Here is a 56886-nt window from a genome sequence, read left to right as displayed (position 1 = left end):
GAGACGGTCGCCTACCGGGAGTACGAGCTGCTCCGCCAGCTCCGGCGGCTCGAGGTGCCGAGCGTCGTGCCGGTGGGTGTCATCACGGGGCGCCAGGACGCGAACGGCGAGCGGCTCGAGGCCGTCCTCATCACGGAGCACCTGCAGTTCTCGCTCCCCTACCGCGCGCTGTTCAGCCAGTCGCTGCGCCCGGACACGGCGACGCGCCTCATCGACGCGCTCGCCGTGCTGCTCGTGCGCCTGCACCTGGTCGGCTTCTACTGGGGCGACGTGTCGCTGTCGAACACGCTGTTCCGGCGCGACGCCGAGACCTTCGCGGCGTTCCTCGTGGACGCGGAGACGGGTGACCTGCACCGCGAGCTCTCCCCCGGCCAGCGCTCGTACGACGTCGACCTCGCGCGCACGAACATCATCGGCGAGCTCATGGACCTCTCCGCGGGCGAGCTGCTCGACGAGGACGTGGACGAGGTCGCGATCGGCGACGCGCTCGTGGCGCGCTACGAGGAGCTGTGGGCCGCGCTGACGACGTCCGAGTCGTTCGACGCGAACGAGCGGTGGCGCGTCGCGGCCCGCATCGAGCACCTCAACAACCTCGGCTTCGATGTCGACGAGCTCGCGATCACGACCGACATCGACGGCACGACCGTGCAGATCCAGCCCAAGGTCGTCGACGCGGGGCACCACTCGCGGCGCCTGCTGCGCCTCACGGGCCTCGACGTGCAGGAGAACCAGGCGCGCCGCCTGCTCAACGACCTCGACTCGTTCCGCGCGGCGGCGGAGCGGCAGAACGACGACGAGGAGTTCGTCGCCCACGACTGGCTCAGCGGGGTGTTCGAGCCCACGATCCAGGCCGTGCCCCGCAACCTGCGCCGCAAGCTCGAGCCGGCGCAGCTCTTCCACGAGATCCTCGACCACCGCTGGTTCATCTCCGAGCGCGCGGGCCGCGACGTCCCCATGGCGGAGGCGACGCAGTCGTACGTCGAGAACGTGCTGCGCCACCGCCCGGACGAGAAGGCGATCCTCGGCCTCGCGCCGGGCGAGAAGGACCCCGAGTACTACGGCTGAGACGTGACGGCGCCCCACGGGTCCGGGGACCGGTGGGGCGCCGACAGGTCGAGTGACGTCAGGCCTCGCGGCGCAGGCGCGCGACCTCGTAGAGCGAGATGCCCGTCGCGACGGCGGCGTTGAGCGACTCGGTGTCCGACCCGATGGGGATGGACGCGACGACGTCGCACGCCTCGCGCACGAGGCGCGAGAGCCCCTTGCCCTCGGACCCGGCGACGACGACGAGCGGCTCGGTCGCGAGCTGGAGGTCGCCGATCGCCGTCTCCCCGCCGGCGTCGAGACCGACGACGAAGCAGCCCGCCTTCTTGAGCTCACCGAGGGCGCGGACCAGGTTGGTCGCGCGCGCGACGGGCACCCGGGCGGCCGCGCCGGCCGAGACCTTCCACGCGGACGCCGTGACGCCCGCGGCGCGACGCTCGGGGACGAGCACGCCGTGCGCCCCGAACGCCCCCGCGGAGCGCAGCACGGCGCCGAGGTTGCGGGGGTCGGTCACGCCGTCGAGCGCGACGACCAGCGGCGGACGACCCGTCGCCTCGGCAGCGTCGAGCAGGTCGTCGACGTCGGCGTACTCGTACGGCGGCACCTTGATCGCGACGCCCTGGTGGACGGCGCCGTCCGTGAGGCGGTCGAGCTCCGGCTTGCCGACCTCGAGGAGGTCGTAGCCGCGGCCCGCGACGATGTCGACGATCTCGCGGGTCCGGTCGTCGGCGTCGAGGCGCGACGCGAGGTAGACGACCTCGACGGGGATGCGCGCGCGCAGCGCCTCGAGCACGGAGTTGCGCCCCGCGACGACCTCCTGCACCGAGCCGCGCCCCTTCGGCCCGCCGCCCCGGGAGGCTCCGCCCTTGGCGCCGCCACCCCACGAGGCGCCCCCGCGCCCGGTCGCCGCGCGCTTCTCCTCGGCGACCTTGCGCTTGTGCGCCGCGTGGTAGACGCGGTCCTCGGCCTTCGGGGTCGGCCCGCGGCCCTCGAGGCCCTTGCGCCGCTGTCCGCCGGAGCCGACGGTCGCGCCCTTCTTGCTGCCGGGCTTGCGGGTCGCGCCGCGTCGTTGTGAGTTGCCAGCCATGGGAGTACCCGTCGTGTCGTGGTCAGGTCGGTCGGTGTCGGTCAGGTGGATCGACACCGGTCCGGTCGGTCAGGTCGGTCGGTTCGTGCGGGCGGGCGCCGGTGCGCCACCGGGTCCAGTGTCCCTCAGACACCCCGCCGAGGGAGAGCCGTGGTCCACCGAGGGAGAGGCCTGGTCACGACCACGCCTCTCCCTCGCGGTACCCAGCCTCCACCCCGCGGGGACGGTCGTCAGGCGAGGGTCCAGCGCGCGCCGTCGGCCGAGTCCTCGACCGCGACGCCCGCCGCGGCGAGGCGGTCGCGGATCGCGTCGGCGGTCGCGAAGTCGCGCGCCGCGCGGGCCTCGGCGCGGGCCGCGAGCTCCGCGCCGACGACGGCGTCGAGCACCGCCGCGTAGCGCGAGTCCCCGCGGTCGGCCCACTGGGCGTCGGCCGGGTCGAGGCCCAGGACGTCGAGCATCGCCCGCACCGCGACGAGGTGGTGCCGCGCGACGGCGTCCGCGGCCGTCGTGCGGTCGGCGAGCGCCGCGTTCCCCGCCCGCAGGTGCTCGTGCACGACGGCGAGCGCCGCGGGCACGTTGAGGTCGTCGTCCATGGCCGCGGTGAACGCGGTCGGCAGCTCGGCCTCGGTCACGTCGCCGACGTCGCCCACGCGCTCGGTCGCGCGCTCGACGAACCCGGCGAGCCGCTCCCACGTGGCCTCGGCCTCGACGACCGTCGCGGGCGTCCACTCGAGCATCGAGCGGTACTGCACGGAGGCGAGGGCGTAGCGCAGCACGGCCGGGCTCGTGGTCGCGAGGACCTCGCGCACGAGCAGCCCGTTGCCGAGCGACTTGCTCATCTTGGCGCCGCCCTGCGTGACCCACGCGCTGTGCAGCCAGTGCCGCGCGAACCCGTAGCCCGCGGCGCGCGACTGCGCCTGCTCGTTCTCGTGGTGCGGGAAGCGCAGGTCGAGCCCGCCGCCGTGGATGTCGAACGTGTCGCCGAGGTACCGGCGCGCCATCGCGGAGCACTCGAGGTGCCAGCCGGGGCGCCCGCGACCGAACGGCGTGGGCCACGACGCCGTCTCGGGCTCGCCCTCCTTGGGCGCCTTCCACAGCGCGAAGTCGCGCGGGTCGCGTTTGGCGGCGGCCTCCTCCGCGTCCGCGGGGACGTCGTCGGGCACGGGGTTGAGGTCCTCGAGGCGCTGGTTGGTCAGGGAGCCGTACTCGGACCAGGACCGCACGTCGAACCACACGTCGCCAGGGCCGGTCGTGTACGCGTGCCCGCGCTCCACGAGGCGCTCCATGAGCTCGACCATGTCCGGCACGTGCCCGGTCGCGCGCGGCTCGTACGTGGGCGGCAGGACGCCCAGCGCGTCGTACGCGGCGGTGAACGCGCGCTCGTACGTCGCGGCCCAGGCCCACCACGGCTCGCCCGCGTCGGCGGACTTCACGAGGATCTTGTCGTCGATGTCGGTGACGTTGCGGATGAGCGTCACGCGCGTCCCGCCGCGCCGCAGCCAGCGCACGAGCACGTCGAACGCGACGGCCGAGCGCATGTGGCCGATGTGGGGTGCCGCCTGGACGGTCGCGCCACACAGGTAGATGCCGACCTCGCCCGGAGTCAGGGGCACGAAGTCGCGCACGTCCCGCGTGGCGGTGTCGAACAGGCGAAGAGTCACGTCCGCAAGGGTACCGGGGACGCACCACCACGGCCGAAGCGGCACGGGCAGGTCTCGCGGCCGATCCCGGTGCAGCCCCGACCGGCGCGGGTCAGCCGAAGTTCTTGCCCTCGCCGCGGTACGTGGGCACGACGTCGACCACCTCGTCCCCGCGCACGAGGTGCACGCGGTCGAACCGCTCCATCGCCTCCCCCGCCTTGCCGTGCCGGAACCAGACGCGGTCGCCCACGCCCAGCTCCGGGGCGCCCGCGACGCCCCGGGTCCGGTGCAGCGGCGTCTGGACCTCGCCCGCGCCCTCGCGCCCCGTGAGCGACCAGCCGGGCGTCGCGACGCGCGGCAGCCGGCTGCGCGACGCGGGGCCGGACGCGACGTACCCGCCGCCGAACGCGGTCGCCCACCCGGGCGCGGGGACGCGCACCACGTCGAGGCCGAAGAACGCCGAGGGGCGCGGACGGAAGGAGCGGTACTCGTCGAACAGCCCGGGCACGTAGAGCCCCGACCCCGCGGTGACCTCCGTGACGACGCCGTCCGCGGACGACGTCTCGAGCGACCCGGTGCCGCCGGAGTTCACGAGCTCGAGGTCGTGCCCGACGACGTCGCGCACCGCGGCGACGACCTCGCCCCGGCGCTCGCCCAGCTCGAGCACCGAGAGCCGCTTGACCGCACGGACGGCGAGGCTCGAGTCGGGCATGCCCGCGACCTGCGCCTCGTAGAACATCAGGCCGCGCAGCGAGAGCCCGGGCGTCGAGACGACCCGGGCGGCGAGCGACGCGACGTCCGGGGGGTCGTGCAGCGGCGAGCGCCGCGTGCCGAGGTGGACCGTGACGAGCCCGAGCCCGACCCGCAGCGAGGCGTCCACGTCGAGGCACACGCGCACGGGCGGCGCGTCGCCCGTGCCCGCCTCCGCGAGCGCGTGCCGCACGAGCTCGAGGTGCGCCGCGTCGTCGACCATGAGCGTGATCTCGCGCCGCCCGGCCTCGTGCCGCGCCAGCGCCGCGAGCGCGCCGCGGTCCACGGACGGGTATCCCACGAGGACGTCGCGGACGCCCGCGTCGACGAGCCACAGCGCCTCGCGGACCGAGAACGCCATGACGCCCCGGAAGCCGCGCTCGCCGGCGCGCGTCACGAGCGAGCGGACGCGGACCGACTTCGACGCGACGCGCACGGGCACGCCTCCGGCGCGGGCCAGGAGCTCGTCGGCGTTGGCGTCGAACCGGTCGAGGTCGACGACGGCGAGCGGACCGTCGAGGTCCGCGGTGGCGCGCGTCAGCCGGGCGAGCAGCGACGGCGTCGCCCCGCGCTCGTCCCCGGCAGGGTCGGCCGTCCCCGTCCTCGTCCCCGAGCCCGGTCCGGGCGCCGCGTCGGTCGTCATGGGGAGAACGTACGCCACGCGGGGAGCGTGAGACAGTACGACCTGTGAGCAGCGACGACGCCCTCTCCTGGACCAACTGGGCCCGCACGGCCTCCGCGACCCCGCGCCGCCGGGCCTCCCCGCGCGACGAGGCGGAGCTGGGGCGGCTCGTCGCCGGGGCGGCCGCCGAGGGGATGCGGGTGCGCGCCGTCGGGGCGGGCCACTCGTTCACCCCCGCGGCCGTCACCGACGGGCTCCTGCTCGACCTGGACCGCATCGGGCTCGTCGAGCGCATCACCCGCGGCACGGGCGCGCCCGGTGGAGCCGACGCCGACGCGATCCTCGTGACCGTGGGGGCGGGCATCCGCCTGCACCGGCTCAACGAGGCCCTCGCTGCCGCGGGCCTGGCCATGCGCAACCTCGGCGACATCGACCGGCAGTCGATCGCCGGCGCGATCTCGACGGGCACGCACGGGACCGGCGCCGGGCTCGGCGGGCTCGCCACCCAGGTGCGCGGCGTCCGCGTCGTCGGGGCCGACGGCGAGGTCCGCGAGGCGTCCACGACGCAGGACCCCGACCTCTTCGAGGTGAGCCGCCTGGGGCTCGGCGTCACGGGCGTCCTGTCCGCGGTGACGCTCGAGGTCGTGCCGGCGTTCCTGCTCCGCGCGCAGGAGGAGCCGTGGCCGCTGGACCGCGTGCTGGAGGGCCTCGGCACGCCGGACGACCCCGACGGGCTCGTCGGGGGCAACGACCACTTCGAGTTCTACTGGTTCCCCCACACGCGTCGGGCGCTGACCAAGCGCAACAACCGGCTCGCCCCCGACGACGAGGCGGCGGAGCTCGAGCGGCTGCGGACGTCCGGCCCCGGGCCCGTCGCGCGGGCGCGCACGTGGGTCGACGAGGAGCTGTTGTCGAACGGCGCGTTCGAGCTCGTCAACCGGCTCGCCACCGCGGTGCCGCGCGTGACCCCGCGGCTCAACGCCGTCTCGGCCCGTGCGCTCGCGCCGCGGACCTACGTCGCGCCGTCGCACCAGGTCTTCGTCACCTCGCGCCGCGTCCGGTTCCGCGAGATGGAGTACGCGGTGCCGCGCGAGCGCCTGGTCGACGTCCTGGCGAGCATCGACGGCTGGCTGAACCGGTCCGGCGAGCACGTGCCCTTCCCCGTCGAGGTCCGGTTCGCGGCGCCTGACGACGTCTGGCTGTCCACCGCGCACGGTCGCGAGACCGCGTACGTGGCGGTGCACCAGTACGCCCGGCTGCCGCACGCGCGGTACTTCGACGCCGTCGAGCGCATCGTCGCCGAGGTCGGGGGACGTCCCCACTGGGGCAAGCTGCACGGGCTCGACGCCGAACGGTTCCGCGAGCTCTACCCCCGGTTCGACGACGCCGTGGCGGTCCGCGACGCGGCGGACCCCGACGGGGTCTTCGCGAACGCGTACACGGACCGGGTGCTCGGGCGTGCGCCGGGAGCGGCCGCGCGCGGCTGACCGCTCGCGCGGCCGACGGGCGCGGCGGTCAGGCGACGGGCTCCGGGCCGTGCTCGCGCACGGGCGACCCGTCCGGTCGGACCATGAGCGACAGCACGTACTCGGCGAGCGCGTGGAAGCTGCGGACCGCGGTCTCGTCGTCCTGCTCGACGAGCCAGGCGATCTCGATGCCGTCGATGTACCCGGCGACGATGCGCGAGAGGAAGCCCATGTCCATCGAGTAGGTGACGTTCCCGCGCTCGGCGACGTTCTCGAGGAATCCGCGGGTCATCGCCCACGTCTGCTCCAGGTGCGTGTGCGCCACGGAGCGCAGCGCGCGGCTGCGCACGCCCGCCGTCGCGAACTCGAACGTGAGGAGGCGCATGTGCCGGCGCGGCGTGAGCCCGCTCCACAGGCCGTCGGCAGCGGCGTGCGCGAGCTCCACGACGTCGCCGTCGACGTCGAGGGCGGCGCGCACCGGCTCGGACGCGACGAGCGCGAGGCTGTTGCCCATCGCCTGGAGGAGCTCGTCCTTGTCCTCGAAGCAGTAGTGCACGACGCCGAGAGAGACGCCGGCCTCGGCCGCGACGCCACGGATCGTGACGGCCTCGACGCCCTCGCGGACGGCGATGGTCATCGCCGCGTCGACGAGCTGGGCCCGGCGTTCTTCGACGGACATTCGGTTCATGTGCGATTCATCCCATGTGTCGTTCTTGGGAAAGTCAAACACATCGATGCGCTCTCAGCGATCGTAGTGTCTGCTCGTGGGCCTGGCACCCGGGACGCCGGAAGGCGAGAATGGCGAGCCGGGCCCACCCAGCCCGTCATGCCCGCTCCCGACGAAGGACGACCGTGCCCCGACCGCGCCACCCCCGCACCTCCTGGACCGCCGCGCCCCTCGTGGTCCCGGTGACCGCGGTGCTCGTCCTCACGGGCTGCGGCGGTCCCGCGGACACGGGGGGCGACGACGCGCCGGTCACCTACGACGTCCCCGAGGTCCCGGTCCAGGTCACCGCTCCCCCGGGCTGGGAGCGCGTCACCCGCGACGGGGCGTTCGTGCTGCGCGCGCCGAGCGGGACGGGCCCGGAGGAGTTCCGGGCGAACGTCGTCGTGACGGGCGAGCAGTCCGCGTCGACGCTGGAGCAGGCCGGCGCCGCGACCGCGGCGGCCGTCAGCGCGATCCCCGGCTGGGCCCCGGGGGTCGACGGCCAGGGCCCGACGACCCTCGGCGAGCTCCCCGCCTTCCGGGTCGCGGGCACGTACGAGACGGCCGGAGCCGTCGTCGCGCAGGAGATCCTGGCGGTCCGGACGGGCGACGGGCCCGACGCGTGGGTCGTCGACCTCACCGCCTCGTACGCCGGGTCCGACGCCGACGGCGCCGCGCAGGCGCGCGCCGTCCTCGAGAGCGTGCGGCTCGCCCCCACGGGCTGAGGTCACGCGGGCGTCCCGACGGCGACGACGAGGGCCGTCGCGACGGCCGCGACGCCCTCCCCGCGGCCCGTGAGTCCCAGACCGTCGGTCGTCGTGGCCGTGAGCGTCACCGGGGCTCCCGCGGCCGCCCCGAGGGCCGCCTCCGCCTCGGCGCGGCGGGGCCCGAGGCGCGGTCGGTTGCCGATGACCTGGACGGCCACGTTCCCGATCTCGAACCCCGCGGCCCGGACCCGGCGGGCCGCCTCGGCGAGGAGGCGCGACCCGCTCGCCCCGGCCCACTCGGGCGCGCTCGTGCCGAAGTTCGACCCCAGGTCGCCGAGCCCCGTCGCCGAGAACAGCGCGTCCGCGGCGGCGTGCGCGGCGACGTCCGCGTCCGAGTGCCCGGCGAGGCCGCGCTCGCCCGGCCAGAGCAGCCCGCCGAGCCACAGCTCGCGCTCCTCGCCCTCGGGGGCGAACGCATGCACGTCGACGCCGACCCCCGTGCGCGGCAGCGGGGCCACGGGGGCGCGGCGCGGCGCGACCTCGGCGTGCTCGGCGGGGGTCGTCATCGGTCCTCCCGGAGGGTCAGCGCGGCGACGCGCAGGTCGTGGGCGGTGGTGATCTTGGCGGCGGCGGCGTCTCCGGGCACGACGTGGACGGGGAGCCCGAGCGCCTCGACGAGTCCGGCGTCGTCGGTCGCGGCGGACCGCTCGTCGTCCGCCCGGTGGGTCGCGGCCTCGTGCGCCCGGACCAGGAGCGCCCGGTCGAACCCCTGCGGGGTCTGCACCGCGCGCAGGGCCGCCCGGTCCACGGTCTCGGTGACGGGTTCCGCGCGGGACGGGTCGCCCGCCCGTGCGGCCGTCACGCGCTTGATCGTGTCCGTGACCGGCAGCCCCGGGACGACGGCGCCGTGGCCCGCCCGTACGGCCTCGACGACGCGGCGGACGAGCGCGGGCGGCGCGAGCGGTCGCGCCGCGTCGTGGACGAGCACGACGTCGACCGCGGGCTGCGCGGGGGCCGAGCGCCCCCCGGTCCCGGCGTCGGGCGCGTCGGCGTCCAGGCCCGCGCGCAGGCCCGCGGCGACGGAGGCCTGGCGGGTGCCCGCGCCCTCGACGACCCGCACGGGCCGGTCGACCGCCGGGTCGTCCCGGAGCAGCGCCGCGACGTGCTCCCGCAGGCCGGGTGGTGCCGTGACCACGATCGCGTCGACCGCCCCCGATGCGCACAGCCGGCGCGCCGCCTGGACGACCAGGGGCAGGCCGTCGAGCTCGACGAGGGCCTTGGGCAGGTCGAGCCCGAGACGGGTCCCGGAGCCCGCGGCGGTGAGGACGGCAAGAGTCGGCACGGGCACACGCTACCGGGCACGACGACGGGGAGGGCGCCGTCCGCACGGACGGCGCCCTCCCCGGTGGTCTGTCGCTCGGGCCGAGGCCCGGGACGTCAGGAGGCCAGCACCTCGTCGAGGATGGCCTCGGCCTTCTCCTCCTCGGTGTGCTCGGCCAGCGCGAGCTCCGAGACGAGGATCTGCCGGGCCTTCGAGAGCATGCGCTTCTCGCCGGCCGAGAGGCCGCGGTCGGCGTCCCGGCGCGACAGGTCGCGCACGACCTCCGCCACCTTGATCACGTCGCCCGACGCCAGCTTCTCGAGGTTCGCCTTGTACCGACGCGACCAGTTGGTCGGCTCCTCGGTGTAGGGTGCACGCAGCACCTCGAAAACGCGGTCGAGACCCTCCTGGCCGACGACGTCACGCACGCCGACGAGGTCGACGTTCTCGGCTGGGACTTCGATGGTCAGGTCGCCCTGCGCGACCTTGAGCTTGAGGTAGATCTTGTCCTCTCCGCGGATGGTGCGCGTCTTGATCTCCTCGATCAGTGCGGCTCCGTGGTGCGGGTAGACAACGGTCTCGCCTACTGTGAACGTCATCTGCAGATGTCCCCTTTCGCGGTGGTCCACCTTACCACGCGGAAGGCCGGAAATCCGAGCCCCTGGGCCCCTTGACAAGCGCCCCGGAGCAGCGTCTTCGCAGGTCAGCGCCGTGTCAGCGCGCCTCACGAACCTCGCCGAGCGGGCCACAGGGCCCCGCCGACCGCCGTCACGCGCGCCACGCGGGCGCGCGACCCCGCGTGACGCCGCTCACGCCACGCTCCCGGAGAGCCGGTTCCGGCCGCCCCGCCTCGCCCGACGCACTAGGCTGGGCGCGGAATCCAGTCCCCCCTCTCGCAGCCCTGGAGTGCACGTGACCCGCATCCCGACCCCCCGAGCAGCGACCCGTGCGGCGTCCCGAGCGACCGGCCGCGCACGCTACTGGGCCGTCCCCCTCGTGGTCGCGAGCGTGGCCGTCGCCTCCGCGTGCTCCCCCATCGAGACGAACCGCCCCTACTCGCCGTCGGACGGCCTGCGCGTCGACCTCACCGACGACCTGCGCGGCCTCAACCTCCTCGTCGTGAGCGCGGCCGACGGCGAGGCCGGCGCGCTCGTCGGGGCGTTCGCCAACGACTCGACCGAGGACGTGGAGTTCGACGTGACGCCGGAGGGCGGCGACCCGGTGACCATCCCCGTCGCCGCCGGGGAGACCGTCTACCTCGGGACCGAGGACGGGTTCGACGCGCAGATCGGCCGCGTCGACGCGGCCCCGGGCGGCGTGCTGCCCGTGACGGTCAGCGTGACCTCGGGCGAGGAGCAGGGCATGTCGCTGCCCGTCCTCGACGGCACCCTCGAGGAGTACGCGCACCTGCTGCCGTGACGTGCCGGCCCGGACCGGAAATGGGCTCGGGTCGTGTCACCGGTGGGCGCTAGCCTTCGCGTGCCGCCCTGACCGTCGTGGTCGGGGCACGTCCACGAAGGAATCCAGGTGACCCTGTCCCGCACCACCCGTCGGCCGCTCCTCCTCGTCGTGAGCGCCGTCGCCCTCGCCCTGACCGCCTCGGGCTGCGGCGCGATCCTCGACGAGCTCACCGGGCCGTCCGAGGCCCAGCGCGACGAGCCCGGCGGCGAGGTGACCGAGGCGTCGGACGCCGACGTCTTCTCGATCCAGGTCGGCGACTGCATCGTGACGTCGAAGCTGCCCGACGGCGAGAACGTCGAGTCCGTTCCCGTCGTCCCCTGCTCCGAGCCGCACGACGCCGAGGTCTACGCCGAGACCGAGCTCCCCGAGGGGGACTACCCCGGCGACGAGGCCGTCCAGGCGAGCGCCGAGGACTTCTGCCTCGGCGAGTTCGAGGCCTTCGTCGGCCTGTCCTACGACGAGTCCGCCTACTACTTCTGGCCCTTCACGCCGCGCGAGGAGGGCTGGAACACGGTCGACGACCGCGTGGTCCAGTGCGTCATCGACACCGACGGCACCGACGTCACGGGGTCGCTCCAGGGCTCGGCGTCCTGACCCCCGCCCACGCACGACGGCGCCCCTCCCGGTCCGGGAGGGGCGCCGTCGTGCGTGGTCCGGCCGGGCAGGCCGCGCAGACCGCGTCTGCTGGGCCCGATGCGGCTCAGGTCACCCGAAGCGGCCGGAGATGTAGTCCTCGGTGGCCTGCTGGGTGGGCGAGGAGAACATCGTCGCGGTGTCGTCCATCTCGATGAGGCGCCCCGGCTTGCCGGTGCCCGCGATGTTGAAGAACGCCGTGCGGTCGCTCACGCGCGCCGCCTGCTGCATGTTGTGCGTGACGATGACGATCGTGTACTCGTCCTTGAGCTCGGCGATGAGGTCCTCGATCGCGAGCGTGGAGATCGGGTCGAGCGCCGAGCACGGCTCGTCCATGAGGAGCACCTGGGGCTTGACGGCGATGGCGCGCGCGATGCACAGGCGCTGCTGCTGGCCGCCGGAGAGGCCCGAGCCCGGACGGTCGAGGCGGTCCTTCACCTCGTTCCACAGGTTCGCGCCACGCAGCGACGACTCGACGAGGTCCTCGGCGTCGGACTTCGAGATGCGCTTGTTGTTGAGCTTCACCCCCGCGAGCACGTTCTCCTTGATGGACATCGTGGGGAACGGGTTCGGCCGCTGGAAGACCATGCCGACCTGGCGACGCACGGCGACCGGGTCGACGTCGTCCCCGTAGAGGTCCACGCCCTCCATGGCGACCGTGCCCTCGACGCGCGCGCCGGGGATGACCTCGTGCATGCGGTTGAGGGTCCGCAGGAACGTCGACTTGCCGCACCCGGACGGGCCGATGAAGGCCGTCACGGACTTGGGGTCGATCGTCATGCCGACGTCCTGCACGGCGAGGAAGTCGCCGTAGTAGATGTTGAGGTCCTTGACGTCGATGCGCTGTGCCATCGGAGCTGTCCTGTTCTAGCGGAGGGTCTTGGGGGCGAACCAGCGGGTGACGAGTCGCCCGACGAGGTTGAGCAGCATGACGATGAGGATCAGCGTCAGGGCGGCCGCCCAGGCCCGGTCGTAGTTGATGTCGGGGATGCACACGACGTCGGTGACGTTGCTGCAGGGCACCAGGCCCTGGCTGTACTGCCGGTACACGTACACGGGCAGCGTCATCATGCGGCCCTCGAAGAGGTTGCCGTTGATGGAGTCGACGACGCCGACGGTGATGAGCAGCGGCGCGGTCTCGCCGATGACGCGCGCGACGGCGAGCATGACGCCGGTCGTGATGCCCGCGATCGACGTGCGCAGCACGACCCGCACGACGGTGAGCCACTTGGGCACGCCGAGCGCGTAGGCCGCCTCGCGCAGCTCGTTGGGCACGAGCCGGAGCATCTCCTCGCACGAGCGCACGACGACGGGGATCATGAGCACGGACAGCGCGACGGAGCCGACGATGCCCATGCGCACCCCGGGACCGAAGACCACGGCGAAGAGCGCGTAGGCGAAGAGACCGGCGACGATCGACGGGATGCCCGTCATGACGTCGACGAAGAACGTCACCGCACGGGCCAGCGGGCCGCGGCCGTACTCGACGAGGTAGATCGCCGCGAGCAGGCCGATGGGGACCGAGATCACCGCGGCGCCGAGCGTGATGAGCAGCGTGCCGAGGATCGCGTGGTAGATGCCGCCCGCGTCCATGCCCCCGAACACCCCGCGCATGGAGTGCGTGAGGAAGTAGGCGTCGAACCGCTCCATGCCGTGCACGACGACGGTCCACGCGACGGACACGAGCGGCACCATCGCGAGGGCGAACGCGCTCCACATGAGGACCGTCATCGTGCGGTCCTTGCGGCGGCGGCCGGCGTCCGCGCCGCGCAGGAGCGCGCGGACGGACGCGGTGCGCTCCGGGTCGGGGGCGGAGGCCCCGCGCGCGGGGCTGGTGCTGAGGGCGCTCATCAGTTGGCTCCCGAGAAGTCCTTGCGCCGCGCGACGATCGCGCGGGCGCCCATGTTGACGAGCAGGGTGATGAGGAACAGCGCGAGGCCCGTCGCGATGAGGGTGCTCACCCCGAGGGGGTTGGCCTCGGGGAAGTCGGCCGCGATGTTCGCGGCGATCGTCTGCTGCTGCCCGGCCTGCAGGATCTTGAACGAGTAGAGGAGCCCGGGCGAGAGGATCATCAGCACCGCCATCGTCTCGCCGAGCGCGCGGCCGAGGCCGAGCATCGCGGCGGAGATGACGCCCGACCGCCCGAACGGGATGACCGCCGTGCGGATCATCTCCCAGCGCGTCGCGCCGAGCGCGAGCGCCGCCTCCTCGTGGAGCTTCGGCGTCTGGAGGAACACCTCGCGGCTCACCGCGGTGATGATCGGCAGGATCATCACCGCGAGCACGAGCGCGACGGTGAGCAGGACGCGGCCGGTCGGCGAGGCCGGGCCGGCGAAGAGCGGGAACCACCCGAACGTGTCGGCGAGCCACGACCACACCGGGACGACGATCGGCGGGAGCACGAGCGAGCCCCACAGGCCGTAGACGACGCTGGGGATCGCCGCGAGGAGGTCGACGACGTACCCGAGGGTCGACGCGAGCCGGCGCGGCGCGTAGTGCGAGATGAAGAGCGCGATGCCCATCGCGACCGGCGTCGCGAGGAGGAGCGACAGCGCGGCCGCGAGGAGCGTGCCGAAGATCAGCGGACCGACGAACGACAGCAGCGAGGCGCCCTCCGGGAACCAGGACACCTCCTCGCCGAGGACGTCCCCGCCCGCGGTGAGCGCGGGCCACGCGCGGAGCACGAGGAAGATCGCGACCGCGGCGAGGACGGCGAGGATGAGCCCTCCGGCGCCCGTCGCGGTCCAGCGGAACGCGCGGTTGACGCCGCGGTCGGTGTTCCGGGCCCGGCGGCGCGGGGCTCCCGCGCGAGGCGTCGGGCCCGGCGTGGCGCCCGGCGTCGTGGGTGGGGCTGTGGTGGTCACTCGTGCTCCCGGTGCATGCGGTCCTGCTGCGTGAGGTCTGGGTCGCGGGCGATCTCGCGGGTGAGGGGCGGGGGGGCTCGTAGGCCCCGCCGCCCCCTGGTTCCCGGCGGTCGTCAGCCGGCGGCGCCGACCGTGATGGCCTCGATCGCCGCGTGGACGTCCGTGCGCAGGTCCTCCGAGATCGGCGCGTTGCCCGCGGCCGACGCGGAGGCCGACTGGCCCTCCTCGCTCGAGATGTAGGTGAGGAACGCCTTGACGAGGTCGCCCGTCGCCTCGTCCTCGTAGTTCAGGCACGCGACCGCGTACGAGACGAGCACGAGCGGGTACGCGCCGGCCTCGGTCGTCGTGCGGTCCAGCTCGACGGCGATGTCGTGGTCGTGGCGGCCCTCGACGCGCGGCGACGCGTCGACGACCTTGGCCGCGGCCTCGGGCGAGTACGCGACCCACTCCTCGCCGACCTTGATCTTCGCGGTCCCGAGGTCGCCGGCCTTCGACGCGTCGGCGTAGCCGATCGTGCCCTCGCCGCCCTGGACGGTCTGCACGACGCCCGAGGTGCCCTGCGCGGACTCGCCACCCTGCGTCGGCCAGTCGCCGCTCGGCTCGTGGCCCCACGCGTCGCCCGCCGTCGCGGCGAGGTACTCGGTGAAGTTCTCGGTCGTGCCCGACTCGTCGGAGCGGTGGACCGGGGTGATCGCGAGGTCCGGGAGCGTCGCGTCGGGGTTGTCGGCGGCGATCTCCGGCGCGTTCCACTGCGTGATGGTGCCGTTGAAGATGCCCGCGATGGTGGCCGGCGCGAGGTTGAGCTCCGCGACGTCCGGCAGGTTGTAGATGATGGCGATCGGGCTGACGTAGACCGGGAGGTCGATCGCGCCGTCGGGGCCGCACACGGCCTGCGACTGCGTGATCTCCTCCTCCTTGAGCACCGCGTCCGAGCCGGCGAACGCGACGCCGCCCTCGAGGAACTGGGTGCGGCCGCCGCCGGACCCGACCGGGTCGTAGTTCACGGTGACGTCGGGGTTCGCGCTCTGGAACCCGGCGCGCCACGCCTCCATGGCGGACTCCTGCGAGCTGGCGCCCGCACCGTTGAGCTCACCGCTGAGGTCGCTCGCGGTCTCGGACGAGCCCTCGGAGGAACCGTCGGTGGCGCCGTCGGCGCTGCCGACGGGGTCGTCCGACCCGCAGGCGGCGAGGGTCAGCGCGAGCGCACCGATCGCGACGGCGGATCCAGCACGGGAGAATCGGCTGAGCTTCACTCTTCGTTCCATCCTGTTCAAGCGTCTCGTGGCACCAGCGAGCGCCGGTGACGAGCCCGACGCTAGGAGCGCCGGGTGACGCGTTCCCCGAGAGCGGGTGAACGAGGGATGAACAGTGCACAGACCTTCCGTGCCACCCGCCAGGCGGGGTGGGCCGACGTCGCACGGGCACGGGCACGGCACGGGGACGGGCGCCGGACGGGCGCCGGACGGGCACTGGGACGGGCACGGCGACGGCCCCGGCACGCTCGTCGAGAGGACGTGCCGGGGCCGTCGGTCCGGCCGTGCGCCCGTGCCGGGCGGTCGTTCCTCAGGACTGGCCGACGCCGTCCGCGATCTTGTAGCCGAGCCCGCGGACCGTGAGGAGGTAGCGCGGGCTCGCCGGCTCGGGCTCGATCTTCGACCGGATGCGCTTCACGTGGACGTCGAGCGTCTTGGTGTCGCCCACGTAGTCCGTGCCCCAGACCCGGTCGATGAGCTGCCCGCGCGTGAGCACGCGCCCCGCGTTGCGCAGCAGCAGCTCCAGGAGCTCGAACTCCTTGAGCGGGAACGGCACGACCTGGCCGTCGACGCTCACCGTGTGCCGCTCGACGTCCATGCGCACCGGACCGACCTCCAGCGCGCTCTCCGCGACGACCTCGCCCCCGTTCTCCCCGCCCTTGCGGCGCAGCACGGCGCGCACGCGCGCGAGCAGCTCGCGGAACGAGTACGGCTTCGTCACGTAGTCGTCCGCACCCAGCTCGAGGCCCACGACCTTGTCGATCTCCGAGTCCTTCGCCGTGAGCATGATGACGGGCACGTCGCCGCGCTGCCGCAGCTCGCGGCACACCTCGGTGCCGCTGAGCCCGGGGAGCATGAGGTCGAGCAGGACCAGGTCCGCCCCGTCCGCGTCGAACCGCTCCAGCGCCTCGGTGCCCGTCGCCGCCTCGACGACGTCGAAGCCCTCGCGCCGCAGCTGGTACGTCAACGGGTCGCGGTACGACTCCTCGTCCTCCACCACCAGGATGCGCGTCACGCGCCTACCTCCTTGTTCTGTACGTCGTCGGGTGCGGGGACCTGCGCGGCCCGCCGCACGTCGTGCTGCACGGTCCCGGGGTCCGCCCCGGCCGTGCCCTCGTCCCCCGGAGCGTCGTGGGTCGGGCCCGACGCCGCGGCGTGCGCCCGGTCGACCGGCACGTCCGCCGCGGGGATCCGGAGCGTGAAGGTGGAGCCGCGTCCCGGCTCGGACCACATGGTGACCTCGCCGCCGTGGTCGGCGGCGACGTGCTTGACGATGCTCAGGCCGAGGCCCGTCCCGCCGGTGTCGCGCGAGCGCGCGGGGTCCACCCGGTAGAACCGCTCGAACACGCGGGCCTGCTCGTCGGCCGAGATCCCGATGCCCTGGTCCACGACCGCGATCTCGACCAGGTCGCCCGCGAGCGAGACGCCGACCCCGACGCGCGTGTTCTCGCCCGAGTAGGCGACCGCGTTGTCGAGGAGGTTGCGCACCGCGGTGACGAGCAGGTTGTGGTCGCCGTACACCGCGGCGTCGAGCTCTCCCCCGGTCGTGAGCGTGATGCCCTTGCCCTGCGCCGTCGTGCGCGCGCGGTCCACCGCCTCCTCGACGACGCCCCGCACCGGCACGACCGTGACCTCCTGGAGCGCGCCCGCGACCTGGAGCCGCGAGAGCTCGATGATCTCCTGCACGAGCGCGGACAGACGCGTCGCCTCCGACTGCATGCGCGCGGAGAACCGCCGCACCGCCACCGGGTCGTCGGCCGCGTCCTGCACCGTCTCGGCGAGCAGCGCCAGCGCCCCGACCGGCGTCTTCAGCTCGTGGGACACGTTCACGACGAAGTCGCGCCGGATCGCCTCGACGCGCCGCGCCTCGGTCCGGTCCTCCGCGAGCACGAGCATGTGCTGAGGGCCCACCTGGGCGACGCGGACCTGGAGCATGACCGTGCCCCGGCCGACCGGCCCGCGCGGGAGCTCGAGCTCCTCGTCGCGGATCACGCCGTCGCGGCGCACGTCGTCGATCATGTCCCGGATCGCCGCGTGCGCGACCGCGTCGCCGCGCACCACGCCCAGCGCGTACGCCGGCGGGCTGGCCCGCACGACCTCGCCCTCCTCGTCCAGCACGACGGCGGCGGACCGCAGGACGGCGAGCACGCGGACGAGACCCTCGTCGAGCTCGGGCGTCGGCTCCACCCGGGCGGCGCGCTGCTGGCGCTCGCTCACACGGAACGCGATGGCCGCGATCACGCCGACGACGACGCCCACGACGCCGGCGGCCAGCACGGTCGCGCCCTCGATGAGACTCTCGGCTTGCACACGTCCAGCGTACGGTCGCGCGCGCGCCCGACCCGTCGATCCGGCGCTCCACGGGCGTGAGCCGCCAAGAGTTCACCTGGCGGCGCCCTGGAGTTCACCGCCCGGTCGACCGCACCTGCGAGCGTGACGGGAGCCGACGGCGTGCCCGGGCGCCGCCCGGCGCGCAGGGGCGCACGCCGTCACGGACCGGACGGACCGGTCACGACGAGAGGGAAGCGATGCGGGAGATCTTCGAGGCCGAGCTGAAGCAGGTCGGCGACGACCTGGCCGAGATGAGCCGGCTGGTGGAGTCGGCCGTCAACCGCGCGGGGCAGGCGCTCCTCACGGCGGACCTGCAGCTCGCGCAGTCGGTCATCGGCGACGATCACACGATCGACGCCCTCGAGCGCGAGCTCGACGAGCGCTGCGTGCTCCTCCTCGCGCAGCAGCAGCCCGTGGCCACCGACCTGCGGGTCGTGGTCAGCGCGCTGCGCATGAGCGCCACCCTGGAGCGCATGGGCGACCTCGCACGGCACATCGCGCAGGTCGCGCGCGGCCGCTACCCGGCCCGGGCGATCGAGCCGTCCCTGCACCGGACCTTCGAGCAGATGCACGACGCCGCCGTGCGCGTCGCCCGCCGGACGACGACGCTCCTCACGACGCGCGACCTGACCGTCGCCGCGAACATCGAGCGCGACGACGACCTGCTCGACAAGCTCCACCAGGACACCTTCACCGCGCTGCTCGACGGCACGTGGACGGGGACCCCGCAGGAGACCGTCGACGTCACGCTCGTGGGCCGCTACTACGAGCGCTTCGGCGACCACGGCGTCTCCATCGCCAAGCGCGTGACGTACCTCGTCACCGGCGACTTCGCCGACGACCGCGGCACCCCCGCCGGCTCCGCCCGCGCGTCTGCCTGACGACGGCGCCACGGCCCTGCCGCGAGGTAGAGCCTCAGGTCTCGACGTAGGACCCGCGGAGCTCTACCTCGGTGCCGGTGGTTCTACCTCGCCGTCTCGGTTCCTGCGCACAGACGACCGTGGCCCGTCCGGGAGATCCGGACGGGCCACGGTCGTCTGTGCGTGCGGGCTGTCAGCGGCCCTGGTTGGCGACCGCGGCGGCGGCCTCGGCGGCGGCCTCGGGGTCGAGGTAGCGGCCGCCCTTCGTCACCGGCTTGAGGTCCTCGTCGAGCTCGTAGAGCAGCGGGATGCCGGTCGGGATGTTGAGCGCGGCGATGTCCTCGTCGGAGATGCCGTCGAGGTGCTTGACGATCGCGCGCAGCGAGTTGCCGTGCGCCGCGACGAGGACGGTCTTGCCCGCCTTCAGGTCCGGCACGACCTCGCCGTCCCAGTACGGCAGGGCGCGCTCGAGCACGTCCTTGAGGCACTCGGTGCGCACGACGGGCGCGTCGGCGTAGCGCGGGTCCGTGTCCTGCGAGAACTCGGAGCCCAGCTCGATCGCGGGCGGCGGGACGTCGTACGAGCGGCGCCAGAGCATGAACTGCTCCTCGCCGAACTCGTCGAGCGTCTGCTTCTTGTTCTTGCCCTGCAGCGCGCCGTAGTGACGCTCGTTGAGGCGCCACGACCGCTTCACCGGGATCCAGTGGCGGTCCGCGGCGTCGAGCGCGAGGTTCGCCGTCGTGATGGCGCGGCGCAGGAGCGAGGTGTGCACGACGTCGGGCAGGACGCCGGCCTCCGTGAGGAGCTGACCGCCGCGCTTCGCCTCCTCGGTCCCCTTCTCCGACAGGGCGACGTCCACCCAGCCGGTGAACAGGTTCTTGGCGTTCCATTCGCTCTCGCCGTGGCGGAGCAGCACGAGGGTGTAGGTCATGGGTTCCATCCTGCCGCACGGCCCGGCGCGCGGGCACCCGCGTCCCACGTGGTGGTGACCGTCGCCGTCGGGCGTGGGACGAAGGTCCGGGAATCGGGCGGGCGTCGCGCACGTTGCCCCGGACATGCCGATCGACGGAGAGTACGCCCCCAGCCCGAGCGCCTGGTCCCGCAAGCAGGCCGAGTCCTACGAGTCGTCCGGCGGGACGCGCAGCACGACCCTGAACGGGATGCCGGTGGTCGTGCTCACGACCCTGGGGCGCCGGACCGGCAAGGTCCGCAAGACGCCGCTCATGCGGGTCGAGCACGACGGCGTGTACGCGGTCGTCGCGTCGCTGGGCGGCGCCCCGAAGCACCCCGTCTGGTACTACAACGTCCTCGCGCACCCGCAGGTCGAGCTCCAGGACGAGGCCGAGCGCCACGACTACGTCGTGCGCGAGGTCCACGGCGAGGAGAAGGCGCTCTGGTGGGAGCGCGCGGTCGCCGCCTACCCGCCGTACGCGGACTACCAGGAGAAGACGTCGCGCGAGATCCCCGTCCTGGTCCTGGAGCGCGCCGCGCCGGACGCCTGACCCGCAGCGAGGGGTGCGCGCGGCATCAGCGCGCCGCGCGCACCTTGCGCGCCTGCGCGTAGACGTCGAGCATGCGCAGCGCGGCGGTGTCCCAGCCGAACCGCGCGCCGGCGCGCCGGGCGCCGTCGCCGAGTGCGGCGAGGCGCTGGTCGTCGGCGAGCAGGTCGCCGAGCACGCGCGCCCACGTCACGGGGTCGTGGTCGGCGACGAGGACGCCGGACACCTGGTCCTCGACCACGGTCTTCAGCCCGCCGACGGCGGCCGCGACGACGGGCGTGCCGCTCGCCTCGGCCTCGGCCGCCACGAGCCCGAACGACTCGTTGTGCGACGGCACGGCGACGACGTCGGCGGCGCGGTACCACCGCGCGAGCTCGTCGCGCGGGACCGGCGGGCGGACGACGAGCCGGTCGCTCACCCCGACCTGGTAGGCGAGCGCCTCGAGCTCGCGCACGGCCGTCGGGCGCCCGCTCGGGCCGCCCAGCACGACGAGCGTCGGCACGGGATCCCCGCGCTCGGCGAGGACGCCGAGCGCCCGGACGAGCACGTCCGGACCCTTGAGCGGCTGCACGCGGCCCGCGAAGAGCACGAGGCCGCCGTCGGTGGGCAGCCCCAGCCCGGCGCGCAGCACCCGGCGCCGCTCCCGCCGCGCGGCGCCGTCGCCCGTCGACGCGCCGGGGTCCGGGGAGAACAGGTCGAGGTCGACGCCCGGCGGCACGACGTGCACACGCGCGGGGTCGGCCGCGTAGTCGCGCACGAGGTCGTCCGCCTCGGCGTCGGTGCTCGCGACGAGCGCGTCCGCCTCGGCGACGACCTGCTCCTCCCCGATGATCCGGCCGAGCGGCTCGGGCGCGTCGCCCGGCGCGAGCGCGGCGTTCTTCACGCGCGCCAGCGTGTGCATGGTGTGCACGAGCGGGACGTCCCAGCGGTCGGCCGCGAGCCAGCCCACCTGGCCGGAGAGCCAGTAGTGGGTGTGGACGACGTCGTACCAGCCCTCGTGGTGCCGCGCCTCCGCGCGCAGCACCCCCGCCGTGAAGGCGCAGAGCTGGCCGGGCAGGTCGTTCTTGTCGAGCCCCTCGAAGGGCCCGGCGACGACGTGGCGCACCGTCACGCCGTCGGACACCTCGACCTTGCGGGGCTGGCTCGACGCCGTGGCGCGCGTGAAGATCTCGACCTGCGTGCCGCGGCGCGCGAGCGCGTGCGCGAGCTCGGTGACGTACACGTTCATGCCGCCCGCGTCGCCGGTCCCCGGCTGGTCGAGGGGCGACGTGTGCACGGAGAGCATCGCGACCCGCAGCGGGGTCGCCGGGTCCGGGGAGACGCCCTCCGGCAGCTCGAGCGCGGTCACGGCGGGTCAGGCCTCCACGACGCACGCCGGGGCCGGCAGCGCGAGCACGTCGAGCACGTGGGCGGCGCCGTCGGAACGACGCACGCGCAGGAGCGCGAGGTTCGACGTCGGCTCCTCCGCCGTGGAGTCGGCTTCCGGACGCTCGATGAGCGGGTCGTCGTTCTGGTTCGCGACGACGACGAGGTCGTGCAGCGGCTCCTCGGGCGCCGCGGGGCCGGCGAGCACGGCGAAGTGTCGAGGCCAGGCGCCACCCACCGGAGAGTCGGCGAGGTGGCGCAGCGAGGGGACCCCGCCGTCGTGCCCCGGCTCGACGGCGTGCACGGCGAGCACGTCGGCGCCGCGCACCGCGACGAGGACGCGCGACCCGTCCGCCGAGACCGCGACGTGGGAGGGGTAGTTCCCGCCGCCGGCGGGCGGCGCGGCGTGCGTGACGTCGTAGCGGGCGACGACGTCGTACGTGCGCACGCCGTCCGGGCCGTCGACCGGCGCGAGGACGAACAGGGCCGGGTCGAGCTCGCCGACCACGACGAGGTGACCCGACCGGAGCGCGGCGAGGTGGCGCGGTCCGGTCCCCGGCGGGAAGGTCGCGACGACGCGGGGGACCGCGCCGTCCGGGGCAGCGGGGTCGTGGCGCCGCAGCTCGTCGGTGCCCAGGTCGACGACGAGCACGTCGCCGCTGCCGTCGTCGGCCGCGCCGAGGTGCGCGAGCGGGGCGACGAAGTGGGCGTGCGGCCCCTCCTGGCGGTCGGCGACCGGTCCCGCGCCCGCGTGCCCCTGCCGGCGCACGAGGACGGCCGCGCCGTCGTCCGGCGCCACGGCGAGCGCGCCGTCCGCGGCCCTCGCGACGGCCGTGAGGACGCCGTCCCCGTAGTTCGCGACGAGCACGTCGCCGCTCACGGCCACGTGGCACGGGTACGTCCCGCCCGTGGCGACGGGCCCGCCCCGGGGTGCGAGGCCGCCGTCCGGCACGACGGCGAACGCCGACACCGAGCCCGACTGCGTCTCCCCCACCGCGTACAGGGTGTCGCCGTCCAGCGCGAGGAACGACGGCGACGGCGCCTCGGCCGCCAGCACCCCGCCCACGAACGAGCCCGTCCCGGCCGCGGCGTCGACGTCGAGCCCGACGCGCCACACGCCCTCCGCACCGCCGTTCGCCGGGTGCGGGTAGGTGCCGATCCAGAGAGCGCGGGTCGCGGAGGTCATGACCCGAGCCTAGTTCTCCGGGCGGGTGCCGCCGGCACCGGCCGACCACCGGGCCGGCGGGACGACGCCCGTGGACGCGAGAGCGCCCCGCCGACAGGCTCGTCGGCGGGGCGCTCCGGTGCTCGTGCGGTGTCGCGTCAGTGCGCGGCGTCGTAGGCCGTCTGGATCTCCTGGGAGATGCGGCCACGGTCGTTGACCGTGTAGCCGTTGGCGCGGGCCCACTCGCGGACCTCGGTCGCGCGGGCGGAACCGGCGGAGCGGCTGCTGCGGCGCGCGGGGCGGGCCGTGCTCGTGCGGGACGAGACCTTGCGCGCGTTGCCGACCCACGACGCGAAGGCGTCGCGCAGCTCCTGTGCATTCTTGGTGCTGAGGTCGATCTCGTAGGAGACGCCGTCGAGTGCGAACGTGACGGTCTCGTCGGCCGCGCCCCCGTCGAGGTCGTCGACGAGAATTACCTGGACTTTCTGGGCCACTGTGGTTACCTCACGCTTCACAGGAATGATTGTCCTCGTCAGGATGCCATCGAAAAGTCGGGACCGTCAATTGGCCACGCCGTTGTCCGGCGCGTGTCGCCCCGGCACGGCGCCCACCATTCCTGGACGCGGGTACGTCATTTTCTCGCTCTTTGCGCGCGGCACCGTGCGGGAATCAGGAGTCGCGCGAGGCCGTGACATTCCCGTCGACGGCCGATTCCTGTTCCGCGTCGAGGCGCGCGAGCGCGGCGCGCTCGTTGCGGTCGGCGCGCACGATCGCGCGCATCGCGACGTAGAAGAGCACGCCGACGCCGATCGAGGGGATCAGCGCCGCGACGGTGGGCCAGATGTCCATGCTGTCGATCCTAGGTCTCGGCCGCGCTACTGCGCGGGCTTCACGAGCGGGAAGAGGATGGTCTCGCGGATGCCGAGGCCGGTCAGCGCCATGAGCAGACGGTCGATGCCCAGGCCCATGCCGCCCGACGGCGGCATCGCGTACTCCATCGCGGTCAGGAAGTCCTCGTCGATGCGCATGGCCTCCTCGTCGCCGGCGGCCGCGAGCAGCGCCTGCGCCTCGAAGCGCTGGCGCTGGACCACCGGGTCCACGAGCTCGGAGTACGCGGTCGCGAGCTCGACGCCGCGCACGTACAGGTCCCACTTCTCGACCTGGCCGCGCACCGCCCGGTGGTCACGCGTGAGCGGGGAGGTCTCGACGGGGAAGTCGCGCACGAACGTCGGCGCGACGAGGTGGTCGCCCACCAGGTGCTCCCACAGGCCCTCGACGAGCTTGCCGTGGTTGACGTTCTTCGGGTCGAAGGTGAGCTCGAACGTGTCGGCGTACTTCCGCAGCGACTCGACCGACGTCTCGGGCGTGATCGCCTCGCCCAGCGCGTCCGAGAGCGAGTCGTACATCTTCAGCTGCGTCCATTCGCCGCCGAGGTCGTATTCCGTGCCGTCGGCGAGCGTGACGAGAGTCGTGCCGAGCGCGTCCTGCGCGGCGCGCTGCACGAGGTTCTGCGTGAGCACGGCCATCGTGTCGTAGTCGCCGTAGGCCTCGTACGCCTCGAGCATCGCGAATTCCGGCGAGTGCGTGGAGTCGACGCCCTCGTTACGGAAGTTGCGGTTGATCTCGAACACCTTCTCGACACCGCCGACCGCCGCGCGCTTGAGGAACAGCTCCGGGGCGATGCGCAGGAACAGGTCGATGTCGAATGCATTCATGTGCGTCTCGAACTGGCGTGCCGCCGCGCCCTCCGGGCGCGTCTGCAGCATCGGCGTCTCGACCTCGACGAAACCGCGCTCCCAGAAGTTCTCGCGTATCGAGCGCACGACGGCGGCGCGCAGACGCACCGTGTCCCGGGCGGCCGGGCGCGCGATGAGGTCGACGTAGCGCTGGCGCACGCGCGCCTCCTCCGAGAGCTCCTTGTGGAGCACCGGGAGCGGGCGCAGCGCCTTCGCGGCGATCTGCCACGCGTCGGCGAACACGCTCAGCTCGCCGCGGCGCGAGCTGATGACGCGGCCGTGCGCGAACAGGTGGTCGCCGAGGTCGACGTCGGACTTGAACGCCGCGAGCGACTCCTCCCCGACCACGGCCTGGCTGAGCATGACCTGCAGGCGGTTGCCCTCGCCGTCCTGCAGCGTGGCGAAGCACAGCTTGCCGGTGTTGCGCAGGAACACGACCCGGCCGGCGACGCCGACCTCGTCCTGCGTCTCCTCGCCGGTCCCCAGGTGCGCGTACGCGGCCCGGACGTCGGCGATCGTCGTCGTGCGCGGGACGGAGACGGGGTACGGCTCGTCGCCCCGTGCGAGGATCCGCTCGCGCTTCTCGCGGCGGACCTGCATCTGCTCCGGCACGTCGTCGACGTGCTCCTCGGGCTGGCGCGCGTCAGGAGAGGGGGTTCCGTCGGGGGAGGTCACCCGAGGATTCTACCGACGCTCCCGCGTCGCCGAGGTAGAGCCCCGGTCTGGCGAGGTAGAGCCATGGTCGCGCGAGGTAGAGCCGTGGTCATGACCAGGGCTCTACCTCGCGGGACCAGGGCTCTACCTCGGCGGGAGGGTGGGGAGGAGGTCGAGCGCGAGGTCCAGGATCGGGGCCGAGTGGGTGAGCGCGCCGACCGAGAGGTAGTCGACGCCGGTGCCCGCGACCTCGCGCGCGCGGTCCAGCGTGAGGTTGCCCGTCGCCTCGAGCTCGACCTTCGCCGGGACGCCGTCCGTCCCCTCGCGCGCCCGGACGGCCGCGACCGTCTCGGCGAGGACCGGGGTCGGCATGTTGTCGAGCAGCAGGAAGTCCGCGCCCGCCGCGACGGCCTCGAGCGCCTGTGCCGTCGTGTCGGCCTCGACCTGGACGAGCACGTCCGGGAACGTGCGGCGGATCGCGTCGATCGCGGCGCTCACCGACCCGGCGGCCACGACGTGGTTGTCCTTGACCATCGCGACGTCGTAGAGCCCCATGCGCTTGTTCGTCCCGCCCCCGGCGCGCACGGCGTACTTCTCCAGCGCGCGCAGGCCGGGCGTCGTCTTGCGCGTGTCCAGCACCTGCGCGCCCGTCCCGGCGAGCTCGCGCGCCCACGCACGCGTCGCCGTCGCGACGCCCGACGCGCGGCTCGCGAGGTTGAGCAGCGTGCGCTCGCCGGTGAGCAGCACCTGGACGGGGCCGGTCAGCGCGGCGAGCACGCGGCCGCGGCCGACGGCCTCGCCGTCGGACGCGACGAACGTCACCTCGACGGGCGGGAGGCCGAACCGCTCCGCGACCTGCCGCGTCACCTCCTCGACGACGACGAGCCCCGCCACGACCCCGTCCGCGCGCGCCACGAGGTGCGCGGTCCCCGTGGCCGACGGCGGCACGGTCGCCTGCGTCGTGACGTCGCGGCCCGGCGCGACGCCCAGGTCCTCGTCGAGCGCCCGCTCGACGGTCTCGGCGATCCACGCCGGGTCGAGCCCCGGCTCGACGCGTGACGGGACGGGCGGCGCTCCGCCGTCGGACGGAAGGGCGGGCACGGGCTCGGCAGGGCTGCTCACGCCCCCACGGTAGTCGGCCCCGCGTGGCGCCGAGCACGACCCTGCGCTCCGTCGAGCACGACGTTGCGGTCGTTATCCGGCGGATGACGACCGCAACGTCGTGCTCGACGCGGGGTCCGTCAGCCGACGCGGAGCGTTCCGTCGGCGTCGAGCGACACCAAGACGCGGCGCTCCCAGGCCGGGTCCGTGTCCGGGAAGTCGGTGCGGAAGTGGCCGCCGCGGCTCTCCGTGCGCAGCGCCGCCGCCGCGGTGAGGGCGGTCGCGACCTGGTGGACGTTCGTCGTCTCCCACTCCGCGGCCTGCGGCTGTGCGACGACGTCGCTCGCCTCGTGCGCGTCGGTCCGGACCGCGGCGAGCCGGGCCGCGGCGACGGCGAGGCCGTCGCCGTCGCGGATCACGCCGGGGCCCGCCGAGGCGATCGACTGGATGCGTGAGCGCGCCGCGGCCGCGACGAGCGCGGACGGCCCCGGCCGGCCAGACGGCTCGACCTGCTCGAGCTCGCCCGCCGCGACCCGGTCGGTGATCTGGCGCGCCGCGCGGTGCGCGAACACCAGGCCCTCGAGCAGCGAGTTGGAGGCGAGCCGGTTGGCGCCGTGGACGCCCGTGCACGCGACCTCGCCGATGGCGTAGAGGCCGTCGACGGTGGACCGCCCGTGCAGGTCCGTCACGACACCGCCCGAGTGGTAGTGCTGCGCGGGCGCCGCGGGGACGGGCTCCTCGGTCCAGTCGAGGCCGTTCTCCGCGAGCCGCTCCGTGATCGTGGGGAAGCGCGAGCGCAGGAAGTCGGCGCCGAGGTGGCGCGCGTCGAGCAGCACGTGGTCCGAGCCCGTCGCGGCCATCTGCCGCACGATCGCGTGCGCGACGACGTCGCGCGGCGCGAGCTCGGCCATGGGGTGCTGCGCGGGCATGAACCGGTGGCCGTCGGTGTCGAGGAGGATCGCGCCCTCGCCCCGCACGGCCTCGGAGATGAGCGGGAGCTGCCCCTTGGCGCCGAGGCCGAGCCACAGCACCGTGGGGTGGAACTGCACGAACTCGAGGTCGCCGAGCGTCGCGCCCGCACGCAGCGCCGCGGCGATGCCGTCGCCCGTGGCCTGCGGCGGGTTGGTCGACGAGCGGAACACCTGCCCCACTCCCCCGGTCGCGAGCACGACCGCGCGCGCGAGCACCGCCCCGACGCCGTCGCGCGTGCCCTCGCCGCGCACGTGGAGCGTGACACCGCAGGCACGCGGGGAGCCGTCCGGTCCCGCACCGGTGAGGACGTCGAGCACGAGCGCGTTCTCGATGACCTCGATGCCCGGGTCGGCGCGGACCGCCTCGAGCTGTGCGACGAGAGCGCGCGAGATCTCGGCCCCGGTCGCGTCGCCGCCCGCGTGCGCGATGCGGTCGGCGTGGTGACCGCCCTCGCGCGTCAGGGCGATGTCGCCGTTCTCGGCCCGGTCGAAGTTCGCGCCGCGCGCGACGAGCTCGCGCACGCGCGCCGGACCCTCGGTGACGAGCACCTCGACGGCGGCCGGGTCGCACACGCCGCCGCCCGCGACGAGCGTGTCCGCGAGGTGCGCCTCGGGCGAGTCCTCGGGGTCGAGCGCCGCGGCGATGCCGCCCTGCGCCCACACCGTGGAGCCCGACGACAGCTCGCCCTTCGTCACGAGCAGGACGCGCGGCACTCTCGTGCGCAGCTCGAGCGCGGCGGTGAGGCCCGCGATGCCCGAGCCGACGACGACGACGTCCGTCGTCGTCGTCCAGCCCGGCGCCGGGGCGGCGAGGGTCCGGGCGAGCGTCCGAACGTGCACAGGCGTCGAGGACCCGCCGCGTCCGCTCACGCGGGGCGCACCACGGACGCGTCGCCGCCGGCCGCCCCCGCGCCGCCCCCGGCGCGGAACGGGCCGAACGGCAGCCCGCTCGCCTCGAGGCCGTGACCCGCGGGCACGAGGCCGGGCTCGTCCGAGAGCTCGACGATCCGGTTCTGCGCGTCCACGAAGACCACGTTCGGCAGGTAGGTGCGCGCGTCGGCGTCGTCGAGCATGCCGTAGGCGATGAGGATGACCACGTCGCCCGGCTTCACGAGGTGCGCGGCGGCGCCGTTGATGCACACCTGCCCGGCGCCGCGCTCGCCCGGGATGACGTACGTCGTCAGGCGGGCTCCGTTGGTGACGTCCACGACGTCGACCTGCTGGCCCGGGTAGAGGTCCGCGGCGTCGAGCAGGTCGGCGTCCACGGTGATCGAGCCGACGTAGTGCAGGTCGGCCTGCGTCACCGTCGCGCGGTGGATCTTGCCGATCATCATGGGGCGCTGCAGGGACGCCGGACGACGGTGCGGGCTCGGCGGGGTCGGCGCGGTCACGCGGTACCTCCAGGTGCGGGGGCACGGCCGGCGGGGTCGGCGGCCCGGGTCGCGGGCGGCGCGATCTCGACGGCCGCGTTGTCGATGAGACGGGTGGTGCCCACGCGTGCCGCGACCAGGAGGAGCCCGGGGCCGACGGCGCCGGGCGCCAGGTCCTCCACGGTAGCGGGATCGACGAGCACCACGTAATCCAGGTCAACGCCGTCGGCGGCGTCCAGGATTCCCCGCGCCGCGGCGAGGACGCTCCCGGCGTCGGCGCCCGCCGCCGCGGCGCCCTGCCCGGCCTGCAGCGCGCGGCTCAGCGCGAGCGCCCGGTCCCGCTCGGCGGGCGACAGGTAGGCGTTGCGAGACGAGCGCGCGAGGCCGTCCGCCTCGCGCACGGTGGGCACCGCGAGGATCTCCACGTCGAGGTCGAGGTCGGCGACCAGGCGCCGCACCGCGAGGAGCTGCTGCGCGTCCTTGGCCCCGAACACCGCGACGTCCGGGCGCACGAGGTGGAGCAGCTTGAGGACGACCGTGAGCACGCCGTCGAAGTGGCCGGGTCGCGACGCGCCCTCCAGCACGGTGCCGATCCGGCCCGAGGTGACCCGGACGATCGGGCCGGTGCCGCCCGTCGACCCGAGGTCCGGGTACAGCTCCTCGACGGTCGGGGCGAAGACGACGTCCACCGCGACGTCGGCTCCGGCGGCCGCGAGGAGCGCGACGTCCGCCGCGACGTCGCGCGGGTAGCGCTCGAAGTCCTCGCCCGGCCCGAACTGGAGCGGGTTGACGAAGTCGGTGACCACGACCTGGCCGTGCGGCCCGACCTCGGCCCGCGCCCGCCGCACGAGCTCGAGGTGCCCGGCGTGCAGCGCGCCCATCGTCATGACGACGGCGCGGCGCGCGCCCGGGTGCTCGGCGGACCAGGCGTCGAGCGTCGCGCGGAGGTCGGCACGGGTCGCGACGACGCGCGGGGTCGCGGTCGAGACGTCGGCCGAGGCGGCCGAGGCGTCCGAGGCGTCCGGGTGGGGGGTGGTGGTCATGCCGTTCCTTCGTCGTCGTGCCGCGCACCCTCAGGGTCGGAGGGGGCGGCGGGCTCGTCGGGGTCCGCGCCGAGCGCGTCGAGCAGCGCGCGAGCCGTCCGCTCGTCGAGGCGACCGCCCGCGAGCGCGCGGTGGGTCGCGGCGCGGCTCAGCGCCCGGTACGACGGCGGCACGTCGGCCGCGTCGCTCGTCGCCGCGAGCGCGTCGAGGGCGGCCAGATGCTCGCGGACGGTGCCGACGTCGCCGCGCACCACGGGACCGGTGAGGCCGAGGAGAGCGCCGGCGCCCGACCCGGTCCCCGACTCGGCGCCCGCGTCGGCGCCGCGGGTCGCGCCGTCGAGCGCGGCGGCGAGCAGCGGGGCGAGCGCGCGTCCCGGCCGGTCGACGCCCGCGGCCTCCAGCGCCTGCGCCGCCTGGGCGACGAGGACGACGAGGTGGTTCGCCCCGTGCGCGAGGGCCGCGTGGTAGAGGCCGCGGGACTCCTCCGCCACGACGACGGGTTCCCCGCCGAGCTCGACGACGAGGGCCTGCCCGATCGGCAGGACCGGACCCGGCGCGGTGACGGCGAACGTCGTGCCCTCGAGCCGCGCGAGGTCGAGCGACGTGCCCGTGAAGGTCATGGCGGGGTGCAGCGCGAGCGGGATCGCCCCCGCGGCGCGGGCCGGGTCGAGCACCGAGGTCCCGTAGCGACCGGACGTGTGCACCACGATCTGCCCCGGCTGCCAGGCCCCCACGTCGGCGAGGCCGCGGACCAGGTCGCCCAGCGCGTCGTCGGGCACGGCGAGGAGCACGAGCTCCGCGCGCTCCACGACCTGCGGGACCTCCAGCACCGGCACGCCGGGCAGGAGGGTCTCGATCCGCTCGTGCGACGCGTCGGACACGCCGCTTGCGCCGACGACCGCGTGGCCGGTAGCGCGCAGCGCGCTCCCGAGCACCGCCCCGACCCGGCCCGCCCCCACGACGCCCACGCCGAGGCGTCCGGGCCGTGACGCCGCCGCGCTCACGGCTGCTCCCCGTCGGCGGCCGGACGGTCGTCGGGTCCCACACCGGGGGCGGGAGGCGACTCGGCGGCCGGTGCGGACGCGGGTACCAGCGGGACGTCGTCGCGACGCATCCACAGCTCCGGGCCGGCGTGCGCGCGGGCCTCGCGGGCGCGCTCGGCCTGTGTGTCGAGGAGGCGCGCGGCGTCGCCCGCGTCGAGATGCCAGACCTTCGGCGAGACCGGGCCGGGCGTGGAGTGCACCGCGAACGTCGCGACGTCGAAGCGGCGCTGCAGCGGGCCCTGCTCGAGCCCGAGCGACTGCGTGCGCTCGTGCGGTACGACGACGAGGCTGCGGAACACCCGCCCGCCGCGCAGCACGAGCGCGCGGTCGGTCACGGCGAAGCCGTTGCGCCGCCACGACACGAGGTCGAGCAGGCGCGCGCGCCGCGGGGTCACCGTGAAGTGCTCGCCCGCGTCGAGGCCGGACAGGCCCTCGTCGAGGAGCGCGCGCGGGTCGGACGTGCCGAGGTCGGGCAGGACGAGCCACAGCGCGGCGAGCGCCTCGTCGCGCGTCCCGACGGGCAGCAGCACGCTCGTCGTGTCCGAGCCGTCGGAGCTGACGCCGTAGCCCGCCACGTTGACGTCGACCCGCCACCAGTCCGGCCCGCGCCAGAACGGGCCCTGCCGCAGCCGCACGGCCTGGACGCGCCCGGGCGGGATCGTCTGGGACCGGGTCTCCAGGAGGCCGTGCCGCAGCCGGATGCCGTCGGGCGAGATCGCCGAGCGGAAGCCGAACTCGCCCGAGAACCGGGAGAACAGGAAGCCGCCGAACCCGAGGACCGCGGGCAGGGCGCTGAACAGGATCCCGATCTCGCGCGTGCCGACGACGACCCCGGCGATCCCCAGGACACCGAGGACGAGGCCGACCGTCGCGCCCGACCGCACGAGCGAGGCGACGAGCCGCCCCGGCCCGACCGCGGTGACCGGCTGCTCGGGCGCCTCGGGGGCGACCAGGAGCCCGTCGGCCACCGGCCCGGGTGCGTCCGCCCCGGCGTCGGGCGTCGCGCCGGGCGGGCCAGCGACGGTCCCCTCCGTCCCGATGGCGTCCGCCGTCGGGACGCCGACCGGGCGCTCGCGCGCGACCCGCAGTCCGGCGGCGCGCGCGAGCAGGTCGTTGCGCAGCCGGTTGGCCTCCACCTCCTTGAGGAAGCCGAGCTTCACGCCCGAGTCCGCGCCCCCGGCGACCTCGAGCTTGAGCTCCGCGAGGCCGAAGAAGCGCGCGAGGAGCGGCTGCACGACGTCGACCGCCTGGAGCCGGTCCAGCCGCGCCTTGCGCTGCTGCCGGAACAGCACGCCCGTGCGCAGGTGCACGGACTCGTCGTCGACCGCGTAGCTCGTCATGCGCCACGCGAGCGCCGAGTACCCCAGGCCCACGAGCCCGACCACGAGGATGCCGAGAAGGATCATCCACCAGCGGTTCCCCTCGAGGAGGTTCTCGCCCTCCGGCAGGCCGTTGAGCGTCTGCTGCCCGACGACGACGAGCAGCACCGCGATGACCGTCCAGCCGCGCACGAGCGGGGTGACCGGGTGCACCCGGTGCCACACGAGGTCGTCGGTGGCCGGTGCTTCGCTCACAGGCCCGCCAGCCTCGCCTCGCCGCGCGACGCGAGACGGTCGCGCAGGCGCTCCGCCTCGGCGGGCTCGAGACCGTCGATCGTCGCGTCGGTCGACGCCGACGCCGTGTGGAGCTGCACCTGCGCGATGCCGAGCTTGCGCGCGAGCGGCCCGGCCTGCACGTCGACGTACTGCATGCGGCCGTACGGCACGACCACGAGCTGGCGGAACATGATGCCGTGGCGGATCAGCAGGTCGTCGTCGCGCTCGGCGTACCCGATCGCGCGCACCTGGCGCGGGACGAGCACGAGCGCCCACAGCCCGAGGAGCACGAGCACCCCGAGCACGAGCCACTGCCACCAGTGCGGGAAGAGGATCGCCAGCACGACCGCCGCGACGGCCGGCACCGCGAGCGTGATGCCGACCGACAGCAGGCGCGCGGTGATCAGCCGGGGCGACACGCGCGTCCACTCGACGCCGGGCGGGTCGAAGGGGCCGGTGCCGCGGGGATCGGTGTCCCGTGCAGGGTCGGTCATGCGTCGATTCTCCCATCCCGTCCCGGTGCGCCCCGGGTCACGTGTCGTGCGTCACGCCCACGCGCCGCGGCGTCAGGCGGGCGTGCTCGCGCCCGGCGTCTCCGGGTCCTCGCGCGTCGTCGAGCCCTCGCGGCCCTCGCCGCGGTCGTCGGGCGGGAGCTGGCAGAACCGCTCCGCCACGAGCCCGACCACGGCGAGCAGCACCGCGCACGCGACCGCGACGCCCGCCGCCACCGCGCGGTCGCGCTGCGCCTCGATCGAGAGGTCGGGCAGGGTCACGAGCACCTGCGCGCCGTACCAGCCCGCGAGCAGCGCGCCCGTGAGCGCGGCGGCCTTGGCCAGCACGAACGTGCGGGCCGCGCGGATCGCGTCGAGCGAGGGCCGCTTGCCCCGCTGGTAGGCGCGGACGGTCCACCCGGCCCAGAACACCGCTCCTGCGAGCGCGACGACCGCGACGTCCACGATCCACGGCACCGCCGGCAGGTGCGTGCCGCGGCCCTGGAGGAGCCGTACGACGAACCAGCCCACGACCGCCGTGGCGACCGCCACGAGCAGGAGGGTGCGGACCGAGGTGCGCCGCATCAGCGCTGGGCGTCGTGCGCGGCGCCCGAGACCGGACCGAACGGCGGCCACGGGTCGGTCGCCGGGGGCAGCGACGCGTCGGCGAGCGGCCCGGGGGCCGACGCCTGGTTCGGCGAGTGGACGGGCGGCTGGACCGGGGCGAACGGCACCGACCGGATCATGCCGTCGTCGACGGCGTCCGCCGGGCCCGCGGGGGCCGGCGCGTGCGGTGCCGCGACCGGCGGCGCCGCCGGGTGGACCGGCGCGAAGGAGGTGAACGCCGAGGCGCCGTGCTCCGCGGGCCGGACCACGTCCTGCGCCGGGGGCTCCGGGTCGGGCAGCGTCGCCGGACGGTGCGACGGCCCGGGGAACGGCGCGACGCCCGCCCCGTCCTGCTGCGTCCCGAACGACCCGTCCGGGACGACCGTCGTGGACGGCCCCTCCGCGGGGGGCACCACGCCCTCGGAGACCGGGGCGAAGACGGGCCGGACCACGGGCGCCTCCGACGGGGCGGCCGCATGCGGCGGGACCGCGGCCTGCGGCGGGGCGACGGGGAGCGCCGCGCCCGGGGCGAGGGGCTCCTGCGGCGGCAGCGGCTGAGCGGGGAGCTGCTGCTGCGGGGTCGGGGGCCGCTGGGGCAGCGGCTGCTGCGGGGCCGCAGGACGCTCGGGCACCGCCGGGTGCGGCGCCTGCGGCTGCTGCGGGGTCTGCGGCGGGACGGGCGGGTGCGGGAGCCCGGCCGGCGCGGGGCCGTCCGCCGGTGCCGCCTGCGCGCCGACGGGCGTCGGCCCCGAGGTCGAGGGCGCGTGCTGGGGTCCGGTCGCGGCGTCGTCCGACGGCTGTCGGTACGGGTCGTCGACGACCCCGTGCTCTGCCGGCGCGGGGGCCGACGGGGCGGGGGCGTCGGAGCCCCCGGTGGCGACCGGGACCGCCCCGGTGGGCTCGGGCGCGGCGTCGGTCAGCCAGTCGAGCGCGAGCCACCGGATCCCGCCCCGGTCGGGTGCGGTCGCCGCGAGCGCGGCGACCGGTCCCCCGCCGAGACCGGGCAGCACGGCGTCGGGGTCGATCTGCGACCAGGGCTCGAGCACGAACGCCCGCTCGTGGGCGCGCGGGTGCGGCAGCTCCAGGTCGTCGGCGACGGCCGTCAGCGTGCCGTACACGACGAGGTCGACGTCGAGGGTGCGCGGCCCCCAGCGCTCGTCGCGCACCCGGCCGTGGGCGTGCTCGACGGCCTGGCACGCGTGCAGCAGGTCACGGGCCGAGAGTCGCGTGCGCGCAAGCAGGACGATGTTGAGGAAGTCGGGCTGGTCGGGGCCGCCCACCGCGGCCGTCCGCGCGAGCGGCGAGACCTCCGTGATCTCGAGCCCGGAGATCCGGTCGAGGTCGGTGATCGCGTCGCGCAGGGTCTGCTGCGCGTCGCCGAGGTTCGCTCCGAGGGCGAGCACCACCTCGACGAACCCGGCGGGGACGTCGTCCATGCGGTCGTGCTCGGCGGGCGGCGCCTCGTCCGCCGGACCCGGCGCAGCCGGTTCCTCGGGCTCCGCGACCGGAGCGCCCGCGTCGGGCGACGCCGCGAGCGGCGCGGCGGCCGCGGCGAGCGGCGCGGACGTCGGCGCGGCCGGCTCGGGCTGACCGGCGTGCTGCGCGGGCTCGTCGAACGGAGCGGGAGCAGCCTCGGGCGCGGGTTCCGTGCCCCGCTCCGGCAGGGGCACGGCGACCGCGTCGGCGGCCGGGTTCGCCGGGGCGACGGGCTCGGCAGCGGCCGGGGTCGGCTCCGGTGCGGCGGACGCGCCCGGCATCGGCTCCGGGGCGGGCGCGACCGCGGCCGGCGGTGCGACGGCCTCAAGCAGCGCGTCGTACGACGCCGGGCTCTGCTCCTCGGCGGGCCGGGCGGCGTAGGTCGGCTCCTCCGGTGCGGCCGCGGCGGGCGCCGCGGCCGTCGAGTCGTCGCCGGTCGGCGCCGTCGGCGCGTCCACGACCGGCGCCTCCCGCGTCGCGTCGGACGCGTCGTCGAGGAGCGGTCCGCCCGCTCCCGGCTCGTGCGCCGCCTCGTGCGCGGTCCCGTACGGCGGCTCGGGCAGGTCCTCGGCCGTGGGAGACGGGACGTCGGGGACCGGCGTCGTGCCCGGGGGGATGCTCGGGGGCATGACGTCGGGCGCGGGGGCCAGCTCGGCGCGGTCGTCGGAGACCGGGGTGTCCCCGACGCCGTGGATGAGCGCCGGGGCGACCGAGCCCACGGGGATCGGCGCGACGGGCTGCGCGTCGCGCAGGCCGTGCTGCTCGGACCGGCGGGCGAGCGGCCCGACGACCGGCACGACGACGCGGTCGCGGCGGATGACGACCTCGACGTCCTCGAACGGGACCGTGATCGGCGCCTGGGGCTTGTGCACGGCGACGTCGACCGCCACGACCTCGTCGTGGGTGAGGATCGTCGCGGCGATGCGCTCGGCCACCGTCTCCACGAGGTCGGCGGGCGAGCCCGCGAGCACGGCCACGACGTCCTCGGCGACGCCCGCGTAGCTCACGGTCTGGGCGAGGTCGTCCCCGCTCGCCGCGGCGCGCGTGTCGAGGTGGAGCACGACGTCGGCGCGGAAGAGCTGGCCCTCGGCCTTCTCGTGCTCGAAGACACCGTGGTGCCCCGTGGCGCTCAGGCCCGTGAGCCGGATCCGGTCGAACGGCCGTCCGTCCGCGTCGAGGACCGCTCCTGCGAACGCTGTGGTCACGTCGTGCTCCCGTCCGGTGCTCCGTCGCCGCCCGCCGGTCGGGCGGACGGACCTGTCGGCACCGTGTCTCGTTGCGTGTGTCGTGCTGCGCCGGGCCGGCCGCGCCGCGGGGCCCGTCGCCCATCCTGCTAGGTCGTGGGCCGCGCCGTCGAGTCGCTCCCGGTCCTCGGTCGGTCGGTCGCGCCCGTGCTCCCGTCCTGGGGGCCCCACCCCGCCCCGCCTGCGCGGGACCATGCCGCCGCGACGCGCACGGCGTCGGCCGAGGCCCGGACGGCGTGGACCCGCACGCACCACGCGCCCGCGGCGGCGGCGAGCGTCGTGATCGCGGCGGTCGCGTCGTCGCGCAGCAGGGGCGGCACGGGCTGCCCGTCGGACCGTGCGAGGAGGTGGCCCAGGAACCGCTTGCGGGACGCGCCGACCAGCACCGGCAGGCCGAGCTCCTCGAGCTCGCCGAGGCGGGCCAGCAGGGGCCAGTTGGACGACCCGGCCTTCGAGAACCCCAGGCCCGGGTCGAGGACGACCTGGTCGCGCCGCACGCCCGCCGCGAGGAGCCCGTCCACGCGCGCGACGAGCTCGTCGCGCACGTCCGTGACGACGTCGTCGTAGTCCTCGAGGTCGTCCATGACGTCCGCGTGCCCGCGCCAGTGCATGCAGACGTAGGCGACGCCCGTGCGCGCGACGACGTCGGCCATCGCCGGGTCCGCGAGCCCGCCCGAGACGTCGTTGATGATCCGCGCGCCCGCCGCGACCGCGCGCTCGGCGACCACGGCGCGCGTCGTGTCCACGCTGACGACCGCGCCCTCCGCCGCGAGCGCGGAGATCACGGGCAGCACGCGCGCGAGCTCCGCCTCGACGGGGACGCGGCCGGCGCCGGGCCGGGTCGACTCGCCGCCCACGTCGAGGACGTCGGCGCCCTCGCCCAGCAGCTCGCGCCCGTGCGCGACCGCGGCGTCGGGCTCGTACCACTCCCCGCCGTCGGAGAACGAGTCCGGCGTGACGTTGACGACGCCCATGACGAGCGTGCGGCCCACGTCGGCCAGCTCCTCGAGCCCGGCGACCACGAAGCGGTCCACGGGACTAGCGCCCCAGGATGAGGCTCATCGCCTCGGCCCGCGTCGCGCCGTCGCGCATCTGGCCGCGCACCGCGGACGTCACCGTGCGCGACCCCGGCTTGCGCACGCCGCGCATCGACATGCACAGGTGCTCGCACTCGACGACGACGATCGCGCCGCGCGGCTGCAGGTGCTCCACGAGCGCGTCCGCGATCTGCGACGTGAGGCGCTCCTGGACCTGCGGGCGGCGCGCGAAGACCTCGACGAGACGCGCGAGCTTCGACAGGCCGGTGATGCGCCCGTCGACGTTGGGGATGTAACCGATGTGCGCGACGCCGTGGAACGGCACGAGGTGGTGCTCGCACGTCGAGTACACCTCGATGTCCTTGACGAGCACCATCTCCTCGTGGCCGAGGTCGAAGGTCGTCGTGAGGACGTCCGCCGCCTCCTGGCGCAGGCCCGCGAAGATCTCGCGGTACGCGCGCGCCACCCGGGCGGGGGTGTCCCGCAGGCCCTCGCGGTCCGGGTCCTCCCCCACCGCGAGCAGCAGCTCGCGCACGGCGGCCTCGGCCCGCTCCTGGTCGTACGGCGGCACGTCGGCGGGGGCACGCAGGTCCTCGGCCGAGCGGGCCCGGTTGATCGCGCCCGTGGTGGTGCCCGCGGGAGCGCCCGTGGGGGTGCCCATCAGTCCTGCCCCGGCTCGCGCACGTCGGTGACGTCGGTGGTGCCGTCGCGGCCGAGCGCCCGGTCGAGGGGGCTGTCCGCCGGGACCTCGCCGATGCGCTCGGGCGGCAGCTCGTCGTTCGCGGCCGCGGCCTCGTCCTGCGGGATCACCGGGGCGCCGTTCTGCGCCGCCTTCTCGGCGTCCGTGAGGACCGGCCCACGCTGCGAGACGGCGCGCTGCTCGCTCGAGAGCCACACGTCGCGCGGCGCGCGCTTCTCGACCGGCGAGAACACCCGCGCGAGCTCGGCCTGGTTGAGCGTCTCCTTCTCGAGGAGCTCGAGCACGAGCGCGTCGAGCACGTCGCGGTACTGCGTGAGCACCTCCCACGCCTCGTCGTGCGCGGCCTCGACGAGCTTGCGCACCTCGTGGTCGACCGTGCCCGCGACCGACTCGGAGTAGTCGCGCTGGTGGCCCATGTCACGGCCGAGGAACGGCTCTCCCGAGCCCGTGCCGAGCTTGATCGCGCCGACGCGCTCGCTCATGCCGTACTCGGTGACCATCTTGCGCGCGATCGCCGTGGCCTTCTCGATGTCGTTCGAGGCGCCCGTCGTCGGGTCGTGGAAGACGAGCTCCTCGGCGACGCGACCGCCCATGGCGTACGCGAGCTGGTCGAGCAGCTCGTTGCGCGTCGTGGAGTACTTGTCCTCGGTCGGCATGACCATGGTGTACCCGAGCGCACGGCCGCGCGGCAGGATCGTCACCTTGGTGACGGGGTCCGTGTAGCGCATCGCCGCGGCGACGAGGGCGTGGCCGCCCTCGTGGTACGCCGTGATCTTCTGCTCCTTGACGTTCATGACGCGCGTGCGCTTCTGCGGTCCGGCCACGACGCGGTCGATCGCCTCGTCGAGCGCGCGGTCGTCGATGAGCTGGGCGCCGCTGCGCGCGGTGAGGAGCGCGGCCTCGTTGAGCACGTTCGCGAGGTCGGCGCCGGTGAAGCCCGGCGTGCGGCGCGCGACGGCGGCGAGGTCGATCTCGGGGACGATCGGCTTGCCCTGCGCGTGGACGCGGAGGATCGCCTCGCGGCCCTTGAGGTCGGGCGCCTCGACGGCGACCTGGCGGTCGAACCGGCCCGGGCGCAGGAGCGCCGGGTCGAGGATGTCGGGGCGGTTGGTCGCCGCGATGAGGATGACGTTCGTCTTGACGTCGAAGCCGTCCATCTCGACGAGGAGCTGGTTGAGCGTCTGCTCGCGCTCGTCGTGACCGCCGCCCATGCCGGCGCCGCGGTGGCGGCCGACGGCGTCGATCTCGTCGACGAAGATGATCGCGGGCGAGTTCTCCTTGGCCTGGGTGAACAGGTCGCGGACGCGGCTCGCACCGACGCCCACGAACATCTCCACGAAGTCCGAGCCGGAGATCGAGTAGAACGGCACGCCGGCCTCGCCGGCGACGGCGCGCGCGAGCAGCGTCTTGCCCGTCCCGGGTGGGCCGTAGAGCAGCACGCCCTTGGGGATCTTGGCCCCGACCGCCTGGAACTTGTCGGGCTCCGCGAGGAACTCCTTGATCTCGTGGAGCTCCTCGACGGCCTCGTCGGCGCCTGCGACGTCCGCGAACGTCACCTGTGGGGTGTCCTTGGAGACGAGCTTGGCGCGCGACTTGCCGAAGCCCATGACGCGCGAGCCGCCGCCCTGCATGCGCGAGAGCAGGAACCAGAAGAGCACGCCGATGATGAGGAACGGGATGAGCAGGCCGAGCAGCGAGGACCAGAACGACGGCTGCGCGACCTCGGAGTTGTACCCGTCCTTCGGCTCCGCCGCGACGACCGCGTCGACCACGGCCTCGCCCTGCGGCTGGACGTAGTAGAACTCGACGTTCTTGCCCTTGTTCTCCTCGGTGTCCGTGCCCTCGTCGACGACGTAGTCCTTGGACAGCGTGAGCCGGACGCGCTGGTCGCCGTCCACGATGAGGGCCTGCTCGACCGTGTCGCCCGAGAGCAGCTCGAGGCCCTGGGACGTGTCGATGCGCTGGACGGTCGGGCGCGACAGCGTCGCGAACGCGATCCACAGGATCACGAGGCCCAGGACGATCCAGACGATCGGCCCACTGAGAATCTTCTTGATGTTCATCGGCGACGGGGCGTGCGCCCCGGATCCCTCCGCTCGCGCAAGTGTTCGGGCTCGAAACTACACTCTGGACCTTGACGCCTGCTGGGGATCACGCCTCTGTTCGCCCAGGGCGTGGCCCACGTCGCCTGGGCGCGGGCGGCACGCCGCCCGGACGCGGGCGGTCGTCGCGCCCCCGTGGCCGGGGGTGCGGCCGCCTCTCGTTCAGCTCGAGTACACGTGCGGCGCGAGCGTCCCGACGAACGGCAGGTTGCGGTACTTCTCCGCGTAGTCGAGGCCGTAGCCGACGACGAACTCGTTCGGGATGTCGAACCCGACGTACCGGACGTCGACGTCGGTCTTCGCGGCGTCGGGCTTGCGCAGCATGGCCGCGATCTCGACCGACGCCGGCCCGCGCGAGCGCAGGTTCGACAGGAGCCACGAGAGCGTGAGGCCCGAGTCGATGATGTCCTCGACGATGAGCACGTTGCGGCCCGTGAGGTCCGCGTCGAGGTCCTTGAGGATGCGCACGACGCCCGAGGACTTGGTCCCCGACCCGTACGACGAGACCGCCATCCAGTCCATCTCGACGTGGCTGTGCAGGCGCCGCGCGAGGTCCGCCATGACCATGACGGCGCCCTTGAGGACGCCGACGAGCAGGAGGTCCTTGCCCGCGTAGTCGCGGTCGATCTGCGCCGCGATCTCGTCGAGCCGCGCTCCGAGCTGCTCCTCGGTGAGCAGGATGTTCTCGAGGTCGCCTGCGACGTCCGATGCTTCCACGGGGGTCACTCCTGAGGTGTGGGGGTGGTGGGGGTGCTGAGGATCGTGGGGGTTCGCGGGGGGATGCTGCGCCGGGGCGTCGCGTCCGGGCCCAGGGAAAGCCTGCCACACGCGCGCGCGGCCCTCAGGTCGCCCGGCAGGTGCACGGGGCCCTGACCCCGCCACACCGTGACGAGCGCGTCGAGCGCGTCGACGTGCACGGCGAAGAGGTCGCCCGCGGGGCAGCCCGCGCGCAGCGCCGCCGTCCGCAGCGCGCGACGCCGGAGGGCCGGGTGCGCGGTGGCGAGCACCCCGGCGTCCAGCACCACGTTCTCGGCGCCCGACGCCGCGGGCTCGCCGACCGGGCCGCCCTCGCCGTCGTCCGGGGTCGCCACGAGGGCGGTCACGAGGAGGTCCGCGGCGAGCGCGTCGAGCAGGTCGGCGTCGTCGCGCAGCAGGTCCGCGGTGCGCGCGAGCGCCGGCACGGCACCGGGCCCGAGCACGTCGACGAGCGCGGGCACGACGCGCGCGCGCACCTGGGAGCGCAGGGGCGGCGGCGTCGCGCCCGGCAGCGTCGCGTCGTCGCCCGGCAGGCCGTTCGTGGGGTCGTCCCACCACGCGAGCCCGAGCGTGCGGCACACGGCCTCGGTGTCCCCGCGCCGCAGCGCGAGGAACGGGCGCCGGTGGACGCCGCGTCGGGGCGCCATCCCGGCGAGCGAGCGAGCACCGGCCCCGCGGGCGAGCCCGAGCAGCACCGTCTCCGCCTGGTCGTCGCACGTGTGGCCCAGGAGCACCGCGGCGGCGCCGTGCTCGCTCGCCGCGGCGTCGAGCGCCGCGTAACGGGCCGCGCGCGCGGCGGCCTCCGGGCCGTCGCCCGACTCCGGGACGACGACGCGGCGCACCTCGACCGGGTCGAGCCCGAGGCCCCGGCAGCGCTCCGCGGCGTCCGCCGCGACGCCCGCGCTGCCGGCCTGGAGCCCGTGGTCCACGACGACGGCGCCCGCGCGCAGCCCGAGCCGGGGCGCGACGAACGCCGTGGCGGCCGCGAGCGCCGTCGAGTCGGCGCCTCCCGAGCACGCGACGAGCACGAGGTCCCCGCGGTCCAGGTCCCCGAGCGCGCCGCGCACGGCCCGCCGGGCGGTGGCGACGACGGGTGCCGGCCCGCCCACCGGCTCAGCCGTGGACGCGGCGCACCCAGGCGCGCGCGTCGGCGATCTCGCGGGCGGTCGGCAGGTTCTCGGGCGCCGCCCACACGGCGTTGAACCCGTCGCGCCCGACCTCCCTCTCGACCGCGCGCACGAACGCGGCGCCGTCGCGGTACTGCGCGATCTTGGCGTCCATGCCGAGCACCCGCCGGAGCACGACGTCGAACCCGGAGCGCCCCTCGCCGTCGCGCCGGGCCTCGAACTTGCGGCGGATGCTGCGCACCGTGCGCACGGTGCGCGGCCCCACCGCGTCCATCGCCACGTCGGCGTGGCCCTCCAGCAGGGCCATGACGGCCGTGACGTCGGCGAGGCGGTCCTGCTCCTCGGGCGTGAGCAGACCGTCCACGAAGGTCCCGTCCTCGCCGCGCACGGCGTGGAGGACGGCGCGCCCCACGGTGGCGAGCTTCTCGCGCAGCCGCGCCTCGGCGAGCCGGCGCGACGACGCGGAGAGCTCGGTGAGCAGCGCGCTCGCGCGCGTGCGCAGGTGGTCGGCGAGCCACGGCGCGGCGGCGAACTGCAGCGCGTGCGTCTGCTCGTGCAGGCACACCCAGAGGCGGAAGTCGGCGGGCTTGAGATCCAGCGCGCGCTCCACCTGGAGGACGTTCGGCGCCACGAGCACGAGCCGCCCGGGCGAGCCGGTGGCCGCCGGGGACGGGCCGCCGTCGGGCACGACACCGGCCGCGGGCGCGGTGCCTCCCAGCCCGCTGTAGGGGTCGAACTGGCCGAGGACCCGGCTGGACAGGACGGCGAGCACCGACCCCACCTGGGCGGCCCCGACGAGCGCCGTCGCCTGCGGGACGCGTCCGCGCTCGCCGACGAGCGCGTCCGTCACGCCGTCGGTGAGCGACGCCATGATCTCGGTGTTGGCGCGCGCCCAGCGCGCACGGTCCACGACGTACACGGTGCCGAGTGCGGTCGTGGGCCCAGCCGTCGACCCGCCCGCGGCGGGACTCATGCGCGTCACGTCGAGCACGTGGGGCACGGCGGCCTGCGCCGCGCTGCGCAGCCCCTCGACCAGGTCGGCGAGCTCGTCGCGCGACGCCTGGGGTCCCGGGCGCGCGAGCCGGCCCGCGATCTGGGCGGCGGCCGACCAGTCGACGATCGAGGTGTCACCACGTGACGGGTCGCTGCCCGAACGGCCGTCCTGCTCGACGAGTGTCACCGTCTCACCGTATCCCGGGACCAGGGGTCGTGTGCGGAGCGAGGATATACTCCCGGGATATACGACCGAGGAGGCTTCCCGATGGTCCGCACGACGGTGTTCCGCAGCAACCGGACGCAGGCGGTCCGCCTGCCCAAGGCGGTCGCGCTGCCCGACGACGTCCGCGAGGTCGAGGTCCGGGCCGTCGGCAGGTCCCGCGTGATCACGCCGGCCGGCTCCGGGTGGGACGAGTGGTTCGACCACGGGCTCCGCGTCGCCGACGACTTTCTCCCCGACCGCGACCAGGGGACCGCAGAGGAGCGCGGCGCCCTGTGAGCACGCTCTACCTGCTGGACACGAACGTCCTGATCGCGCTCTTGCGGAGGAACGGCGCAGCCGCGCGACCGAGGCTTCGGGAGGCAGAGGGACGCGTCGCGGTCTCGACGGTGAGCGAGATGGAGCTCGAGTACGGCATCGAGCGGTCGGACGACCCGCATCGCAACCGTCAGGCCGTGGACGAGCTGCTGTCGCTCGTGGACGTGCTCCCCTTCGACGGTCTCGCGGCGATGCACGCCGGCCGCGTCCGCGCCCTCCTCGCCGCCCGCGGCACGCCCATCAGGCCCTACGACGCCCTCCTCGCCGGGCACGCCCGGTCGCTCGGGCTCGTCATGGTGACGAACAACGTCCGCGAGCTCTCTCGCGTCCCCGGTCTCGAGGTCGAGGACTGGCTCACGGAAACGCCGGACGAACCGTGAGCAACACCGTTCAGGCGGTGCAGCCGCACTCCGCGAGCGACGCGACGAAGTCGTCGAAGATGAGGCGCGCGCCGTACGTGCCGCCGTCGGGGACGGCGTCGGCCATGAGGGAGAACACGAGGAGGCGGTCGTCGGCCGTGACGACCGTCCCCGCGAGCGACGTGACGTTCGGCAGGCTGCCCGTCTTGGCCCGCACGACGCCGCGGCCCGCGTTCTCGAGGTAGCGCTCGCCGAGCGTCCCGGACAGACCCGCGACCGGCAGCCCGACCGCGCCGGGCCGCAGCGACGGGTGCGCCGGGTCCGCGAGCAGGCCGACGACCTCGTCGAGCTGCGCGGGCGTGACGACCGAGCCGTCGCCGAGGCCCGAGAGGTCGGCGAGCGCCGCGCCCGTGAGGTCGACCCCGAGCCCCTCGACGGCCGTGCGGACGGCCTGCGTCGCGCCTGCCGCCGAGCCGGGCAGCCCCGCGTCGATCGCGACGATCCGCCCCACGACCTCGGTGATGGTGTTGTCGGAGTGCTGCAGCAGGTACGCGACGACCTCGCTCAGCGGCGCGGACTCCACCTCGCCGACCGTGCGGCCGTCGTCGGGCGCCGGGGCGCGCACGACGTCGCCCGCCACGGTGACCCCCTGCTCGGCGAGCGCGGCGACGAACGCCTCCGCGGCGGACATCGCCGGGTCCTCGGCGCGCGGTGCGTACTCCTCGTCCTCGAGCCGCGCGATGTCGACCGCGAGCGCGGCGACGGGCGCGACGTAGCCGTTCCGGACGCTCGCCGGGTCGACCGTCGGCGCGACCGCGGCGCCCGTGAAGAGCGTGTCGTCGAGACGCACAGAGATCGTCGTGCGACCCGTGAGCCGGAGCTCGCCCGCGACCTGGGCGGCGAGGTCGCCGAGGCCGGCCCGGCCGTTGACCGCCGTCGGGTCGCCCGCGCCGGCGGCGAGCATCATGTCGCCGCCCCCCACGAGGTAGACGGTCTCCTGCCCCTCGAGGACGGCGCGCGTCGGGAGGGTCGCGTGCGCGCCGGGAGACGTGAGGGCGGCCGCCGCGGTGAAGGTCTTGAGCGTCGACGCGGGGACGTGACCGACCGTGTCGCCGCTCGCGCCGAGCACGTCGCCCGTCGCCGCGTCGGTGACCAGGACGCCGACCCGGGGCCCGAGCCGGGTGTCCGCCGCGAGCGCGTCGACGAGGTCCTGGACGCTGCCCGCGGCCGGGACCGGGGCCGCGGCGTCGAGGGGCGGCAGCCCAACCTCGAGCGGGGGCGCCGCGACGGCGCCCGGAGCCTCGGGGAACGGGTTCGGCTCCGGGGAGGGCGCTGCGGTCGTGAGCACGCCGGGGACGACGTCGTACGCGTCCGCCACGGCGTAGCCGCCCGCGAGGGCGAGCACGACGCCGACGGCGACGCCCGCCCGCGCTCCCCAGCCCATGCGCCTCTCTCGTCCCGTCCTGTCCGGGCGCGCCTGCTCGGCACCGGTGGGCACCGGTGCCTGGACCGGGACGTCGGGTGCGGGCACGTGCGCATTATCACTCAGCCCGCCCGCCCGCGGGGCCCGTGGGAACCCTCTCGCGCGGACGGCACGTGTCACACTAGTTCCCGCACGACGGCGTGGTCCGTCGTCCACAGACCCAGCCACCGCCCGAGCGTCGCGGTGCCGGTACGACTGGAGGAAGCAGTGGAGTTCGACGTCACGATCGAGATCCCCAAGGGGCAGCGCAACAAGTACGAGGTGGACCACGCGACCGGTCGCATCCGCCTCGACCGCATGCTCTTCACCTCGACGCGGTATCCCGACGACTACGGGTTCATCGAGGGGACGCTCGGCGAGGACGGCGACCCGCTGGACGCGCTCGTCCTGCTCGAGGAGCCGACGTTCCCCGGCTGCCTGATCCGCTGCCGCGCGCTCGGCATGTTCCGCATGCGCGACGAGGCCGGCGGCGACGACAAGGTCCTCTGCGTCCCGACGGGCGACCAGCGCGCCGCGTGGCGCCAGGACATCGACGACGTCTCCGACTTCCACCGCCTGGAGATCCAGCACTTCTTCGAGGTCTACAAGGACCTCGAGCCCGGCAAGTCCGTCGAGGGCGCCCACTGGGTCGGCCGCGCGGACGCCGAGGCCGAGATCGAGCGCTCCCTGCAGCGCGCCATCGACTCCGGGTACCACACGCCGGGCCACTGACGCCCGGCCGCCGTCGTGCGTCACCGGGCGCGGGACGGGCCGCGCCCGGGAAGGCACGCTCGCCTCAGCACTGCTCCAGACGCTCGACCGCCGGCGACAGCGACCCCGTGCCGCCGTAGAGGCGCACGTGCGCGACCTCGGTGGCGCGCAGAGCCGTCCGGACTGCGGGCGGCAGGCACCTCGACGGGACGACGAAGAGCGGCTCGCGCCGGAGGCCCGCCGCAGCGGCTCCCGCGAGCGCGTCGGGAAAGTCGGACCCTGCGGCGAGGTTGGCGGCCGGTGGCGACCATATTCCCTGATCGTGCCACGTGCCGAAGACGACGTCGTTGACCGCCATCGCCGTCGCGTACCGGTCGGCCCCGCCCAGGCGCTCCGTCCCGACGACACCGGGCACTCGTCCGGCAGCGTGCTCGAGCGCCGGGCTCACCGCGCCCGAGCCGCCGACGACGGTCACGCCCCGGACGCCGAGCGTCTGGAACATCTGAACGACCCGGGGGTCGAGAGTCGTCGCGTTCCCGGGGACGAGGAGCACCGGGACGCCGGACGCCCCGGACGCAGCCCCGGCGGCGAGCGCGTCGGGGAACGACCTTCCGTCGGCGAGAACCACTCCCCCGACCTGAGTCCCGAACGCGTGCTCGACGACTCGTCGGGACGTCTGGTACCGGTCCTGCCCTGCGTACCGCCAGACCACCGGGGCGAGCGTCCCCGCACGCGACTCGACCGCGTAGGAGACTGCCCCCGGTCCCCCGACGACGACGATCCTCCGCGGCGCGAGCCGCCGGATCTCCTGCTCGACCACGGACGGGATCGCGTCACGACGCGTGAGGAGCAGCGCTCCGCCCTCGTACGCGGCCGCGGGGGCGGCGGAGAGCGCGTCGGCGAACGCCTCGCCCGACGCGAGGTACAGCACGGGGATGTCCGGGCCGAGCCCGCTCGTCGCGGCGACCGCCGTCGCGTAGCGATCCTTGCCCTGCAGCCGATCGACCGTCGGGGTCGCAGAGGTTGCCGAGGGCTGCGGAGCAGAGCGGGCACCGACGCCGACGGCGGCCGTCGCCGAGAACGGCGCGACACCCGGCGCCCCGAGATAGACGGCCTGCACGGAGCGTTCCGGCGCCTCGGTCGCCCCCGGCCAGGCCCGCACGACGGCGGTCCCGTCACGCAGCGGCACGACCGCGACGGTCCGGCCGTCGACCACGAAAGCCACGTCGCCCTCCGCAGGACCGCCGTCCGCACGCACGGTCGCGGCCAGCGGGAGCGCGTCGTCCGCAGGCCAGTGCGAGGGAGCCGACAGCTCGACCGCCGCCTGCTCCCCGACGATGGCAGCCGTCGTGTCCCCGCCCGCGGACACCGCGGAGAATCGCGTGCCCGCCGGCACACCCTCGACGGAGGCCTGCCCCGCGTCATCACGGCCCCAGGCGACCACGGAGCCGTCGGAGACGAGGGCGACGGCGTGGTCGCGCCCGGCGTCGACGGCGACGAACCGCTCTCCGCGCGGCGGCGCCGGCGGGCTCGCCTGGCCGAACGTGTCACGCCCCCACCCCCGCAGCGTCCCGTCCGACAGGAGCCCGAGGGAGAACCCCTCGCCGGCGGCCACCTGGACGAACTTGAGCCCTGCGGGCGGCTGCTGCCCGGCGGTCGCGCCCTCCGCCGGGTCTCCCCAGCCCGCCACGGTCCCGTCGGCTCGCGCCAGGAGCGCGTGCCGGGTGCCGAGCGACACGTCGACCGTCGGGACCTGGTCCGGCTGCTCCGGGAGCGGGAGCCAGGAGGACGTGGACGGGCCGTGGACGGACACGGCCCCCTTGTCCGTCGCCCCCTCGCTCGACAGCAGCAGCGAGACGCCGTCCCCCGCCTCGACCGCGACGTCGTCGTCCATCACATGGTCGCTTCCGCGCCCGCTGAAGGAGAGGTAGGTCTCCGGGGGCCCACCCGGACGCGCCGTGATGAACGCGGCGTGCGTCGTCCCGGCGGAGACGTCCACGACGCGGCTCCCCGTCGGCACCCTGATGCTGCTCCCTCCCGCCGCGTCGTCGCCGTATCCCACCGCCCCGCCGTCGGAGCGGACCAGGACGACCTGCTCCGGTCCGACGCTCACGCCGGTGTAGCGGACCCCGGTCGGCAGCGGCGGCGGGAGCTCGTCCTCGGGCCGCGCTCCCCACACGACGACGCCCGCGGCACCGGGGTGCAGCTCGTCGCGCACCGGGGCGTCCGGCACGGTCGCGGACTCGGGAGCGGTCAGCGTCAGGACGAGGCTCTCGGCAGCCCCCAGGCCCCAGGCCTGCGCCGCGACGTCGACCACGGGCGACTCGCCCGCCGGACGCTCGGGGACGGAGTACCCGTAGAGCGGCGCGCCCCACGAGACCAGCCTGCCCTGGTCCGTGACGACGAAGCCGTGGCGGTACGTGGCCGTGACGGCGACGGCGCGCTCACCCGGGTCGAGCACCGGGCCGTCCTGGACGACGGAAGCACCGCATCCGCGCCGCACGAGCGAACCGTCGGAACGGAGCGCGAAGGACGTGTCCATCCCTGCCGAGAGAGCCACGTACGGGCTCGACGCCGACACCGGCAGGTCGCCCTCGCCGCAGGAGCGGGTCGCCCAGGAGACGACGCGCCCGTCGGAGCGCAGCGCGAGGAAGTGGTACTCGCCCGCCACGAGGTCGACGTAGCGCAGCCCGTCCGGCAGCGCCGGGACCTCCGTCGAGTCGTCTCCCCATGCGGCGATCGTCCCGTCGCTGCGCAGGGCGGCGAACTTCCGGTAGGCGGCGGCGACCTCCGTGTACCAGACGCCGCTCGGCAGGGACGGGACGGCGTCCTCTCCCGCCCCGTCCGGCCGCGCGCCGACCACGACGACGTCACCAGCGGTCGTCAGGAAGTACGCGATGCCGTGCTCCCCCGCTCCCACCGCCGCGTACCGGACACCGTCCGGCAGCGCCGGGACCGTGACGGGCGAACCCCTGTAGGCGCCGAACGACACCGCCTGGCCGTCGCTGCGCAGCGCGAGGCCGAACCCGTGCCCGACGGCCGCGTCCACGTAGTCCAGCCCCTCGGGGAGCGGCGGGACGTCGAGCTCGCCCGCCGTCCGGCGCTGCGGGTCGCCCCACGCCTGGAGTCGCCCTCCCGGAAGCTTCGGGACGGGCACCACCTCCGTGTGCTCGGTCGCCGCCGCCGTCGTCACCGCCGGTCCCGGCACGATCCCGACCGCGACGAGGGCAGCCGTGGCGAGGGCCGTCAGTCGCGCGCGTCGTCGGATGCGGGCCCGTGCTCCCTGTGCGCTCGATCGGTCGGTGTGCTCGTGCGCAGCAGTGCTCACGGATCCCCCTCCTGGTCAGGATGACGGAAACGTAGAGCACCGGTCCCGCGTCGAGCAAGACGCGGCCCCGCGGGACGCCGATGCGGTCAGGGACGGCCCGCGTAGGGCATCGCGTCGGCCCAGCGCATCGCGACCTCGTGCACGGGGCTGCCGGGCTGGCGGGCCTCGATCATCATGCCGTTCCCGGTGTACAGGGCGACGTGGCGGATGGTCGACGGGTTCGAGGTGTCGTTGGCGTAGAAGATCAGGTCGCCGGGCCGGAGCTGGTCGTAGGAGATCTTCTGCACGCGCTGGTACTGCGACCGCGACGTGCGCGTGATGTCGACGCCCGCCGCGGCCCAGGCGCGCGACGTGAGTCCCGAGCAGTCGTAGCCCGGCCCGGTGCCGCCGAACACGTACGGGGCGCCGATCTTGGTACGCGCCCACGCGACCGCGGCCTGACCCTGCGCGGCGCTGCCGAGGCCGGTCCCCGGGGGCGGTGTGACGACCGGCGGCGGGTCCGGCGTCGGCGCGGGGGCCGGGTTCGGCGCCGGGGCCGGGTTCGGCGCCGGGTCGGGTGCGGGCGGGGCCGGGTTCGCCGGCGCGGGCGCGGGGTTCGCCGGGGCGGGGCTGCTCGCCGGCGGTGCCGCGGGCGCGGCCGACGACGTTCCCGTCGCCGGGGCCTCCGCACGGGCCCGGGCGGCGGCCTCGCGCTCGCTCGCGGCCTGGGCGTCGAGGGCGTCCTGGCGCTGGCGCTCGACGTCGACGCTCGTGGCCCGCGCGCGGGCGAGCTCGGCGAGGAGCGCCTCACGACGGGCCGCGGACTCCTGCACCGCGTCGGCGAGCGCGTCGGACGAGACCTGGGCGGCGGCGAGCGCGTCGCGGGCGCGGTCCTCGACCTCGCTCTGGTGCGCGAGCGCCGCGTCGGACCGGGCGCGGGCGGTGTCGGCGAGGGCGCGCGCGGTCGCGTGGGCGTCGACCGCCCGACCCGCGGTGCGCCCGGCGACGCGCTCGGCGTTCTCCCGTTCGACGACCTGGTCCACGCCGTCCGCGTCCAGGACGGCGCGCAGCGCGTCGAGGTCGGTGGAGCCCTGCCGGGACGCGCGGAAGAGCGCACCCACGGCTGCGCGGGCCTCCGTCTCGCCCGCCCGGGCCGTGGTGAGCGCCTCCTGCGCGTCGCGGACCTCGGCGTCGGCCGCGGCGAGCGCGTCCTGCGCCGCCGCGTACTCCTCCGCCGCGGTCTCGACCGCTGCCTCGGCGGTGGACTGCCGGTCCCGCAGCGACGCGAGCTCGCCCTCGACCGTCGCGACGTCACGGGCCGCGCCGTCGGCGGCCTCGTGCGCGGCGCGGACGTCGTCGTCGGACGGCGGGTCGGAGGACGCGGAGGGCGCGAGCCCGACGGCGAGCCCGAGCACGAGCAGGCCCGCCGAGGTCGCGGAGGCGAGGCGGCGGGGCCTGGCCGACGGGCGTCGCCGCGCCCCGTCGGCGATCTCCGGCCGCGCGTCGCGCGCCGACGTCACGTCGCCCATCGCACCTCCTCGACCGCTCGCTCGGCGTGTCCCGTTGACAGCACCCGCACGAGTCTGCCCAGAACGTCCGCGATGCGCCATCGGAGAGCGGTCGAGCTTCTCAGGATGTGGTCTCGCATCGCGAGACGCCTCTGTCGGGCAGTGCGGATCCGGCCTAGCCTCACGAGCATGTCCCGTCGAATGTGTCGCTGACCACCGCACACGTTCGCCTGCCCGCGAGACGTCGTCGACGACGATCTCGCCGTGGCGATCCCGTCCCGTGTGCGCCCCTCGCCGCGGTCGACGGCCGGCCTCCCGCCTCTCGCCCGCGCCGCACCAGCCCGTCCGGCGCGCCGTGCGCCGTCGTCCCACCCCACCACCCCGCAGGAGAGCACCATGAGCACCGAGAACGCCCCCGCCTGGTCCTTCGAGACGCGCCAGGTCCATGCCGGCCAGACCGCCGACCCGACGACCGGGGCCCGCGCGCTCCCGATCTACCAGACCACGTCGTTCGTCTTCCCCGACGCGTCCGTGGCCGCCGACCGCTTCGCGCTCAAGGACCTCGGCCCCATCTACACGCGCATCGGCAACCCGACCCAGGAGGTCGTGGAGAACCGCATCGCGTCGCTCGAGGGCGGCGTCGGCGCGCTCCTCCTCGCGTCCGGGCAGGCCGCCACGACGTTCGCGATCCTCAACGTCGCCGAGGCGGGCGACCACGTCGTCGCCTCCCCGAGCCTGTACGGCGGCACCTACAACCTCCTGCAGTACTCGCTCGCCAAGCTCGGGGTCGAGACGACGTTCGTCGCCGACCCGCACGACCCGCAGGCCTGGCGCGACGCCGTCCGCCCGAACACGAAGCTGTTCTTCGGCGAGACGATCCCGAACCCGCAGGCCGACGTCCTCGACATCGAGGCCGTCGCGGCGGTCGCGCACGAGGTCGGCGTCCCGCTGATCGTCGACAACACGGTCGCCACGCCCTACCTGCTGCGCCCGCTCGAGCACGGGGCGGACGTCGTCGTGCACTCCGCGACGAAGTACCTGGGCGGCCACGGCTCCGCGATCGGCGGCGTGATCGTCGACGGCGGCACGTTCGACTACGCGGCGCACCCCGAGCGGTTCCCGAACTACAACACGCCCGACCCGTCGTACAACGGCCTCGTCTACGCGCGCGACCTCGGCGTGGACGGCATCCTCGGCGCGAACCTCGCGTACGTGCTCAAGGCCCGGGTCCAGCTCCTGCGCGACCTGGGCTCCGCGATCTCCCCGTTCAACGCGTTCCTCATCGCGCAGGGCATCGAGACGCTGTCGCTGCGCGTCGAGCGCCACGTCGCGAACGCGCAGAAGGTCGCGGAGTGGCTCGAGGCGCGCGACGACGTCCGCACCGTGCACTACGCCGGGCTCGCCTCGAGCCCCTGGCACGCCAACGCGCAGAAGTACCTGCCGCGCGGCGCCGGCGCGGTGCTCGCGTTCGAGCTCGACGGGGGCAGCGAGGCGGGGCAGGCCTTCGTCTCGGCGCTGCAGCTCCACTCCAACGTCGCCAACATCGGCGACGTGCGCTCGCTCGTCATCCACCCCGCGTCGACGACACACAGCCAGCTCACGCCCGAGGAGCAGGCGCAGTCCGGCGTGACGCCGGGCCTCGTCCGCCTCGCCGTCGGCATCGAGCACGTCGACGACATCCTGGCCGACCTCGAGCTCGGGTTCACGGCCGCCAAGTCGTCGCTGGGCGCCTGAGCGACGACGCCCGCACGCGCGGCAGAGCCACGACGAGGACTGCGATGACGGATCTGGACAGCCGGGGCGCCCTGCGCGCCCCGGCCGTACAGTGGCCGACGGTGAGCCCTGTGAACGACGACCTCCTCTCCCCCGCCCCCGACGGTCCGCGCGGTCCCCGCGCGGACGCCGCGGCGGGTCACGGGGTCGCGCCGTCCCGCGCCCGGGTGAAGGCTCCGGTCCCGGCGACGGGAGCGTGGCGCGAGGGCGACCCGGCCGGACGACGGCGCTTCGCCGACGTCGGCACGTTCGACCTCGAGTCCGGCGCCCGCCTGCCCGACGTCCGCGTCGCGTACGAGACGTGGGGCACGCCCGCACCGGACGGGTCGAACGCCGTCCTGGTCCTGCACGCCCTCACCGGCGACTCCCACGTCAGCGGCCCCGCGGGCGAGGGTCACGCCACCGCGGGCTGGTGGGAGTCGCTCGTCGGACCCGGCGCGCCGATCGACACCGACCGCTGGTTCGTCGTCGCGCCCAACGTGCTCGGCGGGTGCCAGGGCACCACGGGCCCGGCGTCCACCGCGCCCGACGGGCTCCCCTGGGGCAGCCGCTTCCCGCGCGTCACGACCCGCGACCAGGTCGCCGTCGAGATCGAGCTCGCGCGGTCGCTCGGCATCTCGTCCTGGGCGTTCGTCGTCGGCGCGTCGATGGGCGGGCACCGCGTCCTCGAGTGGGCGCTCCTCGGCCCCGAGGCCGGCATCGACGTCGTCTCGCTCGCCGCGATCGCCACGACCGCGCAGACCACCGGCGACCAGATCGCATGGGCGCACCCCCAGCTCGGCGCCATCCGTGCCGACCCCGGCTTCCGCGGCGGCGACTACTACGACGCCGAGGACGGCGAGGGCCCGCACGTCGGCCTCGGCATCGCCCGGCAGATCGCGCACGCCACCTACCGGTCCGCGCGCGAGCTCGACGACCGGTTCGGCCGCCTCCCGCAGGGCGGCGAGGACCCGTTCACCGACGGGCGCTATGCGGTGCAGTCGTACCTCGACCACCACGGCGACAAGCTCGCGCGGCGCTTCGACGCCAACTCGTACGTCGTGCTCACGGAGTCGATGCTCACGCACGACCTGGGGCGCGACCGCGGCGGCGTCGAGGCGGCGCTCGCCCAGGTCACGGCGCACGCGCTCGTCGTCGCGGTCGACACCGACCGGCTCTTCCTCCCCGCCGACTGCGCGCGCATCGCGGCCGGCATCCCCGGAGCCGAGCCGATGCGGACGCTCACGAGCGACTTCGGGCACGACGGGTTCCTCATCGAGTTCGACCAGCTCGGCCCGATCGTCGCCGACTTCCTCGGGGAACGGGCCGGCGTCCGCGACTGAGGACCGTCCACGGGATGGCGCCGTGGCGGGCGTGCCCGCGCCGTCCTGGCACGATGAGGAGATGGACAGCGACGTGACCGAGGCGGCCCAGCACCTGCGCGCCCAGTGGGACCGGCTCGACCGGTGGCTGCGAGACCTCGGGGACGAGCTGGACCGCGACGCCGGTCGGGCGAGCGTGCTCGACGGCTGGACCGTGGGCGAGCTCGTCACCCATCTCGGCCGCGTCATGGAGACCCTCGCGCTGTGCGGGCCGGTACCCGCCGGGACCGTCCCCCTCACGCTCGCCGAGTACCTCGGCACCTACCCGGAGCGCGCGGAGGAGATCGAGCACGCGACGCGCGCCCTCGACGAGCAGATCGCCGACGACCGCCTCGGGCACGTCGAGGCCTTCGCCGCCGCCGGCTTCGCGCGTCTCGACGACCTCGCCGACGAGCGCGTCGTGCAGGCGCGACGGGGGCCCATCACGCTCCTCGACATGGTGCGCTCGCGCGTCCTCGAGCTCGTCGTGCACGCCGACGACCTCGCCCGCACGTTCCCCGGCGTCCCGGCCGACCCCGTGGACCGTGCCGCGCTCGACGCCGTCGCGGCCGAGCTGCTGCGCGTCGTCGTCACGCGCGGCGGCTGGGCGCTCGAGGTGCACGACGCCCGCCTCTGGCTGCGGGTCGCGTGCGGCCGCGTCCCCTACGACGTCGACGAGCTCGCGCGCGCCCTGGAGCCGGTGCACACCTCCGAGGCGGTGCCCGACCTCGGCCGGATGCTCCCGCTCCTCTGACCGCTACCGGACGGGTGACGCGCGGCACGCGGCCTCCCGTGGTTACGGCGCTGGCCGGACCGTAGGTTGGGGGCATGCTCGCCGCCTACGCCGACCACCTCGACCCCGACGACCCCCTGGCCGGGCTGGTCGTCGGGGAGCGCCCCGAACCCGACGCCCGCGAGCACTGGACGACCGTGGACGTGCGTGCGGCGTCGCTCAACCACCACGACCTCTGGTCGCTGCGCGGCGTCGGGCTGCCCGCCGACCGGCTCCCCATGATCCTCGGGACGGACGCGGCGGGCGTCGCGCCCGACGGCAGCGAGGTCGTCGTGCACGCGGTGGTGGGCGCGGACGGGCACGGCGTCGGACCGACCGAGCGCCGGTCGCTCCTGTCCGAGCGCTATCCGGGCACGCTCGCCGAGCGCGTCGCCGTCCCGACCCACAACCTCGTCCCCAAGCCGTCGGAGCTGACCTTCGTCGAGGCCGCGTGCGTACCGACGGCCTGGCTCACCGCGTACCGCATGCTGTTCACCGCCGGCGGTGCCGCACCCGGGGACCGCGTCCTCGTCCAGGGTGCGGGTGGCGGGGTCGCGACGGCGGCCGTCGCCCTGGGTGCCGCCGCGGGACTCGAGATGTGGGTGACCTCCCGTTCGGCGGGCAAGCGCGCCGGTGCTGCCCGGCTCGGGGCCGCGGCGACGTTCGAGCCCGGCGCCCGGCTTCCCGCGCCGGTGGACGTCGTCGTCGAGACCGTGGGCCAGGCGACCTGGCGCCACTCGCTGCGCTCGGTGCGCCCGGGCGGGACCGTCGTCGTCGCCGGGGCGACCAGCGGCGACGCGTCACCGGCCGAGCTGACCCGAGTGTTCTTCCACGAGATCCGCATCCAGGGCGTGACGATGGGCACGCGCGACGACCTCGCGGCGCTGCTCCGGTTCCTCGCCCGGGGCGAGGTGCGGCCCGTCGTCGACCAGGTGCTGCCCCTGACCCGGGCTCGCGACGGCCTCGCCCGACTCGCCGCCGGGGAGCAGTTCGGCAAGGTGGTGCTCACGCCGTGACGTCGTCGGACTGGGGCCCGGACGTCCTCGGCGCCGGGTACGAGCAGCGCACGGTCCAGCTCGAACCCGACGACGAGGGCGAGGTCGTCGTGACCGTCGTCCGCCACGCTCCGGCGACCGACGAGCCGATCCGACCGGCGCGCGCCGTGCTGTACGTCCACGGCTGGAGCGACTACTTCTTCCAGACCGAGCTCGCCGAGACGTGGCACGCGCTCGGCGCCGCGTTCTACGCCGTGGATCTCCGCAAGTACGGGCGCAGCCTGCGCCCCCACCAGACGCCCGGGTACGCCGACCACCTCACCGAGTACGACGCCGACATCGCGGCCGCGCTCGACGTCGTCCGGGCGGACCTCGGCGCGCACGCCGCGATCATGCTCATGGGTCACTCCACCGGAGGGCTCGTCGCGGCGCTCTGGGCGCACCGGCACCCGGGCGCCGTCCGGGGGCTCGTGCTCAACAGCCCGTGGCTCGAGCTCCAGGGATCGTCGGTCGCCCGGACCGTCTCGGGCCCCGCGATCCGCCAGCTCGCGCGCTTCCAGCCCCGCACGCCGCTGCCGAACGTCGACCCCGGCTACTACGCCCGGACGCTGCGCGACCGCGACGACGGCACCTGGATGATCGACGACGCCTGGCGCCCCGTCCCGTCGTTCCCCGTCCGCGCCGGCTGGCTCCGTGCCGTCATCTCCGGCCATGCTCGTGTCGCAGCCGGGCTCGCCATCGACTGCCCCGTGCTCGTGCTCCTCGCCGAGAAGTCGCTGTTCAGCACCCGCTGGTCCGAGGACATGCGGTCCGCCGACATCGTGCTCGACGTCGAGCCGCTGGCGCGCCGCGCCGCGCACCTGGGTCAGGTCGTCACGATCGTCCGCATCCCCGGAGGGATGCACGACCTCTCGCTCTCCGCCCCCGAGCCGCGGGCACGGTTCTTCACGGAGATCGTGCGCTGGTCGGCGGCCTACGGGTGGGCCTGACGTCGACGACCACACGGCGTCCAGCCCAAGAACCACGCCTCTACCTCGCGCTACCAAGGCTCTACCTCGCGCTACCAGGGCTCTACCTCGGCCGACCATGGCTCTACCTCGCGTGACCGCGGTCCTACTGGCGTGACCGGGGCTCTACCTCGCGCGACCAGGGTTCTGTCTTGCGGGAGTGGGGTTCGGTCCTTGGGCGTGTTGGGGTCTTGAAATGCCGAAGGCCCACCCCGGTGTGGGGTGGGCCTTCGGTGAAGGGTTGTCCGGCGGCGTCCTACTCTCCCACCCCGTCTCCAGGGCAGTACCATCG

52 protein-coding genes (1 of these 52 only partly in view) are annotated in these 56886 nt (G+C 75.0%); 15 read left to right on the top strand and 37 right to left on the bottom strand.

The genetic code is table 11. The features are described 5' to 3' along the window. Window positions 1-1065, top strand: the 3' portion of a protein-coding gene (locus tag ACTJIY_RS04585; protein ID WP_374614917.1) for a DUF4032 domain-containing protein. Its footprint begins 201 nt before the window's first position; 1065 of the gene's 1266 nt are visible here — the last part of the coding sequence; its start codon lies off the left edge, out of view; it ends in the stop codon at window positions 1063-1065. Between the two features lie 58 nt (window positions 1066-1123). Here ACTJIY_RS04585 and rlmB read toward each other — a convergent pair whose 3' ends face one another. From rlmB to ACTJIY_RS04570, 3 genes are all read right to left on the bottom strand, one after another. Continuing rightward, window positions 1124-2131 (bottom strand): 23S rRNA (guanosine(2251)-2'-O)-methyltransferase RlmB, encoded by a 1008-nt coding sequence (rlmB, locus tag ACTJIY_RS04580; RefSeq protein WP_440673724.1) that lies wholly within the window; start codon window positions 2129-2131, stop codon window positions 1124-1126. Between the two features lie 230 nt (window positions 2132-2361). Further along, window positions 2362-3792 carry a cysteine--tRNA ligase gene (cysS, locus tag ACTJIY_RS04575; protein ID WP_440673723.1) on the bottom strand — a complete coding sequence of 477 codons (1431 nt, stop codon included), beginning with the start codon at window positions 3790-3792 and terminating at the stop codon, window positions 2362-2364. A 91-nt stretch (window positions 3793-3883) separates the two neighbouring features. Next, window positions 3884-5164, bottom strand: a complete 1281-nt coding sequence (locus ACTJIY_RS04570; protein ID WP_440673722.1) for an alanine racemase — start codon at window positions 5162-5164, stop codon at window positions 3884-3886. 44 nt (window positions 5165-5208) lie between these two features. On the opposite strand from ACTJIY_RS04570, the gene ACTJIY_RS04565 reads away from it, so the two are divergent. Next, window positions 5209-6630 (top strand): D-arabinono-1,4-lactone oxidase, encoded by a 1422-nt coding sequence (locus ACTJIY_RS04565; RefSeq protein ID WP_440673721.1) that lies wholly within the window; start codon window positions 5209-5211, stop codon window positions 6628-6630. 28 nt (window positions 6631-6658) lie between these two features. On the opposite strand, the gene ACTJIY_RS04560 is transcribed toward ACTJIY_RS04565, so the two are convergent. Continuing rightward, complete coding sequence (locus tag ACTJIY_RS04560; RefSeq protein WP_253052610.1) at window positions 6659-7297, bottom strand: TetR/AcrR family transcriptional regulator; 639 nt, start codon at window positions 7295-7297, stop codon at window positions 6659-6661. 164 nt (window positions 7298-7461) lie between these two features. Here ACTJIY_RS04560 and ACTJIY_RS04555 point away from each other — a divergent pair, with 164 nt between their 5' ends. Continuing rightward, window positions 7462-8040 (top strand): LpqN/LpqT family lipoprotein, encoded by a 579-nt coding sequence (locus ACTJIY_RS04555; RefSeq protein WP_440673720.1) that lies wholly within the window; start codon window positions 7462-7464, stop codon window positions 8038-8040. Between the two features lie 2 nt (window positions 8041-8042). On the opposite strand, the gene ispF is transcribed toward ACTJIY_RS04555, so the two are convergent. The 3 genes from ispF to ACTJIY_RS04540 all read right to left on the bottom strand — a co-directional run bounded on the left by ispF (window position 8043) and on the right by ACTJIY_RS04540 (window position 9942). Continuing rightward, a complete protein-coding gene (gene ispF, locus ACTJIY_RS04550) occupies window positions 8043-8588 on the bottom strand; it encodes a 2-C-methyl-D-erythritol 2,4-cyclodiphosphate synthase (RefSeq protein WP_440673719.1) in 546 nt (181 codons plus the stop codon). Then, a complete protein-coding gene (locus ACTJIY_RS04545) occupies window positions 8585-9364 on the bottom strand; it encodes an IspD/TarI family cytidylyltransferase (RefSeq protein ID WP_439158182.1) in 780 nt (259 codons plus the stop codon). The genes ispF and ACTJIY_RS04545 overlap by 4 nt, the downstream gene beginning before the upstream one ends. Window positions 9365-9459: 95 nt before the next feature. Next, a complete protein-coding gene (locus tag ACTJIY_RS04540; RefSeq protein ID WP_024841917.1) occupies window positions 9460-9942 on the bottom strand; it encodes a CarD family transcriptional regulator in 483 nt (160 codons plus the stop codon). A gap of 409 nt (window positions 9943-10351) precedes the next feature. Between ACTJIY_RS04540 and ACTJIY_RS04535 the strand changes: the two genes are divergently transcribed. Together ACTJIY_RS04535 and ACTJIY_RS04530 are read left to right on the top strand one after the other, a co-directional pair. Next, window positions 10352-10762, top strand: coding sequence for a hypothetical protein (locus tag ACTJIY_RS04535; protein ID WP_439158183.1), 411 nt, complete (start codon window positions 10352-10354; stop codon window positions 10760-10762). 108 nt (window positions 10763-10870) lie between these two features. Next, the gene (locus ACTJIY_RS04530; protein ID WP_253052600.1) at window positions 10871-11398 is read left to right on the top strand and encodes a septum formation family protein; all 528 of its coding nucleotides are present in this window, start codon (window positions 10871-10873) and stop codon (window positions 11396-11398) included. 111 nt (window positions 11399-11509) lie between these two features. Here ACTJIY_RS04530 and pstB read toward each other — a convergent pair whose 3' ends face one another. From pstB to ACTJIY_RS04500, 6 genes are all read right to left on the bottom strand, one after another. Next, window positions 11510-12289 carry a phosphate ABC transporter ATP-binding protein PstB gene (pstB, locus tag ACTJIY_RS04525; RefSeq protein WP_047233890.1) on the bottom strand — a complete coding sequence of 260 codons (780 nt, stop codon included), beginning with the start codon at window positions 12287-12289 and terminating at the stop codon, window positions 11510-11512. Between the two features lie 15 nt (window positions 12290-12304). Continuing rightward, window positions 12305-13288, bottom strand: a complete 984-nt coding sequence (gene pstA, locus ACTJIY_RS04520; RefSeq protein WP_253052598.1) for a phosphate ABC transporter permease PstA — start codon at window positions 13286-13288, stop codon at window positions 12305-12307. Next, a complete protein-coding gene (gene pstC / locus ACTJIY_RS04515) occupies window positions 13288-14301 on the bottom strand; it encodes a phosphate ABC transporter permease subunit PstC (RefSeq protein WP_253052596.1) in 1014 nt (337 codons plus the stop codon). Before pstC ends, pstA begins: the two co-directional genes overlap by 1 nt. Window positions 14302-14414: 113 nt before the next feature. After that, window positions 14415-15554: a phosphate ABC transporter substrate-binding protein PstS gene (gene pstS, locus ACTJIY_RS04510; RefSeq protein WP_439159043.1), complete on the bottom strand. Its 1140-nt coding sequence runs from the start codon at window positions 15552-15554 to the stop codon at window positions 14415-14417. Window positions 15555-15864: 310 nt separating this feature from the next. Then, on the bottom strand, window positions 15865-16569 hold the full coding sequence (locus ACTJIY_RS04505) for a response regulator transcription factor (protein ID WP_253052592.1): 705 nt from the start codon (window positions 16567-16569) through the stop codon (window positions 15865-15867). After that, complete coding sequence (locus ACTJIY_RS04500; protein WP_440673718.1) at window positions 16566-17864, bottom strand: sensor histidine kinase; 1299 nt, start codon at window positions 17862-17864, stop codon at window positions 16566-16568. The genes ACTJIY_RS04505 and ACTJIY_RS04500 overlap by 4 nt, the downstream gene beginning before the upstream one ends. Window positions 17865-18082: 218 nt before the next feature. Between ACTJIY_RS04500 and phoU the strand changes: the two genes are divergently transcribed. Further along, window positions 18083-18766 carry a phosphate signaling complex protein PhoU gene (gene phoU / locus ACTJIY_RS04495; protein ID WP_053370239.1) on the top strand — a complete coding sequence of 228 codons (684 nt, stop codon included), beginning with the start codon at window positions 18083-18085 and terminating at the stop codon, window positions 18764-18766. Window positions 18767-18938: 172 nt separating this feature from the next. Here phoU and ACTJIY_RS04490 read toward each other — a convergent pair whose 3' ends face one another. Further along, the gene (locus ACTJIY_RS04490; protein WP_253052588.1) at window positions 18939-19676 is read right to left on the bottom strand and encodes a phosphoglyceromutase; all 738 of its coding nucleotides are present in this window, start codon (window positions 19674-19676) and stop codon (window positions 18939-18941) included. 124 nt (window positions 19677-19800) lie between these two features. On the opposite strand from ACTJIY_RS04490, the gene ACTJIY_RS04485 reads away from it, so the two are divergent. Then, window positions 19801-20247, top strand: coding sequence for a nitroreductase family deazaflavin-dependent oxidoreductase (locus ACTJIY_RS04485; protein WP_440673716.1), 447 nt, complete (start codon window positions 19801-19803; stop codon window positions 20245-20247). Between the two features lie 25 nt (window positions 20248-20272). On the opposite strand, the gene mshA is transcribed toward ACTJIY_RS04485, so the two are convergent. From mshA to ACTJIY_RS04385, 20 genes are all read right to left on the bottom strand, one after another. Then, the gene (mshA, locus tag ACTJIY_RS04480; RefSeq protein WP_440673803.1) at window positions 20273-21529 is read right to left on the bottom strand and encodes a D-inositol-3-phosphate glycosyltransferase; all 1257 of its coding nucleotides are present in this window, start codon (window positions 21527-21529) and stop codon (window positions 20273-20275) included. Between the two features lie 69 nt (window positions 21530-21598). Beyond that, on the bottom strand, window positions 21599-22795 hold the full coding sequence (locus tag ACTJIY_RS04475; protein WP_440673715.1) for a lactonase family protein: 1197 nt from the start codon (window positions 22793-22795) through the stop codon (window positions 21599-21601). A 137-nt stretch (window positions 22796-22932) separates the two neighbouring features. Next, on the bottom strand, window positions 22933-23268 hold the full coding sequence (locus tag ACTJIY_RS04470) for a histone-like nucleoid-structuring protein Lsr2 (RefSeq protein WP_253052582.1): 336 nt from the start codon (window positions 23266-23268) through the stop codon (window positions 22933-22935). A 175-nt stretch (window positions 23269-23443) separates the two neighbouring features. Then, on the bottom strand, window positions 23444-23623 hold the full coding sequence (locus tag ACTJIY_RS04465; protein ID WP_253052580.1) for a hypothetical protein: 180 nt from the start codon (window positions 23621-23623) through the stop codon (window positions 23444-23446). Between the two features lie 26 nt (window positions 23624-23649). Then, window positions 23650-25110 carry a lysine--tRNA ligase gene (lysS, locus tag ACTJIY_RS04460; protein ID WP_253053641.1) on the bottom strand — a complete coding sequence of 487 codons (1461 nt, stop codon included), beginning with the start codon at window positions 25108-25110 and terminating at the stop codon, window positions 23650-23652. Between the two features lie 198 nt (window positions 25111-25308). Then, window positions 25309-26265, bottom strand: a complete 957-nt coding sequence (nadC, locus tag ACTJIY_RS04455; RefSeq protein ID WP_440673802.1) for a carboxylating nicotinate-nucleotide diphosphorylase — start codon at window positions 26263-26265, stop codon at window positions 25309-25311. Window positions 26266-26405: 140 nt separating this feature from the next. Continuing rightward, window positions 26406-28106, bottom strand: a complete 1701-nt coding sequence (locus ACTJIY_RS04450) for an L-aspartate oxidase (protein WP_440673714.1) — start codon at window positions 28104-28106, stop codon at window positions 26406-26408. Continuing rightward, entirely contained in the window at window positions 28103-28570 is a 468-nt protein-coding gene (gene panD / locus ACTJIY_RS04445; protein ID WP_253053637.1) for an aspartate 1-decarboxylase, read from the bottom strand. Before panD ends, ACTJIY_RS04450 begins: the two co-directional genes overlap by 4 nt. A gap of 53 nt (window positions 28571-28623) precedes the next feature. After that, window positions 28624-29649 carry a pantoate--beta-alanine ligase gene (gene panC / locus ACTJIY_RS04440; RefSeq protein WP_440673713.1) on the bottom strand — a complete coding sequence of 342 codons (1026 nt, stop codon included), beginning with the start codon at window positions 29647-29649 and terminating at the stop codon, window positions 28624-28626. Continuing rightward, the gene (locus ACTJIY_RS04435) at window positions 29646-30653 is read right to left on the bottom strand and encodes a Rossmann-like and DUF2520 domain-containing protein (protein ID WP_440673712.1); all 1008 of its coding nucleotides are present in this window, start codon (window positions 30651-30653) and stop codon (window positions 29646-29648) included. Before ACTJIY_RS04435 ends, panC begins: the two co-directional genes overlap by 4 nt. Continuing rightward, window positions 30650-32266: a PH domain-containing protein gene (locus ACTJIY_RS04430; RefSeq protein ID WP_440673711.1), complete on the bottom strand. Its 1617-nt coding sequence runs from the start codon at window positions 32264-32266 to the stop codon at window positions 30650-30652. Before ACTJIY_RS04430 ends, ACTJIY_RS04435 begins: the two co-directional genes overlap by 4 nt. After that, window positions 32263-32781, bottom strand: coding sequence for a PH domain-containing protein (locus ACTJIY_RS04425; protein ID WP_253052570.1), 519 nt, complete (start codon window positions 32779-32781; stop codon window positions 32263-32265). Before ACTJIY_RS04425 ends, ACTJIY_RS04430 begins: the two co-directional genes overlap by 4 nt. A gap of 72 nt (window positions 32782-32853) precedes the next feature. Beyond that, window positions 32854-33363, bottom strand: coding sequence for a DUF3180 domain-containing protein (locus ACTJIY_RS04420; RefSeq protein ID WP_253052568.1), 510 nt, complete (start codon window positions 33361-33363; stop codon window positions 32854-32856). Beyond that, entirely contained in the window at window positions 33363-36065 is a 2703-nt protein-coding gene (gene folK, locus ACTJIY_RS04415; RefSeq protein ID WP_440673710.1) for a 2-amino-4-hydroxy-6-hydroxymethyldihydropteridine diphosphokinase, read from the bottom strand. Before folK ends, ACTJIY_RS04420 begins: the two co-directional genes overlap by 1 nt. A gap of 128 nt (window positions 36066-36193) precedes the next feature. Continuing rightward, the gene (folP, locus tag ACTJIY_RS04410; RefSeq protein ID WP_440673801.1) at window positions 36194-37078 is read right to left on the bottom strand and encodes a dihydropteroate synthase; all 885 of its coding nucleotides are present in this window, start codon (window positions 37076-37078) and stop codon (window positions 36194-36196) included. 64 nt (window positions 37079-37142) lie between these two features. Further along, on the bottom strand, window positions 37143-37802 hold the full coding sequence (gene folE / locus ACTJIY_RS04405; protein ID WP_253052564.1) for a GTP cyclohydrolase I FolE: 660 nt from the start codon (window positions 37800-37802) through the stop codon (window positions 37143-37145). Next, on the bottom strand, window positions 37802-39904 hold the full coding sequence (ftsH, locus tag ACTJIY_RS04400; RefSeq protein ID WP_253052562.1) for an ATP-dependent zinc metalloprotease FtsH: 2103 nt from the start codon (window positions 39902-39904) through the stop codon (window positions 37802-37804). Before ftsH ends, folE begins: the two co-directional genes overlap by 1 nt. Before the next feature lie 201 nt (window positions 39905-40105). After that, the gene (gene hpt, locus ACTJIY_RS04395; protein WP_047233909.1) at window positions 40106-40660 is read right to left on the bottom strand and encodes a hypoxanthine phosphoribosyltransferase; all 555 of its coding nucleotides are present in this window, start codon (window positions 40658-40660) and stop codon (window positions 40106-40108) included. 5 nt (window positions 40661-40665) lie between these two features. Continuing rightward, window positions 40666-41808 carry a tRNA lysidine(34) synthetase TilS gene (gene tilS / locus ACTJIY_RS04390; RefSeq protein WP_440673709.1) on the bottom strand — a complete coding sequence of 381 codons (1143 nt, stop codon included), beginning with the start codon at window positions 41806-41808 and terminating at the stop codon, window positions 40666-40668. Window positions 41809-41812: 4 nt separating this feature from the next. After that, window positions 41813-43006 carry a zinc-dependent metalloprotease gene (locus ACTJIY_RS04385; RefSeq protein ID WP_440673708.1) on the bottom strand — a complete coding sequence of 398 codons (1194 nt, stop codon included), beginning with the start codon at window positions 43004-43006 and terminating at the stop codon, window positions 41813-41815. A gap of 81 nt (window positions 43007-43087) precedes the next feature. Here ACTJIY_RS04385 and vapB point away from each other — a divergent pair, with 81 nt between their 5' ends. Together vapB and ACTJIY_RS04375 are read left to right on the top strand one after the other, a co-directional pair. After that, a complete protein-coding gene (gene vapB, locus ACTJIY_RS04380) occupies window positions 43088-43321 on the top strand; it encodes a type II toxin-antitoxin system VapB family antitoxin (protein ID WP_253052556.1) in 234 nt (77 codons plus the stop codon). Beyond that, entirely contained in the window at window positions 43318-43740 is a 423-nt protein-coding gene (locus tag ACTJIY_RS04375; RefSeq protein WP_440673707.1) for a type II toxin-antitoxin system VapC family toxin, read from the top strand. The genes vapB and ACTJIY_RS04375 overlap by 4 nt, the downstream gene beginning before the upstream one ends. Window positions 43741-43750: 10 nt before the next feature. Here ACTJIY_RS04375 and dacB read toward each other — a convergent pair whose 3' ends face one another. Further along, window positions 43751-45250: a D-alanyl-D-alanine carboxypeptidase/D-alanyl-D-alanine endopeptidase gene (gene dacB / locus ACTJIY_RS04370; RefSeq protein ID WP_440673706.1), complete on the bottom strand. Its 1500-nt coding sequence runs from the start codon at window positions 45248-45250 to the stop codon at window positions 43751-43753. Between the two features lie 159 nt (window positions 45251-45409). Here dacB and ACTJIY_RS04365 point away from each other — a divergent pair, with 159 nt between their 5' ends. After that, window positions 45410-45913: an inorganic diphosphatase gene (locus ACTJIY_RS04365; RefSeq protein ID WP_034655165.1), complete on the top strand. Its 504-nt coding sequence runs from the start codon at window positions 45410-45412 to the stop codon at window positions 45911-45913. A gap of 64 nt (window positions 45914-45977) precedes the next feature. Here ACTJIY_RS04365 and ACTJIY_RS04360 read toward each other — a convergent pair whose 3' ends face one another. Together ACTJIY_RS04360 and ACTJIY_RS04355 are read right to left on the bottom strand one after the other, a co-directional pair. Next, window positions 45978-49220 (bottom strand): cell wall-binding repeat-containing protein, encoded by a 3243-nt coding sequence (locus tag ACTJIY_RS04360; protein ID WP_440673705.1) that lies wholly within the window; start codon window positions 49218-49220, stop codon window positions 45978-45980. A gap of 86 nt (window positions 49221-49306) precedes the next feature. Beyond that, entirely contained in the window at window positions 49307-50728 is a 1422-nt protein-coding gene (locus ACTJIY_RS04355) for a C40 family peptidase (RefSeq protein WP_440673704.1), read from the bottom strand. 375 nt (window positions 50729-51103) lie between these two features. Between ACTJIY_RS04355 and ACTJIY_RS04350 the strand changes: the two genes are divergently transcribed. The 5 genes from ACTJIY_RS04350 to ACTJIY_RS04330 all read left to right on the top strand — a co-directional run bounded on the left by ACTJIY_RS04350 (window position 51104) and on the right by ACTJIY_RS04330 (window position 56576). After that, on the top strand, window positions 51104-52441 hold the full coding sequence (locus tag ACTJIY_RS04350; RefSeq protein ID WP_353708437.1) for a bifunctional o-acetylhomoserine/o-acetylserine sulfhydrylase: 1338 nt from the start codon (window positions 51104-51106) through the stop codon (window positions 52439-52441). A 44-nt stretch (window positions 52442-52485) separates the two neighbouring features. Beyond that, on the top strand, window positions 52486-53802 hold the full coding sequence (gene metX, locus ACTJIY_RS04345; RefSeq protein WP_440673703.1) for a homoserine O-acetyltransferase MetX: 1317 nt from the start codon (window positions 52486-52488) through the stop codon (window positions 53800-53802). Between the two features lie 61 nt (window positions 53803-53863). Then, entirely contained in the window at window positions 53864-54574 is a 711-nt protein-coding gene (locus tag ACTJIY_RS04340; protein ID WP_353708436.1) for a maleylpyruvate isomerase N-terminal domain-containing protein, read from the top strand. Between the two features lie 74 nt (window positions 54575-54648). Further along, entirely contained in the window at window positions 54649-55608 is a 960-nt protein-coding gene (locus ACTJIY_RS04335; RefSeq protein WP_440673702.1) for a zinc-binding dehydrogenase, read from the top strand. Beyond that, entirely contained in the window at window positions 55605-56576 is a 972-nt protein-coding gene (locus ACTJIY_RS04330) for an alpha/beta hydrolase (RefSeq protein WP_440673701.1), read from the top strand. Before ACTJIY_RS04335 ends, ACTJIY_RS04330 begins: the two co-directional genes overlap by 4 nt. Window positions 56577-56886 lie beyond the last annotated feature (310 nt).

This window comes from Cellulosimicrobium sp. 22598, assembly GCF_052044445.1.
GTDB lineage: Bacteria > Actinomycetota > Actinomycetes > Actinomycetales > Cellulomonadaceae > Cellulosimicrobium > Cellulosimicrobium cellulans_G.
The sequence above is the reverse complement of the archived record's forward strand: the minus strand, read 5'-3'. Positions and strand labels throughout refer to the sequence as shown.

Coding starts and splice junctions, on each gene's coding strand:
- ACTJIY_RS04485 (WP_440673716.1), top strand. CDS start 19,801: ATGCCGATCGACGGAGAGTACGCCCCCAGCCCGAGCGCCTGGTCCCGC.
- folE (WP_253052564.1), bottom strand. CDS start 37,802: ATGGGCACCCCCACGGGCGCTCCCGCGGGCACCACCACGGGCGCGATC.
- metX (WP_440673703.1), top strand. CDS start 52,486: ATGACGGATCTGGACAGCCGGGGCGCCCTGCGCGCCCCGGCCGTACAG.
- ACTJIY_RS04350 (WP_353708437.1), top strand. CDS start 51,104: ATGAGCACCGAGAACGCCCCCGCCTGGTCCTTCGAGACGCGCCAGGTC.
- mshA (WP_440673803.1), bottom strand. CDS start 21,529: ATGCTCTCCGTGCACACGTCGCCCCTCGACCAGCCGGGGACCGGCGAC.
- ispF (WP_440673719.1), bottom strand. CDS start 8,588: ATGACGACCCCCGCCGAGCACGCCGAGGTCGCGCCGCGCCGCGCCCCC.
- ACTJIY_RS04335 (WP_440673702.1), top strand. CDS start 54,649: ATGCTCGCCGCCTACGCCGACCACCTCGACCCCGACGACCCCCTGGCC.
- ACTJIY_RS04465 (WP_253052580.1), bottom strand. CDS start 23,623: ATGGACATCTGGCCCACCGTCGCGGCGCTGATCCCCTCGATCGGCGTC.
- ACTJIY_RS04475 (WP_440673715.1), bottom strand. CDS start 22,795: ATGACCTCCGCGACCCGCGCTCTCTGGATCGGCACCTACCCGCACCCG.
- lysS (WP_253053641.1), bottom strand. CDS start 25,110: ATGCAGGTCCGCCGCGAGAAGCGCGAGCGGATCCTCGCACGGGGCGAC.
- pstA (WP_253052598.1), bottom strand. CDS start 13,288: ATGAGCGCCCTCAGCACCAGCCCCGCGCGCGGGGCCTCCGCCCCCGAC.
- ACTJIY_RS04420 (WP_253052568.1), bottom strand. CDS start 33,363: ATGCGGCGCACCTCGGTCCGCACCCTCCTGCTCGTGGCGGTCGCCACG.
- panC (WP_440673713.1), bottom strand. CDS start 29,649: ATGACCACCACCCCCCACCCGGACGCCTCGGACGCCTCGGCCGCCTCG.
- ACTJIY_RS04540 (WP_024841917.1), bottom strand. CDS start 9,942: ATGACGTTCACAGTAGGCGAGACCGTTGTCTACCCGCACCACGGAGCC.
- rlmB (WP_440673724.1), bottom strand. CDS start 2,131: ATGGCTGGCAACTCACAACGACGCGGCGCGACCCGCAAGCCCGGCAGC.
- ACTJIY_RS04425 (WP_253052570.1), bottom strand. CDS start 32,781: ATGACCGACCCTGCACGGGACACCGATCCCCGCGGCACCGGCCCCTTC.
- ACTJIY_RS04560 (WP_253052610.1), bottom strand. CDS start 7,297: ATGAACCGAATGTCCGTCGAAGAACGCCGGGCCCAGCTCGTCGACGCG.
- pstB (WP_047233890.1), bottom strand. CDS start 12,289: ATGGCACAGCGCATCGACGTCAAGGACCTCAACATCTACTACGGCGAC.
- panD (WP_253053637.1), bottom strand. CDS start 28,570: ATGATGATCGGCAAGATCCACCGCGCGACGGTGACGCAGGCCGACCTG.
- ACTJIY_RS04355 (WP_440673704.1), bottom strand. CDS start 50,728: ATGGGCGACGTGACGTCGGCGCGCGACGCGCGGCCGGAGATCGCCGAC.
- folP (WP_440673801.1), bottom strand. CDS start 37,078: ATGGGCGTCGTCAACGTCACGCCGGACTCGTTCTCCGACGGCGGGGAG.
- ACTJIY_RS04570 (WP_440673722.1), bottom strand. CDS start 5,164: ATGACGACCGACGCGGCGCCCGGACCGGGCTCGGGGACGAGGACGGGG.
- phoU (WP_053370239.1), top strand. CDS start 18,083: ATGCGGGAGATCTTCGAGGCCGAGCTGAAGCAGGTCGGCGACGACCTG.
- ACTJIY_RS04490 (WP_253052588.1), bottom strand. CDS start 19,676: ATGACCTACACCCTCGTGCTGCTCCGCCACGGCGAGAGCGAATGGAAC.
- ftsH (WP_253052562.1), bottom strand. CDS start 39,904: ATGAACATCAAGAAGATTCTCAGTGGGCCGATCGTCTGGATCGTCCTG.
- ACTJIY_RS04340 (WP_353708436.1), top strand. CDS start 53,864: ATGGACAGCGACGTGACCGAGGCGGCCCAGCACCTGCGCGCCCAGTGG.
- vapB (WP_253052556.1), top strand. CDS start 43,088: ATGGTCCGCACGACGGTGTTCCGCAGCAACCGGACGCAGGCGGTCCGC.